53 protein-coding genes and 1 pseudogene (2 of these 54 only partly in view) are annotated in these 56,354 nt (G+C 66.4%); 25 read left to right on the top strand and 29 right to left on the bottom strand.

All coding sequences use genetic code 11. The features are described 5' to 3' along the window. Both C7I84_RS03080 and C7I84_RS03075 read left to right on the top strand, forming a co-directional pair. Positions 1–405, top strand: partial view of a CobW family GTP-binding protein gene (locus C7I84_RS03080; protein ID WP_165815963.1) — the 3' end only. Its footprint begins 726 nt before the window's first position; 405 of the gene's 1,131 nt are visible here — the last part of the coding sequence; its start codon lies beyond the left edge, outside the window; its stop codon occupies positions 403–405. An 84-nt stretch (positions 406–489) separates the two neighbouring features. After that, entirely contained in the window at positions 490–1,449 is a 960-nt protein-coding gene (locus tag C7I84_RS03075) for an NAD(P)-dependent oxidoreductase (RefSeq protein ID WP_106770683.1), read from the top strand. Between the two features lie 103 nt (positions 1,450–1,552). On the opposite strand, the gene C7I84_RS03070 is transcribed toward C7I84_RS03075, so the two are convergent. The 5 genes from C7I84_RS03070 to C7I84_RS03050 form a co-directional block, all read right to left on the bottom strand. Further along, positions 1,553–2,569: an ABC transporter permease gene (locus C7I84_RS03070; protein WP_106770682.1), complete on the bottom strand. Its 1,017-nt coding sequence runs from the start codon at positions 2,567–2,569 to the stop codon at positions 1,553–1,555. Between the two features lies 1 nt (position 2,570). Beyond that, positions 2,571–4,073 (bottom strand): sugar ABC transporter ATP-binding protein, encoded by a 1,503-nt coding sequence (locus C7I84_RS03065; RefSeq protein ID WP_106770681.1) that lies wholly within the window; start codon positions 4,071–4,073, stop codon positions 2,571–2,573. A gap of 95 nt (positions 4,074–4,168) precedes the next feature. Beyond that, on the bottom strand, positions 4,169–5,206 hold the full coding sequence (locus C7I84_RS03060) for a sugar ABC transporter substrate-binding protein (protein WP_106770680.1): 1,038 nt from the start codon (positions 5,204–5,206) through the stop codon (positions 4,169–4,171). 186 nt (positions 5,207–5,392) lie between these two features. Next, positions 5,393–6,193 (bottom strand): SDR family NAD(P)-dependent oxidoreductase, encoded by an 801-nt coding sequence (locus C7I84_RS03055; RefSeq protein ID WP_106770679.1) that lies wholly within the window; start codon positions 6,191–6,193, stop codon positions 5,393–5,395. Further along, entirely contained in the window at positions 6,190–7,080 is an 891-nt protein-coding gene (locus tag C7I84_RS03050) for a sugar phosphate isomerase/epimerase family protein (protein WP_106770678.1), read from the bottom strand. The genes C7I84_RS03055 and C7I84_RS03050 overlap by 4 nt, the downstream gene beginning before the upstream one ends. Positions 7,081–7,354: 274 nt before the next feature. On the opposite strand from C7I84_RS03050, the gene C7I84_RS03045 reads away from it, so the two are divergent. The 14 genes from C7I84_RS03045 (at position 7,355) to C7I84_RS02980 (ending at position 21,243) form a co-directional block, all read left to right on the top strand. Continuing rightward, complete coding sequence (locus C7I84_RS03045) at positions 7,355–8,428, top strand: SDR family oxidoreductase (protein ID WP_106770677.1); 1,074 nt, start codon at positions 7,355–7,357, stop codon at positions 8,426–8,428. Between the two features lie 241 nt (positions 8,429–8,669). Further along, a complete protein-coding gene (locus C7I84_RS03040) occupies positions 8,670–9,824 on the top strand; it encodes an ABC transporter substrate-binding protein (protein WP_106770676.1) in 1,155 nt (384 codons plus the stop codon). Between the two features lie 69 nt (positions 9,825–9,893). After that, positions 9,894–11,396, top strand: coding sequence for a sugar ABC transporter ATP-binding protein (locus C7I84_RS03035; RefSeq protein WP_106770675.1), 1,503 nt, complete (start codon positions 9,894–9,896; stop codon positions 11,394–11,396). After that, a complete protein-coding gene (locus C7I84_RS03030) occupies positions 11,393–12,364 on the top strand; it encodes an ABC transporter permease (RefSeq protein WP_106770674.1) in 972 nt (323 codons plus the stop codon). Before C7I84_RS03035 ends, C7I84_RS03030 begins: the two co-directional genes overlap by 4 nt. After that, positions 12,364–13,338: an ABC transporter permease gene (locus C7I84_RS03025; protein WP_106770673.1), complete on the top strand. Its 975-nt coding sequence runs from the start codon at positions 12,364–12,366 to the stop codon at positions 13,336–13,338. The genes C7I84_RS03030 and C7I84_RS03025 overlap by 1 nt, the downstream gene beginning before the upstream one ends. 81 nt (positions 13,339–13,419) lie before the next feature. Then, complete coding sequence (locus tag C7I84_RS03020; protein WP_106770672.1) at positions 13,420–14,178, top strand: SDR family NAD(P)-dependent oxidoreductase; 759 nt, start codon at positions 13,420–13,422, stop codon at positions 14,176–14,178. A 27-nt stretch (positions 14,179–14,205) separates the two neighbouring features. Then, a complete protein-coding gene (locus C7I84_RS03015) occupies positions 14,206–15,273 on the top strand; it encodes a zinc-binding dehydrogenase (RefSeq protein ID WP_106770671.1) in 1,068 nt (355 codons plus the stop codon). A gap of 56 nt (positions 15,274–15,329) precedes the next feature. Next, entirely contained in the window at positions 15,330–16,109 is a 780-nt protein-coding gene (locus C7I84_RS03010; protein WP_165815962.1) for an SDR family NAD(P)-dependent oxidoreductase, read from the top strand. A gap of 61 nt (positions 16,110–16,170) precedes the next feature. Beyond that, a complete protein-coding gene (locus C7I84_RS03005) occupies positions 16,171–17,184 on the top strand; it encodes a Gfo/Idh/MocA family protein (RefSeq protein WP_245428294.1) in 1,014 nt (337 codons plus the stop codon). 104 nt (positions 17,185–17,288) lie between these two features. Continuing rightward, the gene (locus C7I84_RS03000; protein WP_106770668.1) at positions 17,289–18,275 is read left to right on the top strand and encodes a zinc-dependent alcohol dehydrogenase; all 987 of its coding nucleotides are present in this window, start codon (positions 17,289–17,291) and stop codon (positions 18,273–18,275) included. A 72-nt stretch (positions 18,276–18,347) separates the two neighbouring features. Beyond that, positions 18,348–18,653: a putative quinol monooxygenase gene (locus C7I84_RS02995; protein WP_106770667.1), complete on the top strand. Its 306-nt coding sequence runs from the start codon at positions 18,348–18,350 to the stop codon at positions 18,651–18,653. Between the two features lie 275 nt (positions 18,654–18,928). Then, positions 18,929–19,648, top strand: a complete 720-nt coding sequence (locus C7I84_RS02990) for an SDR family NAD(P)-dependent oxidoreductase (protein WP_106770666.1) — start codon at positions 18,929–18,931, stop codon at positions 19,646–19,648. A 27-nt stretch (positions 19,649–19,675) separates the two neighbouring features. Continuing rightward, a complete protein-coding gene (locus tag C7I84_RS02985; RefSeq protein ID WP_207770957.1) occupies positions 19,676–20,071 on the top strand; it encodes a cupin domain-containing protein in 396 nt (131 codons plus the stop codon). 56 nt (positions 20,072–20,127) lie between these two features. Continuing rightward, positions 20,128–21,243: an NADH:flavin oxidoreductase/NADH oxidase gene (locus C7I84_RS02980; RefSeq protein ID WP_106770665.1), complete on the top strand. Its 1,116-nt coding sequence runs from the start codon at positions 20,128–20,130 to the stop codon at positions 21,241–21,243. A gap of 101 nt (positions 21,244–21,344) precedes the next feature. Here the strand turns inward: C7I84_RS02980 and C7I84_RS02975 are convergent, their stop codons facing one another. Further along, positions 21,345–22,343, bottom strand: a complete 999-nt coding sequence (locus tag C7I84_RS02975) for a Gfo/Idh/MocA family protein (RefSeq protein WP_106770664.1) — start codon at positions 22,341–22,343, stop codon at positions 21,345–21,347. A gap of 35 nt (positions 22,344–22,378) precedes the next feature. After that, positions 22,379–22,666 (bottom strand): YciI family protein, encoded by a 288-nt coding sequence (locus C7I84_RS02970; protein WP_106770663.1) that lies wholly within the window; start codon positions 22,664–22,666, stop codon positions 22,379–22,381. Between the two features lie 422 nt (positions 22,667–23,088). Here C7I84_RS02970 and C7I84_RS02965 point away from each other — a divergent pair, with 422 nt between their 5' ends. From C7I84_RS02965 to C7I84_RS02955, 3 genes are all read left to right on the top strand, one after another. Then, on the top strand, positions 23,089–24,468 hold the full coding sequence (locus C7I84_RS02965; RefSeq protein ID WP_106770662.1) for an amidohydrolase family protein: 1,380 nt from the start codon (positions 23,089–23,091) through the stop codon (positions 24,466–24,468). Positions 24,469–24,488: 20 nt separating this feature from the next. Then, on the top strand, positions 24,489–25,565 hold the full coding sequence (locus C7I84_RS02960) for a ketopantoate reductase family protein (protein ID WP_106770661.1): 1,077 nt from the start codon (positions 24,489–24,491) through the stop codon (positions 25,563–25,565). Between the two features lie 102 nt (positions 25,566–25,667). After that, the gene (locus C7I84_RS02955) at positions 25,668–26,750 is read left to right on the top strand and encodes a ketopantoate reductase family protein (RefSeq protein ID WP_106770719.1); all 1,083 of its coding nucleotides are present in this window, start codon (positions 25,668–25,670) and stop codon (positions 26,748–26,750) included. A 108-nt stretch (positions 26,751–26,858) separates the two neighbouring features. Here the strand turns inward: C7I84_RS02955 and phnN are convergent, their stop codons facing one another. From phnN to phnG, 13 genes and pseudogenes are all read right to left on the bottom strand, one after another. Further along, positions 26,859–27,407: a phosphonate metabolism protein/1,5-bisphosphokinase (PRPP-forming) PhnN gene (phnN, locus tag C7I84_RS02950; RefSeq protein WP_106770660.1), complete on the bottom strand. Its 549-nt coding sequence runs from the start codon at positions 27,405–27,407 to the stop codon at positions 26,859–26,861. Positions 27,408–27,447: 40 nt separating this feature from the next. Further along, entirely contained in the window at positions 27,448–28,581 is a 1,134-nt protein-coding gene (locus C7I84_RS02945) for an alpha-D-ribose 1-methylphosphonate 5-triphosphate diphosphatase (RefSeq protein WP_106770659.1), read from the bottom strand. Between the two features lies 1 nt (position 28,582). Further along, on the bottom strand, positions 28,583–29,287 hold the full coding sequence (locus C7I84_RS02940; protein WP_106770658.1) for a DUF1045 domain-containing protein: 705 nt from the start codon (positions 29,285–29,287) through the stop codon (positions 28,583–28,585). Next, on the bottom strand, positions 29,287–30,105 hold the full coding sequence (gene phnE / locus C7I84_RS02935; protein ID WP_106770657.1) for a phosphonate ABC transporter, permease protein PhnE: 819 nt from the start codon (positions 30,103–30,105) through the stop codon (positions 29,287–29,289). The genes C7I84_RS02940 and phnE overlap by 1 nt, the downstream gene beginning before the upstream one ends. A gap of 82 nt (positions 30,106–30,187) precedes the next feature. Next, positions 30,188–31,177 carry a phosphonate ABC transporter substrate-binding protein gene (gene phnD, locus C7I84_RS02930; RefSeq protein ID WP_106770656.1) on the bottom strand — a complete coding sequence of 330 codons (990 nt, stop codon included), beginning with the start codon at positions 31,175–31,177 and terminating at the stop codon, positions 30,188–30,190. A gap of 28 nt (positions 31,178–31,205) precedes the next feature. Then, positions 31,206–32,045: a phosphonate ABC transporter ATP-binding protein gene (gene phnC / locus C7I84_RS02925; RefSeq protein WP_106770655.1), complete on the bottom strand. Its 840-nt coding sequence runs from the start codon at positions 32,043–32,045 to the stop codon at positions 31,206–31,208. A 114-nt stretch (positions 32,046–32,159) separates the two neighbouring features. Then, positions 32,160–32,858 (bottom strand): DapH/DapD/GlmU-related protein, encoded by a 699-nt coding sequence (locus C7I84_RS02920; protein WP_106770654.1) that lies wholly within the window; start codon positions 32,856–32,858, stop codon positions 32,160–32,162. Between the two features lie 2 nt (positions 32,859–32,860). After that, the gene (gene phnL, locus C7I84_RS02915) at positions 32,861–33,568 is read right to left on the bottom strand and encodes a phosphonate C-P lyase system protein PhnL (RefSeq protein ID WP_106770653.1); all 708 of its coding nucleotides are present in this window, start codon (positions 33,566–33,568) and stop codon (positions 32,861–32,863) included. A 9-nt stretch (positions 33,569–33,577) separates the two neighbouring features. After that, positions 33,578–34,354 carry a phosphonate C-P lyase system protein PhnK gene (phnK, locus tag C7I84_RS02910; RefSeq protein WP_106770652.1) on the bottom strand — a complete coding sequence of 259 codons (777 nt, stop codon included), beginning with the start codon at positions 34,352–34,354 and terminating at the stop codon, positions 33,578–33,580. A gap of 263 nt (positions 34,355–34,617) precedes the next feature. Continuing rightward, a pseudogene (locus C7I84_RS02905) lies at positions 34,618–35,466 on the bottom strand (alpha-D-ribose 1-methylphosphonate 5-phosphate C-P-lyase PhnJ); the annotation flags it as partial. Next, the gene (locus C7I84_RS02900) at positions 35,463–36,572 is read right to left on the bottom strand and encodes a carbon-phosphorus lyase complex subunit (protein ID WP_106770651.1); all 1,110 of its coding nucleotides are present in this window, start codon (positions 36,570–36,572) and stop codon (positions 35,463–35,465) included. The gene C7I84_RS02900 and the pseudogene C7I84_RS02905, both read right to left, overlap by 4 nt. A 3-nt stretch (positions 36,573–36,575) precedes the next feature. After that, positions 36,576–37,187, bottom strand: coding sequence for a phosphonate C-P lyase system protein PhnH (gene phnH, locus C7I84_RS02895; protein WP_106770650.1), 612 nt, complete (start codon positions 37,185–37,187; stop codon positions 36,576–36,578). Then, entirely contained in the window at positions 37,187–37,642 is a 456-nt protein-coding gene (phnG, locus tag C7I84_RS02890; RefSeq protein WP_106770649.1) for a phosphonate C-P lyase system protein PhnG, read from the bottom strand. Before phnG ends, phnH begins: the two co-directional genes overlap by 1 nt. A 101-nt stretch (positions 37,643–37,743) precedes the next feature. Here phnG and phnF point away from each other — a divergent pair, with 101 nt between their 5' ends. Continuing rightward, on the top strand, positions 37,744–38,496 hold the full coding sequence (gene phnF, locus C7I84_RS02885; RefSeq protein WP_106770648.1) for a phosphonate metabolism transcriptional regulator PhnF: 753 nt from the start codon (positions 37,744–37,746) through the stop codon (positions 38,494–38,496). Between the two features lie 101 nt (positions 38,497–38,597). Beyond that, positions 38,598–40,457, top strand: a complete 1,860-nt coding sequence (recQ, locus tag C7I84_RS02880) for a DNA helicase RecQ (protein WP_106770647.1) — start codon at positions 38,598–38,600, stop codon at positions 40,455–40,457. Between the two features lie 177 nt (positions 40,458–40,634). On the opposite strand, the gene C7I84_RS02875 is transcribed toward recQ, so the two are convergent. From C7I84_RS02875 to C7I84_RS02840, 8 genes are all read right to left on the bottom strand, one after another. Further along, positions 40,635–41,738: a class II histone deacetylase gene (locus tag C7I84_RS02875; protein ID WP_106770646.1), complete on the bottom strand. Its 1,104-nt coding sequence runs from the start codon at positions 41,736–41,738 to the stop codon at positions 40,635–40,637. Positions 41,739–41,763: 25 nt separating this feature from the next. Beyond that, positions 41,764–43,347: a GMC family oxidoreductase gene (locus C7I84_RS02870; protein WP_106770645.1), complete on the bottom strand. Its 1,584-nt coding sequence runs from the start codon at positions 43,345–43,347 to the stop codon at positions 41,764–41,766. Between the two features lie 10 nt (positions 43,348–43,357). Beyond that, entirely contained in the window at positions 43,358–44,425 is a 1,068-nt protein-coding gene (locus C7I84_RS02865; protein ID WP_106770644.1) for a branched-chain amino acid ABC transporter permease, read from the bottom strand. Between the two features lie 9 nt (positions 44,426–44,434). After that, positions 44,435–45,322, bottom strand: a complete 888-nt coding sequence (locus tag C7I84_RS02860; RefSeq protein ID WP_106770643.1) for a branched-chain amino acid ABC transporter permease — start codon at positions 45,320–45,322, stop codon at positions 44,435–44,437. Positions 45,323–45,325: 3 nt separating this feature from the next. Further along, positions 45,326–46,051, bottom strand: coding sequence for an ABC transporter ATP-binding protein (locus tag C7I84_RS02855; RefSeq protein WP_106770642.1), 726 nt, complete (start codon positions 46,049–46,051; stop codon positions 45,326–45,328). After that, entirely contained in the window at positions 46,048–46,848 is an 801-nt protein-coding gene (locus tag C7I84_RS02850; RefSeq protein WP_106770641.1) for an ABC transporter ATP-binding protein, read from the bottom strand. Before C7I84_RS02850 ends, C7I84_RS02855 begins: the two co-directional genes overlap by 4 nt. Before the next feature lie 63 nt (positions 46,849–46,911). Further along, positions 46,912–48,192 (bottom strand): ABC transporter substrate-binding protein, encoded by a 1,281-nt coding sequence (locus tag C7I84_RS02845; protein WP_245428292.1) that lies wholly within the window; start codon positions 48,190–48,192, stop codon positions 46,912–46,914. Between the two features lie 67 nt (positions 48,193–48,259). Continuing rightward, positions 48,260–49,660 carry an amidase gene (locus tag C7I84_RS02840; RefSeq protein ID WP_207770955.1) on the bottom strand — a complete coding sequence of 467 codons (1,401 nt, stop codon included), beginning with the start codon at positions 49,658–49,660 and terminating at the stop codon, positions 48,260–48,262. 135 nt (positions 49,661–49,795) lie between these two features. Between C7I84_RS02840 and C7I84_RS02835 the strand changes: the two genes are divergently transcribed. Next, positions 49,796–50,752 carry a LysR family transcriptional regulator gene (locus C7I84_RS02835; protein ID WP_106770638.1) on the top strand — a complete coding sequence of 319 codons (957 nt, stop codon included), beginning with the start codon at positions 49,796–49,798 and terminating at the stop codon, positions 50,750–50,752. Positions 50,753–50,813: 61 nt separating this feature from the next. On the opposite strand, the gene C7I84_RS02830 is transcribed toward C7I84_RS02835, so the two are convergent. Then, positions 50,814–52,796: an oxidoreductase gene (locus C7I84_RS02830; RefSeq protein WP_106770637.1), complete on the bottom strand. Its 1,983-nt coding sequence runs from the start codon at positions 52,794–52,796 to the stop codon at positions 50,814–50,816. Positions 52,797–53,048: 252 nt separating this feature from the next. On the opposite strand from C7I84_RS02830, the gene C7I84_RS02825 reads away from it, so the two are divergent. The 3 genes from C7I84_RS02825 to C7I84_RS02815 all read left to right on the top strand — a co-directional run. After that, entirely contained in the window at positions 53,049–53,915 is an 867-nt protein-coding gene (locus C7I84_RS02825; RefSeq protein ID WP_165815961.1) for a LysR substrate-binding domain-containing protein, read from the top strand. A gap of 85 nt (positions 53,916–54,000) precedes the next feature. After that, a complete protein-coding gene (locus tag C7I84_RS02820; RefSeq protein ID WP_106770635.1) occupies positions 54,001–55,560 on the top strand; it encodes a trimethylamine methyltransferase family protein in 1,560 nt (519 codons plus the stop codon). A gap of 76 nt (positions 55,561–55,636) precedes the next feature. Further along, positions 55,637–56,354, top strand: partial view of an NADH:flavin oxidoreductase gene (locus C7I84_RS02815; RefSeq protein ID WP_106770634.1) — the 5' portion only. 1,328 nt of this gene lie beyond the right edge of the window; only the first 718 of its 2,046 coding nucleotides appear in the window; it begins with the start codon at positions 55,637–55,639; its stop codon lies beyond the right edge, outside the window.

Here is a 56,354-nt window from a genome sequence, read left to right as displayed (position 1 = left end):
CACCACGAGGCGCACTACCATCTCCGTGGCAAGGGGGTGGAAAGCTTCGTGCTGACGCGGGAGGCGCCGCTGTCGCGCGACGAGCTGCAGTTCCTGCTCGACGGTATCAGCCAGAACCTCGGCGCCGGCCTGCTCAGGGTGAAGGGACTGGTCAACATCGCCGGGGAGAGCGGCAAGCCGGCGGTCATCCAGGGTGCCCAGCATCTGCTGCATACCATGACTTGGCTCGACCGCTGGCCGGACAAGGACGACCGCACGCGCATCGTCTTCATCACGCAGGGCATAGCCAGCGCGGAGCTGCGCGAGATCGTGGAGCTTCTGGACCGTGTCGGCGCCCGGACGTTCAAGGCGCGCGAACGGGCCAAGATCCTGCAGGAAGCCGTCGCCCGGCGCAGCGCCGGCTGAGCGGTAGTCGGCGCCCGTTGGGTCGGGAGATTACCTGCGGTTTCGGGCCGCGCCTTCCACGAGCTGAGCAGGCCATTGCGGAGAGTGGCGGACGACATCATCATTTGGTTCCGCCTCCGGCGCCTGTTCGAGCGATCGGACAACGGGTTCACGGAGGAGACCGTCATGAGAATAGGTTGGATCGGCCTCGGCAAGATGGGATTGCCCATCGCCCGGCATATCCACGCGGCGGGCAATGCGCTGACCGCCTATGCGCGCAGCGACGCCAGCGCGGAGAAGGCGGCCGCCGCGGGCTATCCGGTGGTGCGCGACATGGCTGCGCTCGCCGCCGCCAGCGACGTCGTCATTTCCTCGATTTCCGACGACGCGGCGCTCCACGAGGTCGTTACGGCTGACGGCGCTTTGGCCACGCACCTCGTCAAGGGGCAGACCTATATCGACACCAGCACCCTTTCGCCGGAAGCCTCGGCCGCCGTGGCCGATCTGCTTGGGGCCAAGGCTGTGCCCTATCTGCGCGCGCCGGTTTCGGGTTCCACCGCGACCGCCGAGGCGGGCGCGCTGACCAGCATCGTCTCTGGTCCGCGCGCCGAGTTCGAGCGGCTGACGCCGCTTTTCGAAAGCTTCACCAGGACCCGCTTCTGGCTCGGCGAGGGCGAGCAGGCGCGCTACATGAAGCTCGCCGTCAATTCCACGCTTGCCGGCATGGCGGCGCTGATGGCCGAGGCGCTGGCTTTCACTGCAAAAGGCGGTATCTCGCTCGCCGACGCGATCGAGGTCTATTCGAAAAGCGCGGTCGCCACCCCGCTGCTCGACTACAAGCGCGCCATGATCCTGGAAGGCAGATACGACCCCGCCTTCGCCGTGACGCAGATGATGAAGGACCTGGACATCGCGCTGTCGGTCGGACGCGACCTGCATGCCCCCCTGCCGCTTGCCGCGCAGGTGCGCCAGCAATACGAGGCCGCCTATCTGCACGGCCGGGGCGAGCGCGACATGTTCGTGCTGGTCAAGGAGATGGCGGACCTGGCGGGGGCCGGCAAGTAGCTCGTCTTTCGGCCGGACGGAACCGGCTTGCAGGACAGGATTTCCCCACTGCGGATTGGGTGCCTCCGATCAGACCTCGGCGGTCCTGCTCGCGCTGGCCGCGTCAGGCGCGAGGGGCTTCGCCGCTCAGCCGCGTGATGATCAGCGCGAGCAGGATGATCGCGCCGTAGCAGGCGTCGATCCAGAAGGCGGCTATGCCGGAAAGCGTCAGCACGTTCTGCAGCAGGCCGAGCAGCAGCACGCCGGTCAGCGCCCCGATCATCCGCCCCTGTCCGCCGTTCAGGCCGATGCCGCCGATGACGGCCGCGGCGAAGACGTAGAAGATCATGTTCTGGCCCTGGCCCGCCATGACGGAAGCGATGCGGCCGGTGAGCAGCAGGCCGGCAAGCGCAGCCAGCAGGCTGCCGACGATGAAGACGCCTATGGTGATGCGCTCGACCGGGATGCCGGCGACGCGCGCCGCTTCCGCATTGCCGCCGATGGCGTAGATAGCGCGGCCGATGCGGTGATAGCGCATCATCAGCCCGAAGAAGAGGAAGAGCAGGCCAGCGATCCAGATCGACGCCGGGGCGCCGAACCATTTGGCCGTGCCGAGATAGAGGAACTCCGACGGCAGGTCGAACAGCGTCTGGCCGTTGGTGATGCCGAGCGTCATGCCGCGCAGCAGGATGAGCACGGCGAGCGTGGTGATGAAGGCGTTGAGCTTCAGCTTGACCACCAGCAGGCCGTTGACCGTGCCTACCACGAGCCCGACGGCGAACAGCACGGCGATGCCGGCATATCCGCTGATGCCGATGCCGGAGCCGCCGACATAGGTGTCGACGATCATCAGCCATGCGGCGAGCATCGGCGCGAGGCCCACCGTCGATTCCAGCGAGAGGTCGAACTTTCCGCAAATCAGGATCAGCGACTGGGCGATGACGAGGATGGACAGCTCGGACGATTGCTGCAGCACGTTGAGCAGGTTTTCAGGCAGCAGGAACGACGACGACACGAAGCTGCCGACGACCATCACCAGAGCGATCACCGGGATCAGCACCAGGTCGCGCAGATTGAGCCTGCTGAACAGGTTCGAGCCGGCGGAGGTGGCCGGAATGCTTCGGGATGCGGTGCTCGCCATGTCAGTAAAGCCCTTCGATTGCCGCGACCATGTCGTGGTCCTTCCAGCCGGGCAGGAAGCTGCGGCTCAGCCTGCCGCGGAAGATGACTTCCACCCGGTCGCAGACGGTCAGCTCGTCGAGATCGTCCGAGACGATCAGCACCGCCATGCCGCGCGCCTTGGCCTTGTCGATGATGTCGTAGACGGCCTGCTTGGAGGCGATGTCGACGCCCTGGGTCGGCGCGACCAGAACCAGTACCTTCGGATCGGAGGCCAGCGCCCGTCCGACCATCGTCTTCTGCTGGTTGCCGCCGGAAAGCTGGCCGATCTGCTGGTCGCACGAGGAGGCGACGATGCCGAGCGTGGCGATCTGTCCGTCGGCCATCGCCGCCTGGCGCGCCGGCGAGACGAAACCGTACGGACCGAAACGGTCCATGACGGTGGCGGTTAGGTTGTCCGCCACCGAAAGCAGCGGGAACAGGCCGCGCTCGTGGCGGTCGCGCGCCACATAGCCGACGCCGGCGGCGCGCATCGCCACCACGTCTCCCATCGGCGTCGCTCTGCCCAGAATCGAAACGGTGCCGTTGTCGGGTTCGAGCAGCCCTGCGATGGCTTCCGCAACCTTGTCCTTGCCGGACCCGGCAAGCCCCGCAAGGCCGACGCATTCGCCCGGCGCGACGCTCAGTTCGATGTCCTGAAAATCCTCGCCGCGGCAAAGGCCCGACACCTGGAGACCGGGCGCTCCGCCGGTCTTCGCGGCGGACTTGCTCTCGCGCTGGACCATCGCCGCGTCGCCGACCATGGCCGCGACCAGCCTGTCCTTCGGGAATTGCGAAAGCTGCGCATCGGCGACGACGCGGCCGTCGCGCATCACCGTCACCGTGCGGCAGATATCGTAGATCTCCTCCAGATGATGCGAGATGTAGAGGAAGGTGACGCCGTTCGCCTGGAGCGCGCGGATGCGGTCGAAGAGGCGGTTGACCTCCTTGCGTTCCAGCTCCGCCGTCGGCTCGTCGAGGATAATGAAGCGGCTGCCCTGCAGCAGGGCGCGTGCGATCTCGACGATCTGGCGCTGCTCGACCGTCAGCCGCCACGCCTCGATGTCGGGCGGCACGTCGAGATCCCAGTCCTTGAGTGCCGCCATCGAGCGCTCGCGCAGGCGCCGCCAGGCGACCAGGCCGAGGGCGTTGCGCGGCTGGTTGTTGAGGAAGAGATTTTCGCCGACGGTCAGATGCGGAATGACCATCCAGCGCTGGTAGACGCAGGCGACCCGCTGGCGCCATGCCCGCCGGTCGCCGAGCGCGGGCGCCGGCTGCCCGCCGAGCCGGATCTCCCCCGCGTTGGGCGCGTAGATACCCGTCAGAAGGCCGACGAGCGTTGACTTGCCGGCGCCGTTGCGGCCGACCAGGGCACGGGCATCGCCAACCGGGATCGAAATCCCGACGTCGTGCAGGACCTCGATCGGGCCGAAGCGCTTGACGATGCCGTGCGCCTCGGCCGCCAGGTTCGTTGCTGGGTTCGTCATCGGTCAAATCCGCCTGATGGGGGTCCGGCCGAACGGACATTCGGATGAATACCGGATACGGGACCGCTCTGCGGCGGTCCCGTATGCCAACGCGCTTATTCCTTCGCCTGGTTGCCCCAGAGCGCCGGATCGGACGCGTTTTCCTTGGTGACGACGGTCGCCGGCAGATAATCCATCAAATTGTCGCCGGCATGCACGATCTCGCTGCCGTGGTCGGTCGGACCTGCCTGGAAGGTTTTGCCCTCGAGAGCGGCCTTGGCGTAGAAGGCGCCGTATTTCGCGTAGAGGTCAAGCGGCTGCGCCACGGCAACGTCGAGATAGCCCTGGCGAATCTGCTCCATCGCATAGGGCGTGCCGTCGACCGAGGCGAGGAAGATGTGGTTGGCCTCGCCGACCTTGGTCAGCTTGCCGGCGCTCTTCAGCACGTTCAGCACGCCGGCCAGCATCACGGAATCGCTCTGCATGTAGATCGCCTTGAGATCGGGCGTGGTGGTCACCACGGTCTGCGCGGCCGACGTGGCCTTGTCGGCCTTCCAGTTGGTCGGCTGCTCGATCAGCTCGATCTTCGGGAATTTCGCCTTGATGCAGTCGTTGAAGCCGGTCGTGCGGTCGCGGCCGTTGGTCGTCGCCTGGTCGCCCATCAGCGAAAGAACCTTGCCCTCGCCGCCGAGCGCGGCGCCCACTGCCTCGCAGGCCTTGGCGCCGATGCCCTTGTTGTCGGCGCGCACGATCATCGCCGCCTTGCCCTTGGCGGGCGCGATGTCGATGAGCACGGCAGGCACGCCCTTCTCGGCCGCGAAATCCAGCACCGGCGAGATCGCCTGGCTGTCGGTCGGGTTGATGATCAGCGCCTTGGCGCCGGCCGAGATGAGATTGCGCACGTCGGTCGACTGCTTGGCGGCGTCGCCATTGGCGTTGGTCGCCGGCAGCGTCTCCATGCCGGCTTCCTGGACGGCCTTCAGCGTCTGGTTGGCCATGATCGCCTGGAACGGATCGGTCAGGAACGGCGCGGAATAGCCGAGCTTCGGCTTGTCCTGGGCGGCGGCCGATCCGGCTGCGACGCCCAGGGCGATGGCCGAGGCTGCGGCCGCAATGAAGGCCGAGCGGGATGCGTGTCCCGTAAAATTCCTCATGATTTCCTCCCTTAGCCGTGCCAGACGAGGGTGGCCGGCAAGAGGAATAGTTCGCCGCGCCTCCCCGGCTGCGCAACGCGCAAGATGCTCATTTTGAGAGGAACGGCCCGAAGGCACGGACGCCGCGGGAGAAAGAAAGCCGTCCCCGCATGGACGGGAACGGCGGGCGCAACGGCAGGAATAGACTCAGATGATGCTGCGGACCGAGCCGCCGTCGACGCCCCATACGGATGACGTGACGAACGAGGCGAGGTCGGATGCGAGGAAGAGGATGACATTGGCCACTTCCTCGGGTTCGCCGAGACGGCCCAGCGGCAATTGCCGCAGGCTCATCTCGTGCTCCACGGCTTGCTTGGGAGGCATGTTGTGGAATTTGCCCATGGTTTCGGCGAAGCCGCCCGGCTTCGACCAGAACGGCGTCCAGACCGGGCCGGGGGCCACGGCATTGACGCGGATCTTCGGCGCCTCGGCGCGCGCGAGGCTTTTGGTGAGTGCCAGAACCGCCGACTTGGACGCGCCGTAGTCGACCGGCACCGGCTCGGGCTGGCGGGCGAGGTCGGATGCGTTGTTAACGATCACGCCGCCGCGCTCGCGCATGATCGGCAGCGCCAGGCGGCATGTGCGCACATAGCTCATGAAGTTGAGCTGGAAGGTCTTTTCCCATTCTTCGTCGGTGAGCTGGTCGAAGCTGCGCACCGCGCCGGAGCCGACATTATTGACCAGCACGTCGAGGACCCCGCCGAACCTGTCGAGGGCCGCCTTCGTCGCCGTCGCCACGCCGTCGCCGGTCGACAGGTCTCCCAGCCCGACCGACGCCTTGCTCCCGGCCGCCTCGATCAGCGCAACCGTCTCGTCGCAACCCGCCTTGTCGATGTCGATAAGCGCGACCTTGGCGCCTTCTCTTGCGAAAGCGACGGCTGTCGCGCGGCCTATTCCCGTCGCGCCTCCGGTAATGGCGACGATCTTTCCTTCGAGATTGGTCTTCATCGGCTTTCCTCCCGTTCAAGCTCCCGCCAGCCGGCCTTGTCGAACATCGCCATGGTCGTATCGTAGGACCGCTTGGCCTGATCCTTGAGAGAGCCCACACGGTAGGTGCGGCTGAGCACCTCCACGGACCAGAAACCGTTCCAGCCGGTCCGGCGGATGGCACGGATGAAGCCGGGCACGTCGAAGCAGCCTTCGCCCGGATAGACACGCTCGCCGATCGTGTCGTCCCACAGCGACCCGACGATCTCGGCGCGGGCGTCGTTGAGTTCGACCGACTTGACATAGGAGGCGGGCAGGTCGGCCACTTCGCTTAAGGAAATGTTGCCGCGCTCCATGTGCCAGATGTCGATGCACAATCCTGCGTTGGCGCGCCCCGACTGGGAAACGACGGCGCGCGCGGTCTTCAGGTCACGGATGTTGGTGAAGGGCAGGACCTCGATGGCAACGTCGATGCCGATCGTGGCAGCCGCGTCGGCAACTTCGGTCAGGGCCTTGGCGTAGTGCGCGACATCGATCTCCTCGGCCCACATCTTCGGGGCGATCTTGAGGTCGCGGGCGCCGAGCACCGCGGCGGCTTCGATCAGCTCCTTGCGGACGCGGTCGGATTGCGTCTTGGCCTCGCCGAGTTCGAACCAGTCGCCGAGGAACTCGACCTCGACATGCTTGATGCCGGTATCGTCGAAGAGCCGGCGCATGCCTTCGAGGCCCATCTTGGCCGCGTTCGCCTGGATGTCCTGGTAGACGAGGCCGAGGCCTGTGTAGCCCGCTTCGGCGGCCGCTTCCGCACGCTCGCGCAACGGGAACGGGCTGACTTCGGTCGGTCCCATCGGATAGCGATCGCCGGCGATCGTCCAGTAGGCGGCCAGCAGCTCGATCGACTCGGCCATCGATGTCCTCCCCAGGATAGGCTCGTCGGGCCGGCGAAAAGCAGTCGGCCCCGCCGTATGTTTGATCGGCATCTTTCGGATGTGGCCCGTGTCGTGCAACATCCAGGATTATCAAAACGAATATTCCCGGACGTGACTCGAGGGCAAAGTCTTCTCATCCTGAGACATGAGGATCATGGGCTGACTGCGGCTGCCCCATCCGTCGGCGATGCCGTGGGCTATGCTCCCCTTACGGAGTGCGCCGCCGCCAGAATGAACGACATGGGAGGGAAACATGCAGAAGACGGCGTTGGTGGTCGGCATCAGCGGCATGATCGGCGGCAACGCCGCGCGTGAGCTGCTGGATAATGGCTGGACGGTCTACGGACTTTCGCGCAATCCCACGAACGACACGGCCATTGCCGGCGTCAGGCCTGTCGCGGCCGATCTGCTCGACGCAAGATCCGTCGACGCAGCATTGAAGGATGTCGCGCCGACGCATGTCTTCTTCGCCACATGGACGCGCCGGCCGACTGAGGCGGAGAACATCCAGGTCAACAGCGCCATGGTCCGCAATGTGCTCGACGCGCTGTCGCCGAAGAAATGCGTCGAGCATGTCGAGCTGGTGACCGGACTCAAGCACTATCTCGGGCCGTTCGATGCCTATGTCTCCGGCGGCTTCCGGCCGCAGACGCCGTTGCGCGAGGAGCAGCCGCGCCTCGACCTGCCCAATTTCTATTACGCCCAGGAAGACGAGGTATACGCCGCGGCGCGGCGCGACGGCTTCACCTGGACCGTCCAGCGCCCGCACACCGTGATCGGCAAGGCGATCGGCAACGCCATGAACATGGGCTCGACGCTGGCCGTCTACGCGTCGATCTGCAAGGAAACCGGACGCAAGTTCCGCTGGCCCGGTTCCGAAGGGCAATGGAACGGCATTTGCGACGTGACCGACGCGCGCGTGCTCGCCAGGCATCTCGTCTGGGCGGCGACCGCGCCGGGCGCGCGCAACGAGGCCTTCAACGTGGTCAACGGCGACTACTTCCGCTGGAGCTGGCTTTGGCCGCGCATTGCGGACTGGTTCGGCGTGGAGTCGGTCGGCTGGGATGGCACGATCCACCCCTTGGAGGCCGAAATGGCCGATGCGCCGGCCGTCTGGGCGGGCATGGTCGCCAAATACGGCTTGAAGGAAGCCGATCTCGATCGCCTGGCCTCGGCCTGGCACACCGACCTGGATCTCGGGCGGCCGATCGAGATCATGACCGACATGACGAAGAGCCGCGAGGCCGGTTTCCTCGTCTTCCAGTCGACCGAGAAATCGTTCACCGACCTGTTCGCCCAGTTGCGCCAGGAAAGGCTTATTCCTTGACGCTGCCTGGGGCCTGCGTCGCGCCGCGTGCGTCGATGCGGGCCACGTCCCCGTGCGGACGGGAGTCTCAAAATGATAAATTCTCCGGTTGGAACGCAAGGCTAGTCCTGTAACTCTTCGACTTAGCGCCAGGGAGGGCGCAGCCAGTCGAATGGACCGGACTGAGCAGTATCGACGCGCCGGGCAATGCGCCGGACGCGATGGGGAAGGCTGTGCCACAGCCACAGACGGAGGAGCTGACATGACCAATATTACCCGCCGCTTTGCCATGATGCTGGCCGGCGCGGCAGGACTTGCGGCGCTCGCGGCCCCTGCGTTCGCGCAGGACAGCAAGTTCTACAGCGGTGCTCCGCGCACCTATCTCTACAACCCAGATACGGAAGTATGCTTCAAGGATACTTCCGAATACAAGAAGGACGGGCCGTACACGATCGGCTTCTCCAATGCCGGACTTGGCGACTCCTGGCGTGTCGTCATGCTGCACTCGCTCCAGAAGGCGGCGGCCGGGCACAAGGACCAGATCGGCAAGCTGATCATCACCGATGCCGGCCATGACGATGCCAAGCAGGTCGCGGACATGCAGGACCTGATCTCGCGCGGTGTGGACCTCTTGATCGTCAGCGCCAACACGCAGCAGGCGCTGGATCCGGCGGTGCAGCAGGCGATGGCCCAGGGCATCCCGGTCGTGATGATGGACCGCCGTGTCGCTTCCGACGACTTCGTCACCTTCGTCACCGCTTCGGACGCCATGATGGGCCGCCTGTTCGCGCAGTGGATCGCCGAGAAGCTCAACGGCAAGGGCAACGTCATCATGCTGGCCGGCCAGGCGGGCTCCAGCCCGTCGGAAAACCGCGAGAAGCCGGCACGCGAGGTGTTCGCGCAGTATCCCGGCATCAAGGTTCTGGAGACCGTCTATTCCGACTGGTCGCCGGTGAAGGGCAAGCAGGTCATGCAGGCGATGATCGCCAAATACGGCAAGGACATCAACGCGGTCTGGTCGGCGCACGGCCTTCAGACCCCCGGTTCGATCGAGGCCTTCATCGAAGCAGGCTACAAGGACGGCGAGATTCCGCCGCACACCACGGCGGACGTGAACGGCCCGCTGCAGATGGCGATCAAGCACAAGGTGCCGATGCTCGAGGTCGGCTATCCGCCGGCCATGGGCGGCATCTCGATCGAGGTGGCGCTGCAGGTTCTCGCCGGCGCCCCGGTGCCCTGCATCTATACGATCAACTCGCAGATCGCCGTGTCCGAGGGCGACGAGACCCAGTCGATCCAGACGCCGCTGCGCCTCACCGACATGGTGGTTCCGGACGGCCCGGCGGACATGCTGATCACGGGCGGCATGGGCCAGGACTACGACCCGAAGACCTACAAGGTCGACTATCCGCAATAGACCCGGCGGCTCTTGCAACCGTGGTGTCCGGGCCAGCTCCGGGCACCCCGCTATTACAGGAGTTCTACGATGCTGAAGCTGACCGGCATTTCCAAGGGCTTTACCGGCGTCCAGGCGCTGTCGTCGATCGATTTCGATGTTCGTGCGGGCGAAATCCATGCCCTCGTCGGTGAAAACGGCGCCGGCAAGTCGACTACGATCAAGATCATCGCCGGCGCCTACAAGCCCGACTCCGGCCAGATCGAGTTCGACGGCAGGCCGGTCCACTGGGTGCGCCCCGCCGATGCCAAGGCCGCCGGCATCCATGTCATCTACCAGGAATTCGTGCTGTTCCCGCATCTGACGGTCGCCGAGAACATTTTTCTCGGCCACGAGCGCCGTGGCGCCTTCGGCATGATCGACCATGCCAGGACGCGCAAGGACGCGGCCGACCTGCTCCACAAGCTCGGCGTCGACATCGATCCGGACAAGCTGGTGTCGGAGCTCACCGTGGCCGACCAGCAGATGGTCGAGATATCCAAGGCGCTGGTCCACAAGGTCAAGCTCCTCATCCTGGATGAGCCGACCGCCGTCATTTCCGGCCGTGAGGCCGAGCTTCTGTTCGCGCGCCTGGCCGCGCTCAAGGCCGAGGGCGTCGCCATCGTCTACGTGTCGCACCGGCTCGAGGAGATCTTCCAGATCGCCGACCGCGTGACCGTGTTCAAGGACGGCCAGCATGTCGTCACCACCGACATCGGCAAGGTCGATCGCCACCGCCTGATCTCCCACATGGTCGGCCGCGACCTGCGCGACGTCTTCCCCGCCAAGCGCCAGTCGGGCGCTCCCGGCAAGGTGGTGTTGAAGGCGGAGAACGTGAGCGTTGAGGGGCGCGTGCGCAATGCCGGAATCGAACTGAGGGCAGGCGAGATTACGGCGCTCGCGGGCATGGTCGGTTCAGGGCGCACCGAACTCGCGATGGGCATCTTCGGTGGACTGCCGATCTCGTCCGGTTCGATCACCATCGACGGCGAACAGCTCGCCGGCATCACCCCGGCCACCGCCATCGGGAAGGGCATCGGTTTCGTCACCGAGGACCGCAAGGGGCAGGGGCTGGCGATGCAGCTCGACGTCGCCGCCAACATCTCGGCGGCGAACCTGTCGGAGGTGACGAGCGGCGGCCTGCTGGACCGCTCCCGCGAGCATGCGATCGCCCGCCAGGAGATCGACAATTACCGCATCGCCTGCCGCGGGCCGGGCACGCCCGTGGCCCTCATGTCCGGCGGCAACCAGCAGAAGGTGATCGTGGCCCGCTGGGCGCGCACCAGCCGCAAGGTGCTCATCCTCGACGAGCCGACGCGGGGCGTGGACGTCGGCGCCAAGACCGAGATCTACCGGATCATGCGCGGGCTCGCCGACAGCGGCATCGCCATCCTGATGATCAGCTCCGAGCTGCCGGAAGTGGTCGGAATGGCCGACAAGGTGGTCGTCATGCGCGAGGGTGCCATCAGCGGCGAACTGTCGGGCCCCGCCATCACCGAAGAGGCGATCATGAGCCTTGCCACGCAGCATCCGGTCAGGGAGGCCGCCGCATGAGCGCGACCGTTTCCATCGGCTCCGCCGGCTTTTCGCGCAGCCTGAAGAAGAACCAGGGCATCGTCGTCGTCATTGCCCTGCTCGTCCTGCTGCTGGTCTTCGGCGGCTTCGTTTCGGACCGCTTCCGCACGACCAACAACGTCATGAACATCCTGGAGCAGTCGACCGGCCTGGCGCTGGTCAGCCTCGGGCAGACGCTGACGATCCTGACCGGCGGCATCGACCTGTCGGTCGGCTCGATGATCAGCCTGTTGTCGACGCTGACCTCCGGCATGATCGGCGGCGACGCCTCCATGGTGGCGCCGGTCATCGCCGGCATCCTGCTGCTCGGGCTGGCGATCGGCCTGGTCAACGGCTTGCTGATCATCTGGCTGAAGGTGCATCCGCTGATCGTCACCCTGGGCACGGGCGCGGTGCTGCAGGGCCTCGTCCTGCTCTATTCGCTGGGCCCGGCGGGCAAGGTGCCGCGCGGCTTCACCTATCTCGCCTATGGCAAGGTGCTGGGCATACCGATTGGCGCCGTCGTCGTGGTCGTCCTGTTCGCGCTGGTCGGCGCTTTCCTGACCTACTTCCGCCTTGGGCGCTACATCTATGCGGTCGGCGACGACGATGCCGGCGCGCGCCTGATGGGCCTGCCGCGCGCCAAGGTGATCCTTGTCGTCTATGGCTTCTGCGGCTTCTGCTGCGCCCTGACCGCGATCTACCTGACGGCGCGCTTCGGCGTCGGCCAGCCCTATACCGGGCTGAACTATACGCTTGCCTCGATCACTCCCGTGGTGGTCGGCGGCACCTTGCTGACGGGAGGCAAGGGCGGAGTCCTCGGGACATTGCTCGGCGTCTATCTGATCTCGCTGCTGAACAACGTGCTCAACTTCATGGACGTGTCGACCCATTACCAGCTGATCGCCCAGGGGCTGATCGTGATCGTGGCCGTGTCGATCTATGTCGAGAAGCGGAGGAGGGTCTGATGGTCGACGTCGCCCATGGCAAGCCCGCCGAATTCGCCGGGCCGGCGCCTTCGCCGGCTTCGCGGCTGGCGCCTTACGCCTTGCCGATCTTTCTCGTCCTGATGATCGCCGTGGCCGGGATCATCTCGCCGGCCTTCCTTTCCGCCAACAACATCTCCAACATGCTGCTGCAAGCGGCACCGCTCGGCATCGTGGTCATCGGCCAGGCTTTCGTCATCATCCTGCGCGGCCTCGACCTGTCCGTGTCGTCGGTCATGGCGACGTCGGCGGTGATCGCGACCAGCTTCTCGGGCCAGAACGCGGACGTGCTGCCGATCCTGCTGATCGCGATCGGCATCGGCGTGGCCACCGGTGTCGCCAACGGCCTGCTGGTCACCAAGCGCAGCGTGTCGCCGTTCCTGGCGACCCTGGCGACGATGATCGTGCTGCAGGGCATTCGTTTCGCCTATACGCAGGGCGCGCCGTCCGGCAACGTGCCGCCGCTGTTCCGCACCCTCGGATCGGCGACCTGGAACGGCATTCCCTACAACATCATGCTGCTCGTCGTGCTGGCGGCGGTGTTCTGGGTGCTGCTCGCCAAGTCCCGCTTCGGCCGCGAGGTCTACATCACCGGCGGCAACCCGACGACCGCCCGCCTGCTCGGCATCAATGCCGACCGGGTGACGATCGTCGGCTATATGATCTCGGGCGGACTGGCGGCGATCGCCGGCCTGGTGCTGTCGGGATATGTCGGCATCGTCGACAACTGGGTCGGGCGAGGCTTCGAGCTCGATTCGATCGTCGCCGCGGTCATGGGCGGCATCTCGCTCGCAGGCGGACGCGGCGGCATCATCGGCGGCCTGTTCGGAGCCGCGGTGCTGATCGTCGTGTTCAACGCCGTGCTGCTGTTCGGCCTGCCGGTGCAGTTCCAGATCATCATCAAGGGCATCGTGATCGTGGCCGCGGCTGCGTTCTATGTCCGGCGCAGCCGATAGCGCCCGGCCGATACTTGGCAGTCGACCAGCGGCCGCCGAGGCGCGCAGCATGCTGATCGGCACAACACAGGAGCAGGAACCATGGGCAGGCTTCAGGACAAGGTCGCGATCGTCACCGGCGGCTCGCGCGGCATCGGTGGGGCGACGGTGCGCCGCTTTGTCGAGGAAGGCGCCAGGGTCGCGATCTTCGACCTGCTGGTCGAGGACGGCGAGAAGTTGGCGAAGGACCTTGGCGACGCCGTGATCTTTCTCAAGGTCGACATCGCCGGCGAAGCCGAGGTCGAAGCCGCGATCGGCAAGGTGATCGGCAAATGGGGCGGGCTGGACATCCTGGTCAACAACGCGGCCATTCCCGGCGCCAACAAGTTCGCGCACGAATGCAGCGCCGAGGAGTGGGACCGCGTCTTCGCGATCAACGTGAAGGGCTCGTTCCTCTGCACCAAATACGCCGTGCGGCCGATGATGGAGAAGAAGTCCGGTTCGATCGTCAACTTCTCGTCGATCTATGCCCTGATCGGCAATGACGACATCCCGCCCTACCATGCCAGCAAGGGCGCGGTGCTGGCGATGACCAGGACCGACGCGATCTGCTACGCGCCTCATGGCATCCGCGTGAATGCCGTGCATCCCGGTTCGACCATGACCGAGCTGTTCCTGAAGGCCGCGGAGACCTATCCGAGAGGCAAACAGGCCTATCTCGACATGATGAAGGAGAAGCACCCGCTGCGCCTGGGCGAGCCGGTGGACGTCGCCAATTGCGTGCTCTTCCTCGCTTCCGAGGAGGCACGCTTCGTGACCGGTGCCAGCCTGGTCGTGGATGGCGGCTATACCGTTCAGTGACGATCACCGGTCCGGAAGGGAAGTAACATGAAGGCAGTTCGTTTCCACGGTGCCAGGGACATCCGGGTCGAGGACGTGGCGCCGCCGGCGGCCCGCCTAGGGGCCAACGATGTGCTGATCAAGCCGCTGACGACGGGCATCTGCGGCACGGACCTGCATGAATACATCGCCGGTCCCATCGTCACGCCGGCTAGCCCGCACGTCTACACCGGCGCGACCAATCCGCAGATTCTCGGCCACGAGTTCAGCGCTGTGGTCCAGGACTCCGGCTCGGCCGTGACGAACGTCAAGGCGGGCGACCGCGTGTCGATCCAGCCCCTGGTCTCGCCGCGCGACGATTATTTCGGACGCCGCGGCCTCTATCATCTGAGCCCCGAGATGGCCTGCATCGGCCTGTCGTGGCAGTGGGGCGGCATGGGCGAGCTGGCGGTCGTCAACGACTACAATGTGGTGAAGGTGCCGGACGGCGTCTCCGATGTGCAGGCGGCGATGATCGAGCCGGCGGCGGTGGCCATCTACGGCACGGACCGCGGCGGCGTGACGTCGGGATCGACGGTGCTCGTTTCCGGCGCGGGGCCCATCGGTGCGCTGACGCTGCTGGCCGCCAAGGCCGCGGGTGCTGCCGTGATCTTCGTCAGCGAACCCAATCCGAACCGCCTGCGGAAGGCGAAGGAACTCGTTCCTGGCATCATCGCGATCGACCCGACGAAAGACGATGTCGAGACGGTCATCCGCGACAACACGGAGGAAGGCGTGGGCGTCGACGTCGCGCTGGAATGCGTCGGCCTGGAGGCGAGCCTGAACGCCTGCGTCAAGGCGGTGCGCCGCCAGGGCAAGGTGGTGCAGACCGGGCTGCACATGAAGCCCGCTTCGATCGATGCCATGCTGTGGGCCCAGAAGGACATCACCGTCGAAGCCACCTGGTGTTACCCCGTGCAGATCTGGCCGCGCATCATCCGCATGATCGAGGCCGGGATCCTGCCCCTGGAGAAGGTGGTGACGGCCAACATCGCCGCCGACGACGTGGTCGAGAAGGGTTTTGAGGCCCTGCTCGACAAGGCCGGCAGGCATCTGAAGATCCTGGTCACGGTCTGATCCCGGCGCAGCCCTGCCGGCAGCGGCAAAAAATCGAACAAGTGGAGGAAATGAAAATGGCAACCGAGGCTTTCGCCAACTACTCGCTGGCCGGAAAGACGGCCGTCGTGACCGGCGCGGCCGGCGGCATAGGCTCCGCGATCACCGAAAGGCTCGGCGCTCTGGGCGCGACCGTGGTGCTGGCCGACGCCGTTGACAGGGTGACGGATGCCGCCAGGGAGTGGGCCGACAAGGGCCTGAAGGCCAGGGGCATCAAGTTCGATGTCACGGACTCCAAGGCCGTCGAGAACGCGGCTGCCCGCTTGAACGAAGAGTTCGGCGCGATCGATATCCTCGTGGCCAATGCCGGCATCGCCTATGAGAGCACGACCAAGGACCATTCCGACGAGGATTGGGATCGCGTGATGAAGATCAACCTGAACGGCGTCTTCTACTGCGTCCGCTCTTTCGGCAAGCGCATGGTGGAGCGCCAGCGCGGCGCGATCGTGGCCATCTCCTCGATCGCCGGCGTCAAGGCGGTCCGTCCAGAGCTGCACTCCGGTTATGACGTCTCGAAGGCGGCGGTGGCGCATCTGTGCCGCGTCGTCGGCGTCGAATGGGCTCCCTTCAACGTCCGCGTCAACGCGGTCGGCCCGGGCTACACCGAAACCGAGATGCTGAAGAAGGTCGGCATGGCGCAGCCCGAGGTCATGAAGGTCTGGCTCGACGACATTCCGACCAAGCGCTTGCTGCAGCCCTCCGAGATCGCCGCGACCATCGGCTTCCTCGTCTCCGATGCGGCGAGCGGCATCACCGGTCAGCTGGTGATGACCGATCACGGCTATTCGGCCGCCTGACACCCGGCCCGTACGGGTCTTGATGGCACGCGGGCCGGCCGATCGACCGATGGAGCACAGCGTGAACGAAGCAACGAAGCCCGTAAGGATAGCGATGGTCGGCCTTGGCTGGTGGGGCCGCAAGATGGTCGCCGTCCTCGAGGCGGCAGGTGCGCACCTCGACGTCGTCGTGGCCGTCGAGCCCGATCCGGCAGCGAGGGCGTTCTGCGGGGAGCATGGCCTCGCCCTGACGACGAGCTACGAGCAGGCGCTCGCCCGCCCCGACGTCGAGGCGGTGATCCTGGCGACGCCGCATTCCCTGCATGAAGAGCAGATCGAGAAGGCGGTGGCAGCGGGCAAGCATGTCTTCTGCGAGAAGCCGCTGGCTATGACGAAGGCGGGCGCCGAGAAGGCCGTCGAACTGTGCCGCAAGGCCGGCCTGGTGCTCGGCATGGGCCATGAACGCCGCTTCGAACCGCCTGTCGCCGAAATGCTGCGGGCGGCGGCAAGCGGCAAGCTCGGCCGCATCCTGCAGGTCGAGGCCAATTTCAGCCACGACAAGTTCCTCACCCTCGACAAGTCCAACTGGCGGCTGAATGCCGCGCAGGCGCCGGCCGCCGGCATGACTGCCACCGGCATCCACTTGACGGATCTTGCGGTGAAGCTCCTTGGCGCGCCCCGCGACGTCCGCGTCGCCTGCGAGAATCTTGCCTCTGACTTCCCGCAGGGCGACACGCTGTCGGCTCACATCCGTTTCCAAGGCGGCGGCACCGCCTATGTCTCGGCGACATTGGTGACGCCCTTCGTGTCGCGTTTCGCCGTCTTCGGGACGAAAGGCTGGATCGAGGTGCGGGACAAGGCGCATGTCGAGGCACCTGACGGATGGGTGGTGACCAGCGCCTGGACCGGCATGCCGATCGAGGTCAGGGAAGTCGGCCCGGCCGAGCCGGTGCGCGACAACCTCGTTGCCTTCGCGCAAGCGGTCCGCGGCACCGAACCCTATGCCATCTCCGGCGACGACATGATCAACAACATCGCGTTGCTGGAGGCTATCATCAAGTCGGCGGCGAACGGACAGGTTGTGACGGTCGGGTAGGGGCGCAAGGCGATCCGGACCGATGTGGCTGCCAATCGCTCCACCGGCCGTCCCGCCCCAGCCGCTGGAAATGTGAAGCTAGACAGAAGAACGGAGACACCAGGATGCGAGCGCTCCTCTTTGAGACCCCCGACAAGCCGATCATCATCGACAAGCCGATGCCGGAGATCGGCGCCAGCGAAGTGCTGGTGAAGACGCGAGCGGTCGGCATCTGCCATTCCGATTATGAGCTGCTTGCCGGCCGCTACATCATTCCCATCTCCTATCCGGTGACCCCCGGCCACGAATGGGCGGGCGAGATCGTCGAGGTCGGCAAGAAGGTCAGGGACTACAAGGTCGGCGACCGCGTCGTCGGCGAATGCGTGGTGCGTACGCCGGAGCGGCTGCACCATTTCGGCTTCTCCATGGACGGCGCCGACCGGGAATATTTCAACGTCAATCCGGAATGGCTGCACAAGCTTCCCGATGGCATCGACGACAAGCGCGCGTCGCTGATCGAGCCGTTCACCTGCGGCTTCTACGCGGTGCTTCGTTCCGGCGGCACCAATGCCAGCGAGACGGTGGTGGTCTCCGGCGGCGGCACGATCGGCCTCGTCTCGGCCGCGGCCGCCATCGGCATGGGCGCGCGCGTCATCGTGGTCGATCCGCTGAAGTCGCGTCGCGACGTGGCACTAAAACTCGGCGCTGCCGAGGTGGTCGACGCGACGCAGGATCCGATCGGCCGCATCATGGAGCTGACCGCGGGCAAGGGCGCGGATCTCGTCGTCGAGGCCGCCGGTCACGACGCTTCGCTCGCCAACGTTTTCGAATACGCGCGCGAGGAAGGCCGCGTCTCGATGGTGGGCATCAATATCGGCCGCAAGATCCCCGTCGAACTCGGCAAGATCCAGATCAGGAACCTGACCGTGAAGGGCTGCATCGGCTCCCCTGGCGTGTGGCCGGCGGCGATCCGTTTCCTGGAGCGCACCGGCATCGACCTGTCGCCGATCCAGACGCATACCTTTGCCCTGGAGAACGCGGTCGAAGCGTTCGAACTGGGCAAGGACGCCACCAAGGCGATCAAGATCACGCTGACGAGCGGCGGGACCTGAAGGCGAACTCGTGCGGGCATCCGTCCCGGCGAGACTGCCCACGGGAACAATCGAAGAAGGAGGAGACCTCTGATGTCGAAGCAACTCACCGTCGTCGCGCATCTTGTCGCCAAGCCCGACAAGATCGACGAGGTCAGGCAATTCCTGCTCTCGCTCGTCGCCGATACGCGCGCCGAAGCCGGATGCGTCGACTACGACCTGCATCAGGACGACGCCAACCCGGCCGAGTTCACCTTCTACGAAAACTGGACCGACCGCGCCGAGTGGGACAGGCACATGGAGATGCCCTATCTCAAGGAATTCGCGCGCCGCGCGCCGGACCTGTTCGCGGTCGATCCGCACATCCGCCTGATGACTATGATCAGCCGGAAGGCTTGACGTGCCCAGCAGTCGCCGCAGGATCTCGGCGAGGCGATCGCTTTCCCAGCGTCCGACAGCGCTCGATCTGGAGTGGCGAGCGGCCCGCCTTTCGTCAAATGATTGCCGTGTCCCGCATTTCTCAATCTGAGCATATTCGGCGGAGCCGCAAGGATCGCCGCTGCTAGAGTTCACGGCAAAGCTCGTGGGAGGAGCGCGCCCGTTGGAGGCAATCCGGCGGGCAGCCGACTGCAAGCGATACGGACCGGCTGAAGCCGGCGCTTTGGGAGGAAGGAATGGGAAGGCTCGACGGAAAGATCGTGCTCGTCAGCGGCGCCGCGCAGGGCATCGGCCGCGCGGTGGCGGAGCGCTTCGCAGGGGAAGGCGCTGTCGTCTACGCCGGCGACGTGAAGCCGGTCGCCGCCGGCGAGAACATCGTGCCTCTGATGCTCGACGTGTCGAAGGAAAGCGACTGGGTCGCGACGGTCGACAGGATCGTCGCCGAGCATGGCAGGCTCGACGTGCTCGTCAACAATGCCGGCATCGTCAAGGCCTACGGCCCGATCCTGGAAACGCCGCTGGACGACTGGAACCAGGTGGTCGGCGTGAACCTCACCGGCTCCTTCCTCGGCATGAAGGCGGCGATCCCGGCCATGCGCAAGGCCGGCAAGGGCTCGATCGTCAACTTCTCGTCGATCTGGGGCAATGTGGGTGTGCCGGGGGCTGCCGCCTACAATGCCGCCAAGGGCGGCGTTCGCAACATGACCAAGAATGCCGCCGTGACCCACGCGCCGGAGAACATCCGCGTCAACTCGGTGCATCCCGGCCTGATCCGCACGCCGCTGGTCGAGGCGCAATCCGACGAGATGAACGCCGGCATCATCGGCCAGACGCCGATGGGTCGCATGGGCACGCCTGCCGAGGTGGCGAATTGCTGCCTGTTCCTGGCGAGCGACGAGGCGTCGTTCGTCACCGGCTGCGAGCTCGTCGTCGATGGCGGCTATCTCGCCCAGTAGCGCTGCACCAGCACGGAGGACCGCGACATGAACGTCATGAATGCCAGGATCGAGCCGACCGTCGAGCATGGCGGCACCTGCCGTACCTTTTTCATGGTGCCGAAGGAGGCGATGCGCGGCGATACCGAGGGGTCCTATCTCGAATACGTATCGGAGTTCGAGATCGCTGCCGGCTCGCATCTGGAGCCGCACCGCCACAACACGCACGAGTTCTATTACGTCCTGAAGGGCAGTGCGCTGATGCAGATCGGTGCCGAGAAGCGCGAAGTGGAACCGGGGGACCTCGTCCACATCCCGCCGAACGCCGTCCACAGCATTGCACCGATCGGCGACCAGCCGGTTCGTGCGCTGGCCTTCGCTGCGAGCTTCCTGCCGCCGGGCGGAGCCGGCACCGAGGCCGAGAAGGCCGAGTTGCCCGTGTGATCTCGCCGCCCGGCGTTCGCCCGGGCAGGCGATTCTCCGCCGAGAGGAACCCCGACATGACCAGCGCCCTGTTTTCGCCGATCACGCTGCGCGGGCTGACCCTGCCCAACCGCCTCGTCGTCTCGCCCATGTGCCAGTACAACTCGACCGACGGATCGGCAAACGACTGGCACCTGATGCATCTCGGCCAGTTCTCGCTCGGCGGCTCCGGTGCCCTGGTGATGACGGAATCGACCCACGTCAATAAGATCGGCCGCATCACGCTGAAATGCGCGACCATGGATACGGACGACAACGAAGCCGCGATGAAGCGGGTCATCGACTTCTGCAGGCAGTACGGCGTGGCGAAGCACGGCCTGCAGCTCGGCCATGCCGGCCGCAAGGGCTCAACGTTGCCGCCGGCGCTGGGCGGCAAGCCGCTCACCGCGGAGCAGGGTGCCTGGGAGACGGTGGCGCCGTCGGCGATCCCCTTCGACGAGGGCTGGCACGCGCCGCGGGCGCTGACGGTCGAGGAGATTCATGCCATCCGCGACGATTTCGTCTCGGCGGTGCGCCGCGCCGAACGCATCGGCTACGACCTTGTCGAGATGCATGCCGGCCACGGCTACCTGCTCCATCAGTTCCTGTCGCCGCTGTCGAACAGGCGCACCGACCGGTACGGCGGCAGCCTCGAAAACCGCATGCGCTTCGCGCTGGAGACGTTCGAGGCCATGCGCGCCGCCTGGCCGTCGGAAAAGCCGATGGGCGTCCGCGTTTCCGCGACCGACTGGATCGAGGGCGGATGGACGGTCGAGGACACGGTGGTGCTCGCCAGGGAGTTGAAGGCGCTCGGCTGCGACTACATCGACGCCTCGAGTGGCGCGCTCGATCCGCGCCAGACGATTCCGCTCGGACCGGGCTATCAGGTGCCCTTAGCCGAGACGATCCGCAGGGAGGCCGGCATGCCGACCATGGCGGTCGGGCTGATCGGCACCATACGGCAGGCCGAGGAGATCGTCGCCTCCGGCAAGGCCGATTTCGTCGTCATGGCGCGTGGCGCCATGTGGGATCCGCGCTTTGCCTGGCACGCGGCCGAGGAACTCGGCGTAGAAGCACAGTATGCGCCGCGCACCATGCCCAGCCATCCGTCGATGCGGCCCTGGCTGTTCCCGAGCCGCCAGACGGCGAGCTGACCGCCGGAAAGATCGACCAAAAATGGAACGGTGGCCGGTCTTTTCCTGCCTGTTTCAGGATCTTTCTTGCGAAAAATCTGCAGTTTTTAGGGATCGATACCCTAAAAAACGACGGTCTTGCCGTCCTGCGCGGCGGAGGTGACGATGCCTTCGAAGATGCGCACGTTGTCGAGCACCTGCTCGTGGGTGAAGCGATATTGCCTGCGGCCGGCGACGGCCTCGGCCCATGCCTCGAAGTTCGCCGTCACCGTGTCGGTCGGATGATAGACCGTCACCTGCCGCGGCTCGCTGGTGCCGGTGCAGAGCGTCACGACGGTCGGCCTGCCCTGATCGACATTGCCTTCCGTCACGACCTCGACCCAGCCCTTGTCGCCGAAGACCGTTACGCGGCCGTAATAAGGTGTGCAGGACAGCAGCGTGATGGCGCCGCGGGCGCCCGATCGGAAGGTGATGGATGCCGTGACGAAATCGGTGGCAGGGGGCTCGAAGATCAGGCTCGAGGTCTGCGCGCGCACCTCGGCCGGCGCACCGAAGAAAGCGCAGCAGAGGTCGGTCTGGTGGATGCCGGTCGCCGTCATCATGCCGGCGGGGGCATGCTTCGGATCGAGCCGCCAGTTGGAGCGGTCGATGTTCCTGAACAGGTCGTGGCTGATATTGGCTTCGTAGAGCAGCGGCCGGCCAAGCGTGCCGTCGTCGATGAGCGCCTGCACGCGTTCGAAACATTCCTCGTAGCGCCGTTCGTGGCCTATGCCGAGAACCTTGCCGGCCGCCCTGCACGCATCGACGACGCGCTGCGCCCCGGCCGAAGTCATGGTGAGCGGCTTCTCGCAGAACAGCTCCTTGCCTGCCGCCATAACCGCCAGGCACTGCTCCTCATGCATCTGGTGCGGCGTCGCCAGGACGACGCCTTCGACCCGCGGGTCGGCCAGCACCGCCGCGAGCTCGGGGGCGTGCCGAACGCCATGCTGCTCGAGAAAGTCGAGTGCGCCCGCGGGTGGCGTCGGATCGACGCCATAGATCACCTCGAAAAGCGGGCTCTTCCCGAGGCAGCCGATGATCTGCTTGCCCCACCAGCCCAGACCCGCGACGGCGACGCGCATGCCGATCCTCCCGTTACGGTCCGTCGCAAGCGACGTCAGCCGTTCTTCCTCAGAAAGGCGGTGATGGTGACCGTGTCCCAGACGCCTGCGGTCTTGTAGGGATCGGCGTTGTTGAAGCGCTCCACGGCGGCGCGTCCTTCCGCCTCCACCACGAGGAGGCTGCCCTTCATGGTCGATCCGTCGTCCTCCACCAGCGGACCCGACATGACGATTCGTACGCCGCAGTCGCCGACCGTCCTGAGGTGCGCGAAATGCGCATCCTGCCAGGTGCCGCGCAGGCTCAGCCCATCCTTGCCGTCGAGAGCGTGGATCGCAAAGAGCATCGTTCGATTCCTCCCAGAGAATCCGGGCAGCCGACGGACGGTCGGTCCGCCGGACCCCGTCGCCGCAGCGGGCAGGCATGTTCCGGCCGGCTGCCTCGCGCACCGAAACGATAGGAAACGAAGCGGAAAATGTCGGCGATACTTTTCCCAGAATGAAAAAACCGATGATCGTAATGAGAATCTTGCGACTTGCGCCCTCATCCGCGCTGCGGACAATCACGCACATGACAGGCGCATGATCGCCGATTTCCATTGGCAGGCCGGAGGAGGCGCCGGATGCGGGTCGTGATGGCAGCTGAAGACGGGGATGCCGGCCCGGCATCCGGAAGGAAGCCGGGGCGGGTTCCGTTCGGGCGGCGGCAAGACCGTCGGCTCGACGTCGATCCGGCGTTGGTGCCCTTCGGCGAGATCGCAGCCCCACTATGACGCAGCACGGAATCCTCATCCGGAACGCGATCGTCCTGACGATGGACGACGCCATCGGCAGCTTCCGGGATGCCGACGTTCTGGTTGAAGGAGAAAGGATCGCCGCCGTCGGTCCCAACTTGAGCGCGGACGCAGCCGAGGTCGTCGACGGGCGTGGCCGCATCGTCATCCCCGGCCTGGTGAACGGCCATATGCATACCTGGCAGACCGGATTGCGCTCGCTCTGCTCCAACATGACGCTGATGGACTATTTCCGCTGGGTGCACCGCGGCCTGGCGGCCGCTTTCCGCCCCGAGGACATCTATGTCGCGACGCTGGCCGGCGCGCTTGGCCAGATCAATGCGGGCGCGACCACGCTCGGCGACTGGTGCCACAACAACCCGACGCCGGCGCATACGGATGCTGCCGTCGACGGGCTCTTCGAGAGCGGTATCCGCTCCGTCTTCCTGCATGGTTCGCCCAAGCCCGACCCGAAGCCGGGCGAGCCGCACTTCTCGGAAGTGCCGCATCCCCGCCATGAGATCGAGCGGCTGATGCGCACGCGCTTCTCCAGCCGCGACCAACTCATGACCCTCGGCATGGCGATCCTGGGGCCGCATTATTCGACCATGGAGGTGGCGCGCGCCGACTTCCGCCTGGCGCGGGAACTGGACCTGGTCGCCTCCATGCACCAGGGCGGCGGCCAGGCCAGGACGCCGGGTGGCTGGGAGACGCTGGAGGCCGAGGGGCTGGTCGGCAGCAACATCAACATCGTCCACGGCAACAATCTCACCGACGACCAGATAAGGCGTTTCGTCGAGGCCGGCGTTTCCTTCACGGTCACGGCCGAGAACGAGATGACGCAGGGCCATGGCAGGCCGATCACCGGGCGCGTGCTCGCGGCCGGCGGCCAGCCGAGCTTCGGCGTCGACATCGAGTCGGTGGTCGGCGCGGACATGTTCGCGGTGGGCCGCATGGCGCTCGCCTGCCAGCGTGCGCTGGACAATGCCGCCAGGCGGGAGATCGACGGCGGGATTCCGGACAGTTGCTCCGTCAGCACGAAGGACGCGCTGCGCTGGATTACCATCGAGACCGCGCGCATGCTCGGCATCGACGACAAGGTCGGCTCGCTGACACCGGGCAAGCAGGCCGACATCGTCGTTCTCGATGCCGCCGCCTGGAACATGACGCCGGTGCACGATCCCTACTCGACCGTCGTCATGCAGGCGGGCATCGGCAATGTCGAACACGTTCTGATCGCCGGAAAGTTCCGCAAACGCGACGGCAGGCTGCTGTGGGGCGACGTGGATAGGGTGAAGCGCGAGCTTGAGGCTTCGGGCCGTCGTATCGTCGCGCAGCTCGGCATTCCGACGCAGCTCCGTGAAGGAGCGATCTGACCTGCCGGGAACGTCCGGGGATGCAATTTCAACCGGCCAGCAAACGGATCGAGACGGTGTGGCGCAAAACGGATGAACTGAAGATAGCCGTCGTGGGCACCGGGGCGCAGGGCGCCTCGATCGGCGCGGATCTGGCGCTGGCGGGGCGGGACGTGACCCTGATCGAACAATGGCCTGCCCACGTCGAGGCCATGCGGGCCAACGGCATCACGGTCAATCTGCCGAAGCGGTCGATCAATGCGAAAGTCCGCGCCCTGCATCTGTGCCAGGTGGCGGAGCTGCGCGAGCCGTTCGACGTGATCTTCGTCGTCGTCAAGGCCTACGATACCAGATGGATCTGCCAGCTGGTCGAGTCGGTGCTGGCACCTAACGGTCTCGTGGTCGGCCTGCAGAACGGGATGACGCATACCGCGATCGCCTCGGTCGTCGGGGAGAACAGGTGTGTCGGCGCCGTTTTCGACATGGCGTCCAACATGTTCGAGCCCGGCGTCACCAACCGCCAGAACGATCACGACACGTCGTGGTTCGCCCTCGGGCCGCTCGCGCCCGAAAACCGGGAACGCGTCGAACAGATCGCCGGCGTCCTGCGCGACAGCGGCCGCGTCGAGGTGAGCGACGACATCGTTTCGGCCAAGTGGATGAAGCTGATCGTCAATGCGGCCCAGCTTGTCCCCTCGGCGATCCTGAACCTGCCCTTTGCCGAGGCAGTGCGCATGCCGGGCATGGAGCGCCTCATGCGGGCAGCCGGCTACGAGGCGATGCACGCGGCTCTGGCCGACGGGGCAGACATCGTGCCGATCCTCGGCATGCCGCCGCCGAGGACGAACGACCCCGATCGTTATGTCGACCTCATCTTCGACGAGGTGCTCAGCACATTCATGATGGCCGACACCTTGACCACCGTGCTGCAGGACTGGCGAAAGGGCCGGCGGGCCGAGGTGCTGGACCTGAACGGGCATGTCGCGCAGACGCTACGCAAGCACGGCAGGCCGGCGCCCGTGAACGAGCGGGTCGTCGCGATGGCGCTCGAGATCGAGCGGGGCGACAGGCAGGCCGGGATCGCGAACAGCAGCCTTCTGACAGGGGACCTGCAATAGCGCTTTGCTCGCACTCGGAGCCAGCTTGATCAGCCGGCGCAAGTCATGCCGCCGGCGGACGTCCGACGGGCCTGAACTCTTCCTCCACAAGGATAAATGCAGATGACATGGAAAGACAAAGCCGGTCCCAGGATTGCGTTTGTCGGAACCGGCGCGCAGGGGGCGTCTATCGGCGCCGACTTCGCCCTCGCCGGGCTGGACGTCACGTTCATCGAGCAGTGGCCGGCGCATGTCGAGGCGATCCGGGCCAGCGGCATAACCGTCAATCTGCCGACCCGCACAGTGAACGCGAAGGTGCCGGCGCTGCATCTCTGCCAGGTGGCTGAAATTCGCGAGCCGTTCGATCTCGTGTTCCTGGTCGTCAAGGCCTACGATACCAAATGGGCGTGCCAGCTGATCGAACCCGTTCTCGCGCCGGACGGCTTTGTCGTCGGCCTTCAGAACGGCATGACGCATGAGGACATCGCAAGCGTGGTGGGGCGCCACCGCACCATAGCCGCGGTCATCGAGATCGCCTCCAACATGTTCGTTCCCGGCGTGACCAACAGGCAGAACGATCATGACAGCTCATGGTTCGCGCTGGGGGCGCTCGATCCCAGGATGCAGGAGCGGGTCGAGGAGGTGGCGGTCCTGCTTCGCAATTCGGGCACCGTCGAAGTGACGCAGGACATCGTCTCGGCCAAGTGGATGAAGCTCGTCGTCAATGCCGCCGAACTGATCCCTTCCGCCATCGTCAACCTGCCGCTGGCGGATGCCGCGCGGGCGCCGGACATGCTCGAGGTCATGCGGGCCGCCGGTTACGAGGCGATGCAGGCTGCGCTCGCCGACGGCGCAAGGATCGTCCCGATCATCGGCATGCCGCCGGTGATGAGCAATCATCCCGATCGGTATGTCGACCAGATTTTCGAGGAGGTGCTGAAGACGTTCTCCCAGCCGGACACCTTGACCACGTCGCTCCAGGACTGGCGCAAGGGACGCCGGGCCGAGGTTCGCGAGGTCAACGGCTTCGTCGTCGACAAGCTGCGGTCGGTAGGCCGGAGTTCTCCGGTAAACCAGCGTGTCGTCGAGATCGCGCTGGACATAGAACGCGGCATCCTGGAGGCTCGCCCGGAAAATTCGAAGCTGCTGCTTGAAGCACCTCAGGGAGCTCTCGGCTCGTCCGGGACGTTGGAGGATCGCGTCTAGGCCCGGATCGATCCGAAGCCGGGATTGGCCCAAACTCTTGAACGTCTTAAGGTCGGATTAAACGCGCACTTTCGCCAAAACGGTGTCCCGAGGCAGTTCGCCCTGCATTCAGAAGCCGCCCCCAGTCGCCGTTCGTATGGCTGTCACCAGTGCGTCGCCGGCAGTGGCGAGTTCGTCGCTGTTGTCGATCTCGATCGCATCGGCCAAATCGTCGCCTGGCAGCGCCGCCCGAGCGAGACGATTTCGCTGCTGTTGCGGGTCTTCCCGACCGCGGGCGGCAAGCCGCACCGAGAGAACGTCGGGATTGCAGGTGACGTGCACCGCGAGCACACGACCGAAGACGGAACGGATCGCCGGCAATGCCGCGCGCGATCCATTGACGACGGCCACGCCACCTGACGCAAGATGTTCGCGCACATGCGCCGGGATCGCATAAAGCAGCCCGTGTGCTTCCCAGGTCACCGCGAACCTGCCTGCCGCCTGCAATGCCTGGAACGAAGCGACGGACAGCGAGTCGTGGTCTTCGGCGCCTGCGAGAGCGGTGCGCGTCACGACACGGCGAACGAACAGAACGGACGGGTCCGCCGGCAGCCTCTCTCGCGCATAATTGATCAGGCTGTCCTTTCCCGCACCGCTTGGGCCGACGACGGCAATCAAGCAACCGTGTTGCGCTCGCGGTGCCAAATCGGCTGCGCCTTCACGCAACGCGCCGGCCCTCGCGCCACACCGATCGCACGACCGGGATGCCGGAACGATGGCGCACCCGCACGAGGTCGGCGCGCAGTCCGGGTTCGATGCGGCCGCGGTCGTCGAGGCCGACCGCGCGGGCGGGCGTCGCCGTCACCAGGCGGATGCTCTCCGCCAGCACCATGCCTGCCTCGGCGAGCACGAACGGCGCGTGGATGAGGCTGAAGGGCACGTAGTCCGACGACAGCACGTCGAGCACGCCGGCGTCGGCCAGCGCCTTGGCCGAGATGTTGCCGGAATGGGATTTTCCGCGCACCACGTTGGGCGCGCCCATCAGCACGGCCATGCCGGCCTCATGCGAAGCCTTGGCCGCCTCCATGCTTGTCGGGAACTCCGCCAGCCGCACGCCGAAGGCTTTCGATTCCTCGACATGCTCGATGGTGGCGTCGTCATGGCTGGCGATCGCAATGCCGCGCTCCGTGCAGGCATCGACGATGGCGCGGCGATGCGGAGCGGCGTAGCGGTTCGACTCTTCGATACGGCGGGCGATGAAGCGCTCGAACTCGACATCCGTCAGGCCGCGCTTCTTCTTGTAGTAGAGCGTATAGGCATCGAGTGTCTGGAACTGCCTCTGGCCGGGTGCATGATCCATCAGCGACGCCAGCCGGACCTGCGAGTCGCCGCGAAAGTCCGCGAAATGGTCGAGCACATTGCCTGCCGACACTTCGCAGCGCAGGTGGATCAGGTGGCTGGCGCGCAACCGGTCTTCAGCTCCCGCCGTCTCGATGGCGTCGGCTATGGCGCGCATCTCGCCACGCTCGAAGCCGTCATCCTCGTCGGAGCCGAGACGCAGGCAGTCGAAGACGGTGGTGATGCCCGAGCTGGCGACCTGCGCGTCATGCGCCTGCAACGCTGCGATCGACTCCCAGACCACGCCCGGCCGGGGGCTGTAGTGGGACTCCAGGTGATCGGTGTGCAGTTCGACCAGGCCGGGGACAAGATAGTCGCCGTCCATGTCTTCGCCGCGGCCCACACCGCCGGTTTCGAGCGCCGCGATCATCCCGTCACGCAGGACGACGGTGCCGGCGATCACCTCGTCCTCGAGGACGACCCGTGCGTTGGTGAGAACGGTCTCTTGCGGCATGTCAGGCGGACTTTCTCGCTTCGGCGATGCCGAAACGGTGGGTGGACAGGACGGTGAAATCGGCGCCGGGCTCCGGCTCGACGAACAGCGCGACCGAGCCGACCCGGACCGGCCGCGCGAGCAGCGGCGCGAAATGGTTTTGCAGGGCGGGCTCGATCCGGGTCGCGACTTCCGGCTCCAGGGAACCGGTGAGCGTCATATGGAAGCGGAATTCTTCCTTCACATAGGGATAGCCGTAGCGGTCGAGATAGGCGCGCTGGCGCTCCGACAGGCGGTCCGGCCGGCGCCGCTCGATGTCCGCCGCCGCCAGCGGTGCGCGCAGATCGTTGAAATGATCCACTGCGGCGGATGCCAGGGCCGCGACACGGTCGGATTCCGTCGGCGTCAGCGCGAAGAAGCCGCCGATCCGTGTGATCGCCAGTGCGGGAATGGTGAAGGGCGCGCAGCGTTGCGCGAAGCTGTCGGCGGCATCTGTCAGGGCTTCCCGCGAAAGGCCCTCTCGCGGGCGGAATGGCGCGACCAGGGTGGCGTGGAAGCCATAGCGGCGCGGCTCCCCGGTAACCCGGCGAAACTCGTCGGTGGTGAAACCGGCCGGCGCGGGGGAGGCGACCGTCTCGACCGCGAACGCACTGCGCCCGAGCCACGACTGCGCCGCGCGGGTCAGCGCGTCGTCCGGTTCCGGCGTGAAATAGAGGGCGTGGCGCATCACAAAAACAGCTTGCGCAATTGCTGCGACAAAAGGTCGATCAGCGACACCGTCACCAGCATGATGATGAGCATGGCGGAAGCCTGCGGGTAGTAGAAGCCGCGGATGGACTCGAACAGCACCTGGCCGATGCCGCCGGCCCCGATGACGCCGAGCACGGTGGCGGCGCGCACGTTGGATTCGAAGCGGTAGAGCGCGTAGGACATCCACAGCGGCATGACCTGTGGCACCACGCCGAACACCACCTCCTGCAGCCGCGAGGCGCCGGTGGCGCGGATCGCCTCGACCGGGCGGGCGTCGATGGCCTCGACAGCCTCGGAGAAGAGCTTTGCCAGGATGCCGGTGGTGTGGACGAACAGCGCCATCACGCCGGCGAAGGGCCCGAGGCCGACCGCGACGACGAACAGCACCGCGAAGACCAGCTCGTGGATGGACCGGCAGGCGTCCATCAGGCGCCTGACCGGCTGGACGACGTACCAGGGCGCGATGTTGCGCGCCGAGAGGATGCCGAAGGGGACGGCGACGACCGCGGCGAGGAAGGTGCCCCACAGCGCGATCTGGATGGTGACGAGCATCTCGTCGATGTAATAGCGCCACTGCGAGAAGTCGGGGCGCGCGAAGCCGCTGGCATATTCGGCCATGTTGCCGGCGTCGCTGACCAGGAACGTCCAGCGGAACATCTCTGCCGGCGACCAGCTCCAGATCAGCAGGATGCCGAGTGTGATCCAGCTGGCCCAGGTCCACGCGCTGCGGGACCAGTCCCGCTCCACTTCGGGGCGGGCGGCCTGGGCAGTCGCGGTCTTGGCGGTCTGATCCATGACGATGTCCTGGGAATTTGCGCGCCGCCGCCGTGCGGCGACGCGCGAGGGAAGCTGGCCCGACGAACGGGGCCGACCGGTATCAGCCCTGAACGCTCTTCAGCTTGGCTTCGTACTCGGCCCTCTGCGCCTCGAGCGGCGCGATCTGGGCCTTCTTGTCGGCGTCGGAGAGGGAGGCGTCGGCTTCGATCTTGGCGATCGACTTGGTCAGCTCCATGACGCGGATCGGCAGCAGCTGGTCGTCGCTGGAAGCGCGGAACGGGGCCCATTCGAGGCCGGCGAGCACCTCCTTCTCGCGGGCGACATCACCCTTCGACTTGTCGGTGCCGTAGGTCAGGAAGAAGTCCTTGATCTTGGTCTTCGTCTCGTCCGAAAGGTCCTTGCGCCAGACCAGCGGGTCGGACGGGATCAGCGGCGACTTCCAGATCACCTTGACCCTCTCGAAGGCGGCCGGCTGGTTCTTTTCGATCAGCGCCATGTTCTCGGTGTTGTTCGCCGCCGCGTCGACCTGACCGTTGGCGACGGCCATGGCGTTGGTCTCGTGGTTGGCGTTGGTGACGTTCTTGAAGCAGGTCTTCGGATCGACCTTGTTGGCGCCGAAAACGAAGGTCATGGGCACGAGATAACCCGAGGTGGAGTTCGGGTCGCCGAGGCCGAAGTTGAGCGACTGGTCGCAGGTCAGCAGGTCCTCGACCGTGTTCAGCTTGCTGTCCTTGGGGGCGAGGATGAGCGAGTAGTAACCGGGCTCGCCGCTGGCTGCGACGGTCTGCACGAACACCTCGCCGTCGGCGCGGTCGACGGCTTCCATGGCCGACTTGTTGCCGTACCAGGCCATCTGCACCTTGCCGAAGCGCATGCCTTCGATGACGCCCGAATAGTCCGAAGCGAAGAACGGCTTCACGTCGAGGCCGGTTGCCTTGGCGAGATCGGCCAGCAGCGGCTCCCACTTCGGCTTCAGGTTCTGCTGCGATTCCGTCGAGATGATGCCGAAGTTGATTTCCTCGGCATAGGCCGCGCCGGACAGCGCGATGGCGAAGGCAGCGGCTGCCACGCCCTTCAAGAATCCGTTCATGACTGGCTTCCCTGTTGGTGGTTGTTGGTTACGCGAAGGCCGGAACGCGCTCGGGTTCAGCGACGCGCTTCGGTTTCGCCGGCTGCGGTAGCGCCTCCGGCAAAATCAGCTCCTCGGAATTGGCTCCGTAGAGCTCGACGAGCATCGGGTTGGTGAGCTCGGACGAAGGTCCATCGAAGACGATCCGTCCGTCGCGCAACGCGACGGTGCGCGGGCAATAGCGGCGCGCATATTCGACCTGGTGCAGCGACACCACGCAGGTGATATTTTCCTCCCGGTTCACCGCGGCGAGGATCTCCATGATGCGGCGGGCGGACGATGGGTCGAGCGAGGCGATCGGCTCGTCGGCGAGCAGGATGTTGGAGCGCTGGACGAGCGTGCGTGCGATCGCGGCGCGCTGCTGTTGCCCGCCGGACAGCGTCGAGGCGCGCTGCCAGGCGACCTCGGGAATGCCGACGCGGGCGAGCGCCGCGCGCGCCGCTTTCTTCTCTTCCGCGGTGAACCAGCCGAGCGTGCCGCGCCAGACGGGAATGCGGCCGAGATTGCCGAGCAGGACATTGGACAGGACCGAGAGCCGGCCGACGAGGTTGAACTGCTGGAAGACGACGCCGATGTTGCGCCGCATGTCGCGCGCCTTGGTCGCCAGCCGTCCGCCGTGCTGGATCGAACTGCCCAGCACTTCGACCGTGCTTTGCCCGGCCTGACCGATCTCGAGCCCGCAGATGTGCCGGATCAGCGTGCTCTTGCCGGAGCCGGACGCGCCGATCAGCGCAACCATTTCACCGCGCTGGATGTCCAGGCTCACATTGTCGAGCGCGCGCTTCTTGCCGAAGCTTTTCGAGAGGTTTCGAATGGAAATGGCGGTCATCGGATGTCGCTCCTTGCCATGCGGTCGAAAGTCGAGAGGCAGTCTGCGAGGATGTGTCTTCCGCTGCTCTATCGGCGTTGCCGGCGGCGGAGGTCGCGGCAATGCATTGCCCCATCATGGGCTTAACCCCGCAGCATGAAGGCCGGTTGTCGCCTGGATGTCAGTTCCATGACGATCCACAGCCGCCTGCCGCCAGGACGCACCTTCGTGCCGCTCCAGGAATTCCTCGACGCCGAGATAGCGGAAATCGTCCAGCGCAAAGCGCAGCCGGGCGTGCGGCCAGTCCCACCAGGCAAGCTGCTGCAGGCGCCTGGCGATGTCCGTCGGAAAGCGCTCGCGCATGAATTTCGCGGGCACCCCACCGACGATGGCGTAGGGCGCCACGTCCTTCGTCACGACGGCGCCGGCGCCGACCACCGCGCCGTCGCCGATGGTGACGCCGGGCAGGATGGTGGCGCCGTGGCCGATCCAGGTATCATGGCCGATGAACACCCGCCTGGCGCGGCGGGCGGCGAAGAAATCCGCCTCGTGCTCGGCATCGTCGAAATAGTCGGAAGCGCGGTAGGTGATGTGGTGCAGCGTCGGCCGCGACATCGGATGATGTGTGGCGTTGATGCGCACCGAGGCGGCGATATTGGCGAACTTGCCGATGGTGACGCACCAGCTCTGGCAGTTCTCCATCACATAGGAGTAGTCGCCGAGCTCGGTCTCGATCAGCCGGCCGCCTTCGGCCACTTCGGTGTAGCGGCCGAGCGTGCAGTTCTCGAGCCTGGCGGTCGGATGGACGACGGGCGTTTCGGACAAGCGGGCCATGGTCAGGCCGCCTTCCGGTCAGGGGCGAAGCCGGCCACGTCGATGACGACGTCTGCCACCGCGTTGCGCACTTCCACGTCGTGGAAGATGCCGAGCAGCGCCACGCCGGCGCGTTTCTTTTCCGCGATCATCTCCACGACCACGGCGCGGTTCGCCGCATCCAGCGAAGCCGTCGGCTCGTCGAGCAGGAGGATGGGATGGTCGGTGATGAAGCCGCGGGCGATGTTCACCCGCTGCTGCTCGCCGCCCGAGAAGGTGGCCGGCGGCAGCGACCAGAGACGTTCGGGCAGGTTCAGCCTGGCCAGCAGGTCGCCGGCGCGCCGCGCCGCGTCCCGGCGGTCCGTGCCGCGCTCGACCAGCGGCTCGGCAACGATGTCGAGCGCGCCGACGCGCGGCACCACGCGCAGGAACTGGCTGACATAGCCGATGGTCTCGCGGCGCAGGTCAAGGATCGTGCGCGGCTCGGCCGTGACGAGATCGACCTCGCCGCCGCGGTGACGAACGAGGATGCGGCCCGAGCTGGCGGCGTAGTTGCCGTAGAGCATCTTCAGGATCGAGCTCTTGCCGACACCCGAGGGGCCGCCGAGCACGGCGCAGGTACCGGGATGCAGGGCGAAGGCGGCATTGGCTATCACCGGCAGCTCGATGCCGCCGCGCAGGTGCATGGTGAAGGTCTTGGCGAGGCGGGAGACGACGAGGACAGGGGGCATGGCGCGGCCTCAGACCTGCAGGATCGAAGAGACGAGGAGCTGCGTATACGGCGCCCGCGGATCATCGAGCAGGCGATCGGTCAGGCCGTGCTCGACGACGCGGCCGTCCTTCATCACCATCATGCGGTGCGACAGGAGACGCGCCACGGCAAGGTCGTGCGTGACGATGATGACGGCCAGGCCGAGGTCGTGCACCAGCCCGCGCAGCAGATCGAGCAGGCGCGCCTGCACGGAGACGTCGAGGCCGCCGGTCGGCTCGTCCATGAAGACGAGGCGCGGAGCGGTGACCAGGTTGCGCGCGATCTGCAGGCGCTGGCGCATGCCGCCGGAGAAGGCGCGTGGCTGGTCGTCGATGCGGTCGGCGCCGATCTCGACGCGACCCAGCCAGTCGGTGGCCGTGTCGCGGATCCTGCCGTAGTGGCGGTCGCCGATCGCCATCAGCCGCTCGCCGACATTGGCGCCGGCCGAGACCGTCATGCGCAGCCCGTCGGCCGGGTTCTGGTGGACGAAACCCCAGTCGGTGCGCAGCAGGAAACGGCGCTCGGCTTCGCCTAGGCGGTAGAGGTCGCGCATCTCGCCATCGCGCATGCGGTAGGAGACGGTGCCCGCCGTCGGCTCCAGCCGCGTCGAGATGCAGTTGAGCAGCGTCGTCTTGCCGGAGCCGGACTCGCCCACGACGGCCAGCACCTCGCCCGGCCAGACGTCGAAGTTGACGTCGGCACAGCCGATGCGCGCGCCATAGGTCTTGGTGACCGAGCGGACAGAGAGAAGCGGGAATTCGTTCACCGGGATCCCTCCCCCTTGAGGGGAGGGTGGCCGGACGAAGTCCGGCCGGGTGGGGTACCCTCCGCCTGCGCGACGCAGTCGAAAGAGGAGGTCTCGGACGTCTTGCACGACCCCACCCCGGCGACAGGGCGGGACAGGTTCCCCTCCCCCTTGAGGGGAGGGGTTAGGGGTGGGGGTATGTTTGTGCCGTCTTCACCCCCACCCGGACCTTCGGTGCGACCTCCCCTCAAGGGGGAGGTTTGGGCGTCGTGCCCTCCCTCCGCCATCTCGCCGAAAAAGCCGTTGGCCCGCCGCGTCTCGCAATGGTCCGTGTCCGAGCAGACGAACATACGGCCGCCGCGGTCGTCCAGCACCACCTCGTCGAGATAGACCTGCTCGGCGCCGCACAGCGCGCAGGGCTTGTCGAAGCGTTGCACCTCGAACGGATGGTCCTCGAAGTCGAGGCTGACGACCTCGGTGTGCGGCGGCAGCGCGTAGATGCGCTTCTCGCGGCCGGCGCCGAAGAGCTGGAGCGCCGCCGACATGTGCATCTTCGGGTTGTCGAATTTCGGCGTCGGCGAGGGATCCATCACATAGCGGCCCTCGACCTTCACCGGGTAGGCGTAGGTTGTCGCGATGTGGCCGTTGCGGGCGATGTCCTCGTAGAGCTTGACATGCATCAGCCCGTATTCCTCCAGCGCATGCATCTTGCGCGTCTCGGTCTCGCGCGGTTCGAGGAAGCGCAGCGGCTCGGGGATCGGCACCTGGTAGACCAGCACCTGCCCCTCATGCAGCGGCTGCTCGGGGATGCGGTGACGGGTCTGGATGATGGTGGCGTCGCCGGTGCTGGTCGTCGTCCCGATGCCCGCGACGCGCTGGAAGAATTTTCGGATCGACACGGCGTTGGTGGTGTCGTCCGCGCCTTGGTCGATGACTTTCAGCACGTCGTCCGGCCCGAGGATCGCGGCCGTCACCTGCACGCCGCCGGTGCCCCAGCCATAAGGCATCGGCATCTCGCGGCTGGCGAACGGCACCTGATAACCGGGGATGGCGATCGCCTTCAGGATCGCGCGCCGGATCATGCGCTTGGTCTGCTCGTCGAGGTAGGCGAAGTTGTAGGTGGGCGCGTTCACTCTGCCGCCTCCTTCATGTCCGGGAGGCTCTCGTCCCGTGGCTCCGCGTGTTCGGCGCGCATCGAGCGCACCAGGCCGAGCTCGGCCTGGAAGTCGACATAATGCGGCAGCTTCAGATGCTCGACGAAGCCGGTCGCCTGCACGTTGTCGCAGTGGGAGATGACGAACTCCTGGTCCTGCGGCGGCGCGACGATGTCCTCGCCCAGCTCCTCGGCGCGCAGCGCGCGGTCGCACAGCGCCATCGCCATCGCCTTGCGCTCGGACTGGCCGAAGATCAGGCCGTAGCCGCGGGTGAACTGCGGCGGCGCCTTGGCCGATCCCTTGAACTGGTTCACCATCTGGCATTCGGTGAGCTGCACGCGGCCGACCGGCACGGCGAAGCCGAGCTCCGGCGAACAGACCTCCACCTCCACCTCGCCGATGCGGATTTCGCCGGCAAAGGGGTGGGAACGGGCGTAGCCGCGCTGCGTCGAATAGCCGAGCGCCAGGAGAAAGCCTTCGTCGCCGCGCGACAGGCTTTGCAGCCGCATGGCGCGCGACAGTGGAAACTCCATTGGCGTCTGGTTGATGTCGCCCGGCTCGTCGAGCGGTGACGGGTCGAGGTCTTCCTCGATCAGACCCTCGGCGCCCAGGATGTCGGCAATGCGCGATACCGGCTCTTCGGCGCCCATCCGCAGGCGGCCCGGCCCCACTTCGGCATCGCCGTCCAGTTCCTCGTCGAGCAGGCGGTGCGTGTAGTCGAAGGTCGGGCCGAGCAGCTGTCCGCCGGGAAGATCCTTGTAGCAGGCGGAGACCCGCCGCTCGATCAGCATGGCGCCGGTGTCGACCGGCTCGGCGTAGCCGAAACGGGGAAGGGTCGTGCGATAGGCGCGGACCAGGAAGACCGCCTCGATCAGGTCACCGCGCGCCTGCTTGATCGCCAGCGCTGCCAGCCGGCGATCGTAGAGCGAGCCCTCGCTCATCACCCGGTCGACGCCGAGCGCCAGCTGCTCGGCGATCTGGTCCAGCGTCAATGCAGGCACCGAACGGTCGCCGCGGCGGCGGTCGGCCAGCAGGCGATGGGCATTGTCGATGGCGGCTTCCCCGCCCTTGACGGCGACATACATGGCTCAGCCCTCCCGCTCCATGAGGCGCGCCGAGCGCGGCAGACAGGCGAGCGCATCGCCGGCCGTCAGGATCAGGTCGACGCCGCGCGGGAAGCGCCTCGTATTCTCCGCCCATTGCGCGGCGAAATCGGCCGGCAGGCCGCGCGGCGCGATGGTTGCTTCACGCTTGATGCCCGGCCCGCCGAAGGTCAGCGGAGGCCCACTCTCCAGGGATTCGAGCTGAAGGATCAACGTGGTCGAGCGGTCCGGATATTCCTGCGTGCCCTGTGCGAACTGGTCGAGCGGCGGCATGCCGGCCGGATCGCGGAACAGCGCGAAGGTGGCTTCGTCCGGCGCGCTGGCAAAGCGGGTGCCGGTGTGAAAGCCCAGCCAGGCCCGAACCGCTTCGCTTCCGCTTAGCAAAGGGTCCAGCCAGACGGGTGTGTCGGCATCCAATAAGGTGCATGCAATGGCGCCGGCCAGCGGCGTCAGCGGCGCGGGCGGTGTCGCATTCGGCCCGATTCTCACGATGCCGGCCGGTCGCGCCATCGCATCCATGACGGCGCGGAACGTCGCCTGGGCTTCCAGCACCGGTTCGGCGAACCCGCCCTCGAGCATGTGCGCCTCGGCCTGCATCAGTCTTCTCCGCGCACCATGGTGAAGAAATCGACCCGCGTCGCGGCCGTCTGCTGCCGGCGGGTCTCGTCGGCCCGGTCCAGTTCCTCCTGCATCGGCGCGACCACTTCCGCGTCGATCAGCGCCGCGGTCTCCAGGTTCTGGCAGAGCGCGTCGATGATTGCCGAAAGCCGCGCCTTGGCGCCGTCGCGTCCCAGCGCCATGGCGTGACCGACCGATCCGTCCTCCAGCCTGACGCTGGCGCGCGTCACCGTCGCCTCGCCGAGATTGAAGGCTTCGCCGGTGCCGCCGACGCGCCCGCGCAGCATGACCAGGCCGGATTCCGGACCGCGCAGGGTCTTGTGCGCGGGATCGAGGCCCAGCCTGTCCCACAGTTCCTGCAGCCGGCCGGCATTGCAGCGCGCCAGAACCGACATGCGGTTCTTCCGGACGGCAATGTGGGCTTCTGCTTCCATCGGGATCCTCAATTTGTCTATTGATCTAGACAACTCGATAAGTTAACCCATGCCTAGCGCCTCCGCATGACGGGCGGATGACAAACGGGCAGGCGGCCGGAATGGAAAAGAGGTCAGGGCTTCAGCGCGGTGTCGGCGTCGCCTTGTGGCGGCAGATCGCCGACGGCATCCGCCACGGCATCGCGACCGGGCTGGCCGATGCGAACGGCCGTCTGCCGCCCGAATCCCGGCTCGCCGAACGCTTTGGCGTCAATCGGCATACGGTGCGCGCCGCGATCTCGGCGCTGGCGCATGAAGGCGTGCTGCAATCGGAACAGGGACGCGGCACCTATGTCCGCCGCCAGAAGCGGCTCGTCTACCCGATCGGCGAGCGCACGCGGTTTTCCGCCGGCCTGCACGACCAGGCGCGCGAGACGCGCAGCGAAATGATGAGCGCGATGATCGAGCCGGCGCGCGAGCCGATCGCCTCGGCGCTCGGCCTCGAGGCCGGGGCTCGATCGATACGCATCGAGAGCCTCGGGACGGCCGACGGCGTGCCGGTGTCGCGCGCCACCTCATGGTTCGACGCGGAACGCTTCCCGGGGATCGCCGACATCTATGCAACGACCGGTTCGATCACCGAGGCGCTGGCGGCCTGCGGCGTCGCCGACTATCGCCGCGCCTCGACCGGAATAGAGGCGCGCCACGCCGACGAGGTCGACAGGCAGGAGCTGCGGCTTGCGCCCGGCGCCATCGTCATCGTCACCCGGGCGCTCAACGCCGACCTGTCCGGCACGCCGATCCAGTATTCGGTGACGCGGTTCCCGGCCGATCGCGTCGAACTGGTCGTCGGAACCGGACGTGCAGCTGTTTGAGCGGCGCCTTGCCTTGCGGCCCCTCCTGCCTTCGCTATCGTATGTTGCCTCGTGCCGCGGGATTTGTGCCATAAGACCGGGCGCCCCACGAAAACGATTCCATGTCGCAGACCCAAAGCCTTTTCGATCCGCTGATTGGCCGTGACGGCGCCGAGCATCCGCTTGCCGTGCTGAAGCGCGTCTACGGCTATGCCGCGTTTCGCGGCAAGCAGGCCGCCGTCGTCGAGCGGGTCGTGGCGGGTGGCGATGCCGTGGTGCTTTTTCCGACCGGCGCCGGCAAGTCGCTCTGCTTCCAGGTTCCGGCGCTTTGCCGCCGCGGCGTGGGCATCGTCGTTTCGCCGCTGATCGCGCTGATGCGCGATCAGGTGGAGGCCCTGAGACAGCTCGGCGTACGCGCCGCCGCGCTGAATTCCTCGCTGACGCGCGAAGAGTTTTCGGAGGTCCGCCGAGCGATCTCCGCCGACGATCTCGACCTTCTCTACGTCACGCCCGAGCGCATCGTCACGCCCGGCTTCCGCGACCTGATCGGCAATGCCAGGATCGCGCTGTTTGCGATCGACGAGGCGCACTGCGTCTCTCAATGGGGGCACGACTTCCGGCCGGAATATCGCGAGCTCGGCCATCTTGCCGCGCATTTTCCGGGCGTGCCCCGCATCGCACTGACGGCGACGGCCGACCCGCATACCCGCATGGACATCATCGAGCGGCTGGGCCTCGAGGACGCCGAGGTGTTCACGACGTCGTTCGACCGCCCCAACATTGCCTATGAGATCGTCGAGCGCGACCAGCCGCGCCAGCAGCTCCTGCGCTTCCTGTCGCGCCACAAGGGATCGAGCGGCATCGTCTATTGCCTGTCGCGCGCCAAGGTCGAGGACACGGCCGAATGGCTGAACGGACAGGGCATCCGCGCGCTCGCCTATCATGCCGGCATGGACCGCGGTGTGCGCGACGCCAATCAGGACGCCTTTCTAAGGGAGGAGGGCCTCTGCCTCGTCGCCACGGTCGCCTTCGGCATGGGCATCGACAAGCCGAACGTGCGCTACGTCGCCCATCTCGATCTGCCGGGCTCGGTCGAAGCCTATTACCAGGAAACAGGCCGCGCCGGGCGCGACGGGCTGCCGTCCGATGCCTGGATGGCCTACGGCATGGCCGATGTCATCCAGCGCGGCCGGATGATCGACGGCAGCGACGCGGGCGACGACATCAAGCGCGTCGAGCGCGCCAAGCTCAATGCGCTGCTTGCCATCTGCGAAACGCCCGGCTGCCGGAGGCAGGCTATCCTTGCCCATTTCGGCGAGGCCCATGCGGGCAATTGCGGCAACTGCGACACCTGCCTCAAGCCGGTGGAAACCTGGGACGGGACGGATGCCGCCATCAAGGCATTGGCGGCGGTCTACCGGACCGGCGAGCGTTTCGGCGCCGGTCATCTGATCGACGTGCTCACCGGCGACAGGAACGAGAAGACGCTGCGCTTCGGCCATGCCGACATGCCGGTTTTCGGTGCAGGCAAGGATATCCCGCCGAAAACCTGGCAGTCGGTCTACCGCCAGCTTCTCGCCGCCGGCCTCGTCGCGGTCGATCACGACGCCTTCGGCGCGCTGAAGCTGGAGCCGGGTGCGCGCGCCGTCTTCAGGCGCGAACGCGAGATACGCTTCCGCAAGGACCGTCCGACGACGGGTAAGGCGGCACGACGTCAGCCAACGGGTCCGGCGAGCGCCAAATCCGCGCTCGAAGGCTCTGACATGGAGCTCTTCGAGGCATTGCGGGCCGCTCGGCTGGCCATCGCCAGGGAGCTTTCGGTCCCGCCCTATGTGGTTTTCCCCGACACGACGCTGGTTGCATTCGCCACCAGCCGCCCGGCCAGCCGGGATGCGCTCCTTGCAATCTCCGGCGTGGGACAGTCCAAGCTGGAGCGCTATGGCGATGCGTTCCTGCGGGTCATCCGAGAATATCAACGATAGACGGTTCGCCCGCTGGCGCTCGGCTTCCGTCTCGGGCGGCGGATACAATCCGGCCTGGGTGGCCGACGCCCTCGTCTTCCGTACGTCGGTCTATGCGCTCACGGCCTAAAGGTTCGCCGTCGCGGCGCCCGCGGCCTGGCTTTCCAGCTCGACGTTCCTGCTCGCCGGCTTCCGCGGTCATTTGATCGCGCCGACAAGTTCCGCCGCGGCCGAGACCGCGGCCTGCTGGTGCGGCTGGATGTCCTGGCCATGATAGGCGCGGAACACTGGCAGGAAGGGATCGTCGATGTGGGTCTTCATGCCGGAGAGTTGCTCCATCACCGCAAGTCCGCAGTAAGGCACGTAGGCTGCTGAATAGCCGCCCTCATGCGACATCATCAGGCGGCCGCCGCAAAGCGCGTCGGCTGCTTCCATCAGCATGCGCGTCATCTCGCGGTAGGTTTCGCTGTGCAGCATCATCCGGCCAAGCGGATCGGCGCCGGAGGCGTCGAAGCCGGACGGCACGACGATCAGGTCCGGCCTGTAGGCCTTGAGCGCCGGCAGCACCACCTGCTCGAAGGCGGCGATGTAGGCGCCGTGCCCGCTGCCGGCCGGCAGCGGCACGTTGATGTTATAGCCGAAGCCGGCATCGGCACCCCGCTCCTCGCGGTCGCCGCTGTCGTGCGGGTAGAGCCGCTCCTGGTGCAGCGAGATGGTCAGCACGCCGGGATCGGCCCAGAAGGCGGCCTGCGTGCCGTTGCCGTGGTGCACGTCCCAGTCGACGGTCGCGACGCGGTCGAACCGGTGCGTCTTGCGGCTCTTCAGGATGGCGACCGGGATGTTGCCGAACAGGCAGAAGCCCATGCCCTTGTCGCTTTCGGCATGGTGTCCCGGCGGCCGCACGAGCGCGTAGCCGTTGTCGATCTCGCCGGACAGGACCTTGTCCATCAGCGCATGGGTGCCGCCGGCCGCAAGGCAGGCGATCTCGTAGCTGCCGCGCCCGAACGGCGTGAGGTAGCTCGCCTCGCCGCCGCGCTCGTCGCTCAACGCCTTGATGCGGCTGATGTAGTCGCGGGTATGGAACAGGGCGAGGTCGTCCTCGTCCACCGGCGCCGACTTGATGCTGACCAGCCGCTCGGTGAGCCCGGACACTTCCATGAGGTTCTTGAAGCGCCGTTTGGTGGCGGCATTCTCGGCGTGCTCGCCGGGCTCGACCGTCAATCCGGCGGGGAAGAACTGAGCGCCCGTCCCGGTATCGTGCCACAGATAGAGTTCGTGAAAATTCCAGCCTGTCCTGGCCATCGCCTCCTCCTTCAATGCCGATTCTTCAGTTTGCGAGGATCATCCGGGCGGCGCGCTCGGCGATCATGATCGTCGCCGCGTTGAGATTGCCCGATATCATCTTCGGCATCACCGAGGCGTCGGCGACGCGGATGCCTTCGAGCCCGTGCACCTTGAGCGTTGCCGGGTCGATGACAGCCATGGCGTCGGTGCCCATCCGGCAGCTCGACGACGGGTGGTAGAGCGTCGTCATGTGGCCGCGGATGTAGTTGGCGATCTCCGCGTCGGTCTTGCACTCGGCGCTCGGGCTGACCTCATAGTCGACCAGCTCCCTGACCGGCGACTGCTGCATGATGCGCCGGTTGATCTTGACGCCTTCCACCAGGGTGGCGAGGTCGAGGCCCTCGGGATCGCTGACGAAGTATTTTGGATCGATCGAGGGATATTCGATCGGGTTCGCCGAGCGCAGCCTGATCTCGCCGCGGCTGTTCGGCCGCTGCAGGGTGGAGTGCGTGGTGATGCCGGACTGGCCGCCGAGGAAGCGGGCGTAGTCGCGATGCGGGCTGATAGCACCGTAGAGCTGGAGGTCCGGCTCGACACCCGGCCGGCTGCACACATGCCCGCCCGAGGCGACCCATGGCGAGGAGCGGATGCCGGTGCGGTGGTCGCGCCATTCCTCGAAGCTTTGGGCGATGATCTCGTCCGTCCAGGCGCCGATACCCATCGGCTCCCTGGTGTAGAAGGTGATAGGGATGTTGAAGTGGTCCTGCAGGTCCTTGCCGACGCCCGGAAGATCGTGGACCGGCCTGACGCCGACCGCCGCGAGCTCGTCGGCAGGGCCGATGCCGGACAGCATAAGCAGTTGGCAGGAGCCGACGGTCCCCGACGACAGCACCACCTCGCTTTCCGCATAGGCGGTCTCCGGCACGCCGTCGGCCAGGTACTTCACGCCCTTGACCCGCCCGTTCTCGACGATGAGCCCGGTGACGAGCACGCCCGGTTTCAGCGTCAGGTTCGGCCGCTCCAGCGCCGGCCGCAGATAGGCCTTGCCGGTCCCCCAGCGCTCGCCGTTCCTGATGGTGAATTGGAAGAGGCCGACACCCTCCTGCTTCTCGCCATTGTAGTCGGGATTGTATTCGTAGCCGGCCGTTTCCGCCGCCTCGATCCACATGCGCTCGTATCTGTCGACATAGGGCACGTTGCCGATGTGCAGCAGGCCGTCATTGCCGTGGTAGGGGCTGTCCTTGATGTCGGCATTGGCCTCCGACTGGAGGAAGACGGGGAAGACGTCCTTCCAGCCCCAGCCGGGGCAGCCCATCGCCTCCCAACCGTCGTAATCCGACGGCAGGCCGCGGATGTAGATCATGGCGTTGAGCGCGCCCGAGCCGCCGATCATCTTGCCGCGCGGCCAGAAGATGCGGCGGCCGCGACAACCCGCCTGCGGCTCGGTGTGGTAGCCCCAGTCGGCGCCGGTATTGAACATCGTCACCCAGTCGGACGGGATGTCGGAGGCGATCGGCGCCGCCCGTCCCGCCTCGAGCACGAGAACCTTGCGGCCGGGGTCGGCACTCAGCCGGTTGGCGAGAACGCAGCCCGCCGAACCTGCCCCGATGATGATCGTGTCGTACATGGGAGCCTCCTCACTCTCCGGCCGTGGCCGTACTTTCCCGCAGCTTGGACCGGCCTGCTGCGCCCGAGCGGCGACGCAACCAGCGCACGAGATCGCCCAACCGGCCGACCAGTCCCTTCGGCATGAGCACGATGGACAGCGCAATGATGAGGCCGAGGCCGAGCGTGCGGAACTCGCCGGCCTCGCGCATGAGCTCGTCGGCGGCGACCAGCACGATCGTGCCGACGAGCGGTCCCCAGAACGTGCCGACGCCGCCGACCACGGCGATGGCGATGATGAACATGAGCTGCGACATCGACAGGATGCCCGGCCCGATCGCCTGGAAATGCGCTGCGTAGAAGCCGCCGGCCAGGCCGGTGAAGAAGGCCGAGATGCCGAACACCAGAAGCTGTGCCTGGAAGCGGTTGACGCCGCGCGCGACGGCGTAGCCGGGATTGTCCTTGAGCGCCTTGAAGGCAAGGCCGATCGGGCTTTTGACGATGATGTAGGTGGCGATCATCGTCACCGCGAACAGCGTGGCGACGATTGCGTAGTTGCCGACCAGCCATTGCCCCTTCAGGAACTCGCGGGTGCCGAGATCGCCGAAGCGCGCGAAGCCTACCGCGCCGCCGGTGAGCTGCCGGCAGATCGAACCGACCATGACGAAGCATTCGGTATCGGTGACGATCAGCAGGTACATGGTCTGGGCGATCGCCAGCGTCAGCAATGCCACGTAGACGCCGGTCAACCTGAGGCAGGCGAGGCCGACGATCAGCGAGAAGACGACCGCGGCGAGCGCTCCGGGAAAGAGCGCCGCCCAGACGTTCCAGCCGAAATAGAAGCAGATCATCGCGGTCGCGTAGCCGCCGAAGGCGAAGATCGCCATCTGCGCCAGCGAGAAGATGCCGGAGAAGCCGAACAGCAGGTTCCACTGCGATGCGATGGTGGCATAGAACAGCGCCAGCACCACCTGGCCGAGCACGTAGCGGCTGTCGACCATGAAGGGCAGCGCCACCGCCGCGCCGACGAGGGCGAGGCTGACGAGCAGATCGAGCCTGGCGGAGCCGGAGACGCTCATCGGTCGGAGAGACGTCGTCATGGCTGCACCTCACATGCGCCGGATCTGGGCGCGGCCGAACAGCCCGGCCGGCCGCCAGATCAGGACCGCGATGACGACGAAGAGAAGCGACGGGAAGCCCCAGCGCGCGCCCGCCGCGTACTGGACGAAGGCCTCCAGCAGCGCCAGACCGAAGGCGGCGGCCACCGCGCCCGGAAGGTTGCCCAGCCCGGCGACGACGCACATGATGAAGGCTTTCAGCATCGGGTCGTTGCCGAGCGGCGGCGAGAGCTGCGTCATCGAGCTGACCATCACGCCGCAGACGCCGGCGAGCGCTCCGGACAGCACCAGCACCTGGAAATAGACGCGGTTGACGGCAACGCCCATGAGCTGCGCCGCCTCGCGGTTCTGCGCGGTGGCGCGGATCGCCCGGCCGATGCGCGTCCTGGCAAGCAGCAGCGCGACCAGCGCCATCAGGGCGATGACGACGATCACGATCAGCATGTTCTGGTAGGGCAGGTTGACGGGTCCGATGATCAGCGACCCCGTCGCGGAGATGGGCTGCTTCAGCGGCTGGCCGCCAAAGGTGAGCAGGATCGCGTTCTCGAGCGCTATGCCGATACCGACTGTCGCGATCATGACGTTCGACTCGAAGGTCGCCTTGTCGTTGTTCAGCAGGTTGCGGACGATGAAGACGTAGAGCAGTCCGCCGGCGATCGCGCCGGCCAGCACCGCCCCGGCAAAGCCGACGACCGCGGGAAGGCCGAGTGCCGAGGAAAGCGAGAAGGCGGCATAGCCGCCCAGCGTCAGCATGGCCGCGTGCGCCATGTTGAGCATGCCCATCGAACCCCACACCAGCGACAGGCCGACGGTCGCCAGGGCATAGAGAGCGCCTGTCGTGAGGCCGGCGATGATGATCGACGTCAGGATGTCGAGCATGGGTCAGCCTCCGAGATAGGTTGCGAGCAGCTCGTCGCGCGCCAGGAGTTCGGCCGGAGGGCCGGACCAGACGATCTCGCCATCGTCGAGCAGGTGCAGGTGATCGGCGAGGTCGGCGACGCGCGCCGGGTTCTCCTCGACCAGCAGGATGGTGCGCCCGCTCCTCGATAGTTCGGCGATGACCCCGTAGACCTGCTCGATGACGAGTGGCGCGAGCCCCAGTGAGGGCTCGTCGATCAGCAGGATCTCTCCGCCCATCATCAGGCCGCGCCCGATGCCGGCCATGCGGCGCTCGCCGCCCGAGAGCGACGACGCGATCTGGTGCCGCCGGTCCGCCAGCTTCGGCAGCAGCGTGTAGACCTCATCCAGCCGGCGGTCGATCTCGGCCCTGGAGGGCGCCAGATAGGCGCCCATCAGCAGGTTCTCCAGCACGCTCATCTCGGGAAAGAGCATGTCGCCCTGCGGCACATGCGCGACGCCAAGCGCCGCGATGGCGTGCGGCTGGCCGGGCGCCGGGCTGCCATTGATGCCGATCGAGCCCTGCTTGAGCGGCACCAGGCCCGAGATCGTCTTCAGCAGCGTCGACTTGCCGTGGCCGTTCGGGCCGACGACGGTGACGAAGGCTCCGGCCGCGACATCGAAGGAGATGCCCTTGAGCACGGTGAGCTCGCGGTAGCCGGAGACGATGTTGGAAAGGCTGAGGACGGGAGGTTTTTCCGAGAGCGTCATGCGCCCACCTCGCCGTCGGCGAAGAAGCTTTTGAGGCGCTTGCGTGTGGCCTCGCCGAGATAGGTCTCGACGACGACCGGATCTTCCGCCACCTCGGTCGGCAGGCCTTCGAATATCTTCTTGCCGTGATGCATGATCAGCACGCGGCTCGAAAGCGCGAGCAGGAAGCGCATGACGTGCTCGATCAGCACGACGGTGAGCCCGTCGGCCTTGAGCCGCTCGACAAGGCCGATGATGTGGTCGATCTCGGTCGTGTTCAGGCCGCCGACCGGCTCGTCGAGGAAGAGCAGCTTGGGCTTTGTCGCGATCGCCCCGGCGATCATCAGCAGCTTGCGGTCGAGCACCGGCAGCTGGCCGACAGCCGCATCGGCCTTGTCCGCAAGGCCGACAAAGGCGAGCGCTTCGTCGGTCTGCTCGCGCACGTCCTTGCCCAGCCGGATGCCGGGTATCGCCCGCCGGCTCCTGCCGAAATAGGCGGCGATGTCGATGTTCTCGCGCACCGTCAAGCTTTCAAAGGCGGCGTTGAGCTGGAAGGTGCGGGCAATCCCCAGCTGGCAGATGCGGTCGGCGCCGAGGCCGGCGATGTCGTGCCCGTCGAAGACGATCCTTCCGTCCGTCGCCGGCGTCACCCCGGTGACGACGTCGAAGAAGGTCGTCTTGCCGGCCCCGTTGGGGCCGCCGATGCCGACCACCTCGCCCTGGCGGACGGTCAGCGACATGCCGTCGACCGCTGCAAGCGAGCCGAAGCGCTTGACGACATTGTCGCATTCGAGCAGCGTTGCGGTGTCGTCCGTCATGATCCCGCTCCTTCCGAGGCGACCATCGGCCGGCTGCCCGGCCGACGGTCGTTCAGCATCGCCCTATTTGATCCACGGCGGCAGCAGGAACGCGTCGGTCGCGTAGAGAGCCGGCGCAATCAGCTTCGGATCGGTGGTGTGGTCCTGGTGCTGCAGGAACTGGTGCGGCATGCCCAGCGACGGATCGGCGACCTGCGTCGGGTAGCAATAGGCCGACTGGCCTGCCGGATCCGCGCGATAGGTGCCGTTGACGCCGCGATAGACGTTGCGGCGCATGACCGCCGCCACCTTGCCGACCTGCTCCTTGTCGAAGGGCTCGCCCGGGTCGCCGGCGATGGCTGCCGCGATCGCCCACATCCACAGGCCGTCATAGGTCTGCGAACCGGTGATGTAGGCCGAGTTCGGACCGAACTTCGCGCGGTAGGACTCCCGGTAGGCCTTGGAGAATTCGTCCGGCAGGCAGCCTATCACCGTCGAGTAGATGACGCCGTTGATGCTTGCGCCGCCGATCTCGCGGAAGGCCGGCAGCGACGGCCCGTACTGCATGTAGACCAGGCTGTTGATCGGCTGCGTCAGGAACTGCACCATGAACTGCGCGAGGTCCTGCGGCAGGAAGTGGGTGACGATGATGGCCGCCGGCGGGTCCTGCCTGAGCTTGGCCAGCGTCGGGCCCCACTGGTTGGTCGGGAACGGGACCGTCTCGAACAGGCTCACCTCGAAGCCGTACTCCGCCGCCTTGTCGCGGATCGCGTTGGCGATGACGATCGAATACTCGTTGGCCGACGGGATGATGGCGATCTTCTTGTTGGGCGCCGTCCACTTGCCGCCTTCCGACAGCGTCTTCAGGAAGTTCAGGCAGCCCGGTCCGTACCAGAACTCCGGCGGATCACCCTGGAACGAGCCGTAATAGCGTTCGGGATCGGTCTTGAACTTCTCGTTGTGCGAGATCAGCGTGTTGTAGTGCATCATGATGATGTCGTTGTCGGCCGCGACATCCATCTCGATCATGTTGGTGCCGAGATTGTAGCCGTTGATGATCGCCGGCGTGTTGTAGCGGTCGACCAGGCGCTGCATGGCTTGCGAGACCAGGTCGGCGCCCTGGTCCTTCGTGTCTTCGATATGAAGCTCGATCGGCCGGCCGAGGATGCCGCCCGCGGCGTTGATCTCCGCGGCGGCCAGCTCGAGCCCGTTCTTGAATTCGATGCCGTCCGCGGCGGCGAAGCCGGACATCGGCAGCGCCGACCCGACATGGACCGGCTCGCCCTCCTGCGCCTTGGCGGTCCTGTTCATGTCGGCGAGCAGGGCGCCGCCGGCGGCGCCCGCTCCCACAAACCCGTGAAGCATTGCACGTCTGTTCAACATATCGCCTTCCCCTTGTGCTTGGTCGTTTTCCTTTTGCGGTGTTCGATGCTTATCCGGTGAAGATCGCCTCCAGGCTGGCGGCGGCCGACAGCACGCGGGCGTCCGCCCCCCGCGCTCCGACGATCTGGAATCCGACGGGAAGTCCCGCGGCCGTCAGGCCGCAAGGAATGACGCAGGCCGGCTGCTGGCTGAGATTGATCGGATAGCTGAAGCCCGCCCACTCGGTCCAGCGCTTGAAGCCGCTGTCCTTCGGCAGTTCGAGCCCCGCGTCGAAAGCCGGCAAGGCGGTGGCTGGAGAAACCAGGAAGTCGAATTCCCCGAGCATCTTGTCCATCGCCGCGCCGAACTCGCCGCGCCGTATCTGCGCCTGGACGAGCTGGGTGGAGGTGAAGGCCGACCCCGCGCGCGCCGTCTCCAGGAGGCCCAGATCGACCGCCGCCCTTGCCTGCTCGGCAATGCCCGCGACCCTTGCCGCGGCGCCCGTGAACCAGTGATGGTGGAAGAGGTCGAGCAGATTCTCCGCCGGCAGCGTGACCGGCTCGACGATCGCGCCGGCGGCGGCCAGGCGCGCCACTCCGGCCTCGACGATGCGCGCGATTTCGGGATCCACGGTACCCGATGCCGGCTGCGACCAGTAGCCGACGCGCTTGCCCGCGAGGCTGAAGCCAGCTTCGTCGTCAAGCGGCGTCAGGACGCCCTCACCTTGCGCCCAGTCCCGCAGGTCGCGGCCGGACATCGCCTTCAGCATGGCCGCCGCGTCCGCCGTGCTGCGCGTCATCGGGCCGATATGGGCGACCGTGCCGAACGGGCTCGCGGGATATGCGGCCACACGCCCGAAGGTCGGCTTGTGGCCGACGATGCCGGTGAAGGATGCGGGGATGCGGATGGACCCGCCTCCGTCCGTGCCGAGATGGAACACGCCGGCCCCGACCGCGGCCGCGACTGCCGCGCCGCCGGAGGAGCCCCCCGGCGTCTTTTCCGGATTCCAGGGATTGCGGGTCACGCCGAACAGCGCGCTGTCGGTGATCGCCTTCCAGCCGAATTCCGGCGTCGTGGTCTGGCCGATGAACACCGCCCCTGCCTTCCGGAGCAGGGCGACCGAAGGCGCGTCCGCCTGGCAGGGGGCGTTGGACGTCGTGGTGCTGCCGTAGCGCACGCTCCAGCCCTCGACCCAGACGATGTCCTTCAGCGTGGTCGGAACGCCGTCGACGTCTGACAGCGGCGCGCCGTCCTTCCAGCGCCTTTCGGAAGCGGCGGCGGCAGCAAGCGCTCCGGCACGATCGATCAGCGTGAACGCATTGAGCTCGGGGTTGATCGCTTCGGCGCGATCGAGCACTGCCTCCGCCGCCTCGACGGGTGAAACCGCGCCGCTGCGGAAGGCAGCGGCCAGATCGGCAGCGCCCATGCGGCAAAGTTCCGCCGCCCCGGTGAGCGGGTCGCGTCTTGGCATGCTGATGTTCCCCTTGCGGATTAGGCGGCCCGCATCTGGCGGCGAGCTTGAGGAGCAGATTGGACCGGCATCGCCAGTTCACAAAATGTATTCTGTTGCGTAAGTTTTTACATTCCGTGGAGGCGTCAGGGAAAAATGAATCTCAGCATCCGCCAGCTTCGCTACGTCTGCGAGGTCGCGAGCCTCGGCAGCGTTCAGGCCGCGTCGAAGGCGCTCCATATTTCGCAATCCTCCATCCTTGCCGCCATCGCCCTCGCCGAGGGCGAGATGGGCGCACGCATCTTCGAGCGGCGCCCGGCGCGCGGCGTGCAGATAACGCCGTCCGGCGAACGCTTCATCAGCGCCGCGCGGATCATGCTGTCGGCAGCGACCGAGTTCGACCGCGCCATCGGCGACCTCTCGGAACGCGTCCCCAAGGTGCTGCGCATCGGCTGCTTCGAGCCTTTCGGCGCGCTGTTCATGCCGGAGATGTTGCGCCGGTATGTCGACCATGTCGGCGACGTGGAGATCGACCTGCTCGAAGGCGACCAGGTGCAGCTGCAGTCATGGTTGTCCGAGGGCATCATCGATCTCGCCGTCCTTTACGACATCGGCTCGATCACGACCGGCACGATGACGAAGATCTGCAAGGTGCCGGCGCATGCGCTGCTGCATGCCGACGACCCGTTGGCCGCCAGGGATGCGGTATGGCTCGCCGACATCGCCACGCGCCCGTTCGTCCTGCTCGACATGCCGCAGACCGCGACCTACCTGCTGACGCTCTTCGATATCCTGGCGAAGCGGCCGGAAGTCCGTTTCCACACCCGGTCCTACGAGACGGTCCGCTCGGCGGTCGCCTCCGGCTTCGGCATGTCCATCCTCAACATGCGGCCGATCGGCCGCGCCACGGCCGACGGATCGGCGATCGTACGCCGCCCCATCCTCGACGAACTGCCGCCGCCGTCCGTCATCATCCTCGACCCCTACGGCAATTCGAAGCCGCTCTTCGTCCGGCTGTTCATCGAGATGTTCTCCCGCTTCTTCCGTGAGGTCGGACCGGCCCATTTCTCGGTGACGACGAAGGAGAAGGAGCCGCTGTTGCTGTGGAACTGATCACGTTGTTGCCCGGCGGCTGGCGCAGGCCTGCGCCGAACCCTTTGCTCGCCGGGCGCTCCTATAGTGCCAGCGCGATCTTGCGTCCGTCATGGATCGCGAATGCCGCCTGGCGCGCGGCCGTGCAGTCGCCGATCGCGGCGAAGGAGACGCCGCGTTCCTCCAGTCCGCGCGCGAGAGCGTCGTCCGCGACGTTGGTGGCGGCATAGACCAGCGCGTCCGCTTCGCATTGCTGCTCGCGGCCATCGAGCAGAGAAGCAATCGTCGCCAACTCGCCGTTCCAGTTGATCACTGCGCTTTCGGTCAGGAAGCGGACGCCGAGGCGGGCGAGCGCGCGGCGCAGCGGCAGGTCGACGGCCATCCGCTGCAACTCCTTGCCCACCAGGGCATCCGGCGTGACGATCGTGACCTCGTGACCATCCTCGGCAAGCTTCCAGGCCGTGCCGCATCCCTTCCAGTTGCCGCCGTCGTCGAGCACGATGACCCGCTTGCCTGGCCTAGCCTCGCGCGCCATCACCGCTTCCGCGGACAGGGCAGGTCCTCCACCCGGAATGCCGTCGAACTGCGGCAACGCCCGTTGGAACGCGCCGTCGGGCGGCTGGGACCCCGTGGCAATGATGACGTGCTCGGCATTTTCGCGCTCAACGTCGTCGGCTTCGACATAGTGCCCGTAGCGCACCTCGACCTGCAACTGGCCGAGTTGCCGTTGATACCAATCGATGAGGTCGAGGATCTGCGCCCGGCGCGGCTGCAGGCCTGCCAGGCGGAACTGCCCGCCCAGACGATCCGAGGCTTCCGCCAGCACCACATGGTGCCCGCGTTCCGCCGCGACGCGCGCCGCTTCCAGCCCGGCCGGCCCGCCGCCGACGACGAACACGCGCTTGGGCCGTTCGGCCGGCGTGAAGCGGTCGCCTCCCCATTCGAATTCGCGTCCGGCCGACGGATTGATGACGCAACTGATCCAGTAGTCGCGCGAGCGGCGCCCCCAGCACATCTGGTTGCAAGACAGGCAGCCGCGGATGTCGTCGGCGCGTCCGGTGGCAGCCTTGTTGGCGAGATGCGGGTCGGCGATCTGCCCGCGCACGATCGAGACCAGGTCGGCGCGGCCCTCGCTCAGCACGCCCTCGGCGTTTTCGGGCGTGCGGATATGGCTTTCGGCCGTGACCAGAGCGTGGCGGACAGTGGACTTCAGCACGGCCGCGAGCTCGGTGCCGAGTTTTTCCGGGTAAACGAAGGTCGGCATGATCTTGTAGAAGTCGAAGTAGCTGCCGGAGCCGCAGGTGACGTAGTCCATCAGGTGGTCGCGGTCGTGCCGCTCGACGATCTCGGACAGCGCCTCCCGCTTCAGCGCCACCTCGACGTCCGGCTCATCATTGACGGCGAGGCCGACGATGAAGTCCTCGCCGCATTCCCGTCGGATACGGCTCATCACCTCGCGGCTCATGCGCGTGCGGTTTTCGAGGCTGCCGCCCCAGCGATCGGCGCGGCGGTTCGACCAGGGCGTCCAGAACTGGTCGAGCATCGAATGATAGGCCGCCCACACTTCGACGCCGTCGAAGCCGGCCGCGCGACAGCGGCGTGCCGCCTGGACGAAGCCGTCGATCGTGTCCTCGATTTCAGTCTCGGTCATGCGGTGCGAGCCGTCGGAGTCGTGGTAGCTCGGCAGGCCGGATGGCGACCAGCCGGCGTGGAAGGAGTTGTCTGCGTCGGCGTGCTGCCCGACATGGTAGAGCTGCTGGATCGCCACGGCGCCGTTGCCGCGGATCGCTTCGGTCACCTTGCGGAAGTGGGGGATCACGCTGTCATCGCCAGGGCGAAAGTTGCCGCGGGTCAGCACGGCGGCGGCGTGCACGGGCATCGGTTCCACCACCACCATGGCCGCGCCGCCGATCGCGCGTTCGGCGTAGTAGCCGACATGCCGCTCCGTAGGCACGCCCTCCACCGCCATGTTCGCCGTGTGAGCGCCGAAGACGATGCGGTTGCGGAGCGTCTTTCCCCGCAACGCCACCGGTTCGAAAAGTCGTTTGAAACCCCGTTGGGACACTGCCCCCTCCCTCGGAGCGCCGCACCTTTGATGCGGACGCGTTTCGGTACCTGCGGCGGATCCATCTCCGCGAGGGAAGACGGCGGTTGCACATCGACCGGCAAACGAGGCTAATAGTCAACATGAACGAAATTCCCCGGCGGTTGAGCCACAGGCAAACGAGGCTGCGGCGAATGTTCGTTCCAACATTGAGCCGCGGCATGCGGCCGGGGTAGCATCAGCATGGTTCGCCGATACTATAGCCTTCCGTCGTTGAACGCCCTTGCTGCGTTCGAGGCAGCAGCCAGATACCTCAGCCTCACCAAGGCTGCCGACGAGCTCAACGTGACGCCGGGCGCGATTTCCAAGCAGGTCCGGATGCTGGAGGAGGAACTCGGCAATCCGCTGTTCGTGCGCCGCCACCGGGCGCTCGAAATGACGCGCGAGGGCGAGACGATAGCCGCGGCGCTGCGCGAAGGCTTCGAGCGGATCTCCTCCACCTTCCTGCAGGTGAAGGCCGCCGGGGGGCAGCCGAACGTCACCATCGGATGCACCATGGCGATGGCTCATCTCTGGCTCATGCCGCGCATGAGCGCATTCTGGAGCAGTCACCAGGACATCGTCGTCGACCACGTCATCTCCGATCAGCCGCGTGGCCTGGATCGTCCCGACATCGATCTCAGGCTTCGCTACGGCAGCGGCGATTGGCCGGACGAGCTGTCGGCAAAGCTTTATGACGACCGCATCTTCCCGGTGGCGAGCCCCGGTTTCGCGCGCACACATCCGGTCGCGACGATCGAGGACCTTTCCAAGCTGCAACTGCTTTCCGTCGAAGGCATAGATTGGGACTGGACGACCTGGGCCGACTTCTTCCGCGAGGTCGGCTGTCCGGATCGGCGCCTCAACGTGCGCCGCTTCAACAGCCACGTGATCGCGCTGCAGGCGGCGCGCAGCGGCCATGGCGCCGTGCTGGGCTGGGCCAGCCTAGTCACGCCGCTGCTCGAGTCCGGCGATCTGGTGCAGCTCACCGACGCCGAGATCGCGGCGCCGCGGTCCTACTTCGTCACCTGGAGCGCCCGCCGGCCGCTGAGCCGTCAGGCTACCGTGCTGCGCGACTGGCTGCTCTCCCTTGACGATTGAGCTGAGCTCAAGCGAAGCTGGTCGCTTATTCGCTTGAATCCGAGCTTGCGAGGCGTTCTCCTTACGGGCAAGGGAGTGCGGAACAATGACCGTAGCGGATGCCGTCCGGACCTCGGAACAGCTTGTAGCCCACCGCCGTGGCGGCGGGCGTCTCGGCCGCAAGGCCATGCGCAGCGCGCCGATCCCCTCGTTCCCGACGCTTGTGCGCAAGATACCCGTCTACGACATCGTGCCGGACGAAGCCGTCGAGCTGATCCACGAGGCGTCGCTTGCCATCCTCGAAGAGGTGGGATGCGAGTTCCGTGACGACGAGGCGATCGCCATGTGGAAGCGCGCCGGCGCCGACGTCACCGACACCCGCGTGCGCATCGACCGTGCGTTGCTCATGGAACTGGTCGCCAAGGTGCCGGCCGAATTCACGCTCAACGCCCGTAACCCCGACCGCACGGTCCAGGTCGGCGGCGACAACTCGATTTTCGTGCCGATGTACGGCGCGCCCTATGTGCGCGACCTCGACAACAACCGCCGCTACGGTACGCTCGCGGACCTCAATAACTTCCACAAGCTGGCCTACATGGCGCCGGCGCTGCATTCCTCGAGTTCGATCATCTGCGAGCCCATGGATATTCCGGTGCCGAAGCGGCACCTGCACATCATCCATTCGGCGCTGAAGCACTCCGACAAGCCGTTCATGGGCATCGTCACGTCCCGCGAGCGGGCGGAAGACACGATGGAGATGGCCGGCATCGTCTTCGGTCAGGAGTTCGTGCGCGACAATCCGGTCCTCGTCTCCATCACCAACTGCAACTCGCCCCTGGTGTGGGATGCGACGATGCTGGATGCGATGAAGGTCTATGCGCGCCACAACCAGCCGCTGATCCTGGCGCCCTTCGCCCTTTGCGGCGCCTCGACTTCGGCGTCCGCCGTCGGCGCGGTGGCCCAGGTCAACGCCGAGGCGCTGGCCGGCGTGGCGTTCACGCAACTCCTCCGGCCGGGCTCGCCGCAGATCTACGGGCAGTTCATGGTGACCGTCGACATGAAGACCGGCGCTCCTATGGGAGGCACGCCGGAGGCCGCGCAGATGATGTACCTGATGGGTGCGCTGGCGCGGAAATACCGGCTTCCCTGGCGCACGTCGGGTTTCCATGTCGGGTCGAAGCTGAACGACGCCCAGGCCGGCTACGAGGCCAACATGCTGATGCATGCGGCCATTCTGGCAGGCGCCAACTACATCTGGCATTCGGCGGGATGGCTGGAAGCCGGCCTGACCTGCGGCTATTCGAAATTCGCCACCGACTGCGAGCAGCTGGTCGGATGGTACAAATATGCGGGCGGGCTTTCCTTCGACGACTTCAAGGACGCGCTGGCGGCCATTCGGGAGGTCGGCCCGGCCGGCCATTTCCTCGGCACCCAGCACACGCTCGAGCATTTCGAGTCGGCCTTCTTCATGCCGTCCCTCATGGACTTCAATTCCTTCGAGCAGTGGAACGCCGAAGGAGCCAGGGATCATGACACGCGCGGACGCGAGAAGGCGCGTGCCATGCTTGCCGACTATGAGGAGCCGAAACTGGACGAGGGTATCGCCGAAGGGCTCGCCGACTTCATCGCGCGACGTGAGGAGCGATTGCCGGACACGGTGAACTAGAGCGGACGACGAAGGAAGGAATGGATCGGTCCCCTGAAACGCTGGAGCATGGCGCGTGAACGCGGCGCCGAGTGCGTTGGCGGCGAAGGACCCGCTGCTTCAGCCCTTCCAGCTCAGGCACCTGCGGCTCAAGAACCGGGTCATGTCGACCAGTCACGAGCCGGCCTATTCCGAGGACGGCCTGCCGAAGGAGCGCTACCGGCTCTATCATGCCGAGAAGGCGAGGGGCGGAATGGCGCTGACCATGACCGCCGGCTCGGCGATCGTGTCGCGCGACAGCCCGGCCGCCTTCGGCAACCTGCAGGCCTATCGTGACGAGATCGTGCCATGGCTCGCCGAGTTGGCCGGCGCCTGCCACGAGCACGACTGCAAGGTGATGATCCAGCTCACCCATCTCGGCCGCCGCACCGGCTGGAACAAGGCCGACTGGCTGCCGGTGCTCTCGGCCTCGCCGGTGCGCGAGCCGGCGCATCGCGCCTTCCCGAAGCAGGCCGAGGAGTGGGACATCGAGCGCATCGTCGCGGACTACGCCTCGGCCGCGCAGCGAATGAAGGAGGCCGGTCTCGACGGCATCGAGTTCGAGTCCTACGGCCATCTGATGGACGGGTTCTGGTCGCCCGCCACCAATCGTCGCGACGACGATTTCGGCGGCTCGCTCGACAACCGGCTGCGCTTCACCAACCTCGTGCTCGACGCCGTGCGCAAGGCGGTCGGGCCGGATTTCATCGTCGGCATCCGCATGGTCGCCGACGAGGATTTTTCCGCCGGCCTGTCGAAGGAGGAGGGCGTCGAGA

It is taken from the genome of Kumtagia ephedrae (assembly GCF_003012745.1).
Classification (GTDB): domain Bacteria; phylum Pseudomonadota; class Alphaproteobacteria; order Rhizobiales; family Rhizobiaceae; genus Kumtagia; species Kumtagia ephedrae.
The sequence above is the reverse complement of the archived record's forward strand: the minus strand, read 5'-3'. Positions and strand labels throughout refer to the sequence as shown.

Excerpts from the sequence above, each read along its gene's own strand:
- C7I84_RS02850 (WP_106770641.1), bottom strand. The coding sequence starts at position 46,848 with ATGACGGACGACACCGCAACGCTGCTCGAATGCGACAATGTCGTCAAG.
- C7I84_RS02975 (WP_106770664.1), bottom strand. The coding sequence starts at position 22,343 with ATGCGCGTCGCCGTCGCGGGTCTGGGCTGGTGGGGCAAGCAGATCATC.
- recQ (WP_106770647.1), top strand. The coding sequence starts at position 38,598 with ATGTCGCAGACCCAAAGCCTTTTCGATCCGCTGATTGGCCGTGACGGC.
- C7I84_RS02985 (WP_207770957.1), top strand. The coding sequence starts at position 19,676 with ATGAACGTCATGAATGCCAGGATCGAGCCGACCGTCGAGCATGGCGGC.
- phnF (WP_106770648.1), top strand. The coding sequence starts at position 37,744 with ATGGAAAAGAGGTCAGGGCTTCAGCGCGGTGTCGGCGTCGCCTTGTGG.
- C7I84_RS03010 (WP_165815962.1), top strand. The coding sequence starts at position 15,330 with ATGGCAACCGAGGCTTTCGCCAACTACTCGCTGGCCGGAAAGACGGCC.
- C7I84_RS02855 (WP_106770642.1), bottom strand. The coding sequence starts at position 46,051 with ATGACGCTCTCGGAAAAACCTCCCGTCCTCAGCCTTTCCAACATCGTC.
- C7I84_RS02840 (WP_207770955.1), bottom strand. The coding sequence starts at position 49,660 with ATGCCAAGACGCGACCCGCTCACCGGGGCGGCGGAACTTTGCCGCATG.
- C7I84_RS02865 (WP_106770644.1), bottom strand. The coding sequence starts at position 44,425 with ATGACGACGTCTCTCCGACCGATGAGCGTCTCCGGCTCCGCCAGGCTC.
- phnD (WP_106770656.1), bottom strand. The coding sequence starts at position 31,177 with ATGAACGGATTCTTGAAGGGCGTGGCAGCCGCTGCCTTCGCCATCGCG.
- C7I84_RS02945 (WP_106770659.1), bottom strand. The coding sequence starts at position 28,581 with ATGCCGCAAGAGACCGTTCTCACCAACGCACGGGTCGTCCTCGAGGAC.
- C7I84_RS03035 (WP_106770675.1), top strand. The coding sequence starts at position 9,894 with ATGCTGAAGCTGACCGGCATTTCCAAGGGCTTTACCGGCGTCCAGGCG.
- C7I84_RS02870 (WP_106770645.1), bottom strand. The coding sequence starts at position 43,347 with ATGTACGACACGATCATCATCGGGGCAGGTTCGGCGGGCTGCGTTCTC.
- C7I84_RS02970 (WP_106770663.1), bottom strand. The coding sequence starts at position 22,666 with ATGCTCTTTGCGATCCACGCTCTCGACGGCAAGGATGGGCTGAGCCTG.
- C7I84_RS02820 (WP_106770635.1), top strand. The coding sequence starts at position 54,001 with ATGACCGTAGCGGATGCCGTCCGGACCTCGGAACAGCTTGTAGCCCAC.
- C7I84_RS02980 (WP_106770665.1), top strand. The coding sequence starts at position 20,128 with ATGACCAGCGCCCTGTTTTCGCCGATCACGCTGCGCGGGCTGACCCTG.
- C7I84_RS03050 (WP_106770678.1), bottom strand. The coding sequence starts at position 7,080 with ATGGCCGAGTCGATCGAGCTGCTGGCCGCCTACTGGACGATCGCCGGC.
- C7I84_RS02860 (WP_106770643.1), bottom strand. The coding sequence starts at position 45,322 with ATGCTCGACATCCTGACGTCGATCATCATCGCCGGCCTCACGACAGGC.
- phnG (WP_106770649.1), bottom strand. The coding sequence starts at position 37,642 with ATGGAAGCAGAAGCCCACATTGCCGTCCGGAAGAACCGCATGTCGGTT.
- C7I84_RS03045 (WP_106770677.1), top strand. The coding sequence starts at position 7,355 with ATGCAGAAGACGGCGTTGGTGGTCGGCATCAGCGGCATGATCGGCGGC.
- C7I84_RS03055 (WP_106770679.1), bottom strand. The coding sequence starts at position 6,193 with ATGAAGACCAATCTCGAAGGAAAGATCGTCGCCATTACCGGAGGCGCG.
- phnH (WP_106770650.1), bottom strand. The coding sequence starts at position 37,187 with ATGCAGGCCGAGGCGCACATGCTCGAGGGCGGGTTCGCCGAACCGGTG.
- C7I84_RS02965 (WP_106770662.1), top strand. The coding sequence starts at position 23,089 with ATGACGCAGCACGGAATCCTCATCCGGAACGCGATCGTCCTGACGATG.
- C7I84_RS03025 (WP_106770673.1), top strand. The coding sequence starts at position 12,364 with ATGGTCGACGTCGCCCATGGCAAGCCCGCCGAATTCGCCGGGCCGGCG.
- C7I84_RS03060 (WP_106770680.1), bottom strand. The coding sequence starts at position 5,206 with ATGAGGAATTTTACGGGACACGCATCCCGCTCGGCCTTCATTGCGGCC.
- C7I84_RS03040 (WP_106770676.1), top strand. The coding sequence starts at position 8,670 with ATGACCAATATTACCCGCCGCTTTGCCATGATGCTGGCCGGCGCGGCA.
- C7I84_RS03000 (WP_106770668.1), top strand. The coding sequence starts at position 17,289 with ATGCGAGCGCTCCTCTTTGAGACCCCCGACAAGCCGATCATCATCGAC.
- C7I84_RS02960 (WP_106770661.1), top strand. The coding sequence starts at position 24,489 with ATGCAATTTCAACCGGCCAGCAAACGGATCGAGACGGTGTGGCGCAAA.
- C7I84_RS03015 (WP_106770671.1), top strand. The coding sequence starts at position 14,206 with ATGAAGGCAGTTCGTTTCCACGGTGCCAGGGACATCCGGGTCGAGGAC.
- C7I84_RS02845 (WP_245428292.1), bottom strand. The coding sequence starts at position 48,192 with ATGCTTCACGGGTTTGTGGGAGCGGGCGCCGCCGGCGGCGCCCTGCTC.
- C7I84_RS02900 (WP_106770651.1), bottom strand. The coding sequence starts at position 36,572 with ATGTATGTCGCCGTCAAGGGCGGGGAAGCCGCCATCGACAATGCCCAT.
- phnL (WP_106770653.1), bottom strand. The coding sequence starts at position 33,568 with ATGCCCCCTGTCCTCGTCGTCTCCCGCCTCGCCAAGACCTTCACCATG.
- C7I84_RS02920 (WP_106770654.1), bottom strand. The coding sequence starts at position 32,858 with ATGGCCCGCTTGTCCGAAACGCCCGTCGTCCATCCGACCGCCAGGCTC.
- phnC (WP_106770655.1), bottom strand. The coding sequence starts at position 32,045 with ATGACCGCCATTTCCATTCGAAACCTCTCGAAAAGCTTCGGCAAGAAG.
- C7I84_RS02955 (WP_106770719.1), top strand. The coding sequence starts at position 25,668 with ATGACATGGAAAGACAAAGCCGGTCCCAGGATTGCGTTTGTCGGAACC.
- C7I84_RS02875 (WP_106770646.1), bottom strand. The coding sequence starts at position 41,738 with ATGGCCAGGACAGGCTGGAATTTTCACGAACTCTATCTGTGGCACGAT.
- phnE (WP_106770657.1), bottom strand. The coding sequence starts at position 30,105 with ATGGATCAGACCGCCAAGACCGCGACTGCCCAGGCCGCCCGCCCCGAA.
- C7I84_RS02940 (WP_106770658.1), bottom strand. The coding sequence starts at position 29,287 with ATGCGCCACGCCCTCTATTTCACGCCGGAACCGGACGACGCGCTGACC.
- C7I84_RS03070 (WP_106770682.1), bottom strand. The coding sequence starts at position 2,569 with ATGGCGAGCACCGCATCCCGAAGCATTCCGGCCACCTCCGCCGGCTCG.
- C7I84_RS03030 (WP_106770674.1), top strand. The coding sequence starts at position 11,393 with ATGAGCGCGACCGTTTCCATCGGCTCCGCCGGCTTTTCGCGCAGCCTG.
- C7I84_RS03020 (WP_106770672.1), top strand. The coding sequence starts at position 13,420 with ATGGGCAGGCTTCAGGACAAGGTCGCGATCGTCACCGGCGGCTCGCGC.
- C7I84_RS02995 (WP_106770667.1), top strand. The coding sequence starts at position 18,348 with ATGTCGAAGCAACTCACCGTCGTCGCGCATCTTGTCGCCAAGCCCGAC.
- C7I84_RS03065 (WP_106770681.1), bottom strand. The coding sequence starts at position 4,073 with ATGACGAACCCAGCAACGAACCTGGCGGCCGAGGCGCACGGCATCGTC.
- C7I84_RS02990 (WP_106770666.1), top strand. The coding sequence starts at position 18,929 with ATGGGAAGGCTCGACGGAAAGATCGTGCTCGTCAGCGGCGCCGCGCAG.
- C7I84_RS02835 (WP_106770638.1), top strand. The coding sequence starts at position 49,796 with ATGAATCTCAGCATCCGCCAGCTTCGCTACGTCTGCGAGGTCGCGAGC.